Genomic DNA, 43,612 nt, shown 5'->3' with positions numbered 1-43,612 from the left:
CAACTTGAGCGTGTCCTCGCGCGGAATCCCGAACCGCTCCCGGATCAGCGCGAACACCTCGGCCTGCTTGACCGTGTCGATCCCGAGATCGGCCTCCAGATCCAGATCCAGCTCCAACATGTCCGCCGGATAACCGGTCTTCTCCGCCACCACGGCGAGAACCTGGGACTCCACGTCGTCCGCAGCCGGAGCCGGAGCCGGGCTCGGGTCGGCCGCGGCGACCCGCGGCGCCGGGCCGCGCTCGCGGACGAAACCGATCACGTGGGCCAGTGTCGGGTAGTCGCGCAGCTTGAGCTTGTCGTCGCGCGCAATGCCGAACCGCTCCCGGATCAACGCGAACACCTCGGCCTGCTTCACCGTGTCGATCCCGAGATCGGCCTCCAGATCCAGATCCAACTCCAACATGTCCGCCGGATAACGGGTCTTCTCCGCCACCACGGCCAACACCTCGGCCTCGGCCGGGTCCGCACCCGGCTCGGGTTCGGTCACCGGAACCGGGACGGATTCGGTGACGGCGGCTGGCGCCGGGGTGGCGGGCGTGGCGATGACGGCCCCGGAGTCGACGATGCGGAGCCGGCGGTGGTCGACCTCGAGAGCCGTGCCGCCCAGTGCCGACAACCAGTGTTGCCAGGCGGGCTGGTCCACGATCCGGTAGGCATAGCCCAACTCGTGCGGAGCGCGGCGCGCGCCGTCCGGCATGGGGGTCCAGTGCAGCAACACCATGCTGATCTGCGAGCCGAACCCGGCGGCGAGCCGCAGCGCGTACCGGACCGGGTAGCTCCCGCCGGTGGAAAGGTTCAGCGCGCCCAGGGCCGGGTCGATCTCCTGGAAGTTGGGCACCGGCGGGACGATTCCGGTTTCCAGCGCCTTGATCGCGACCACGTCCTCGATGCCGACACCCATGGGATGGCCGGTGAACCCCTTGGTGTTGGCGATGATCACCTGGTCGGCGGCGGAGCCGAACACCGCGCGGAGGGCGTCGATCTCCGCCTGGGCGCTGCCGCCGCGGGCCGGTGTGTAGGTCTCGTGCGAGATGAATACGGTCTCACCGGCAATGGCGGCGCGGTCGACGCCGTGGCGCTCGGCCTGCCCGACGAGATCGGCCATGACCCCGCTGATGTGCTCGACGTCCAGCTTCGTGCCGTGGAAGGCACTGTTGGCGGTGATGCTGGCCAGGACCTCGCAGATCGGCCGCACGCCGCGTTCCCGGGCGGCGCCGGCCGACTCGACCACGATGCCGGCCGCGCCCATGCCAAGCAGCATCCCGTGCCGGCGGTTGTCGAACGGCAGCGCGGCCTTCGCCACATCCTCGTCGGTGGCCGCCGCGCCGGTGGCCAGGAAGCCCGCCCCGACCCACTCGAGCAGCGAATCGGAGGTGACATTGTCCGCCGCGACGATCACCACGCGCCGGCAGCGCCCGGCCCGAATCCAGTCCTCGGCCAGGGCGATGGCCTGGGTGGTGCTCGCACAGGCCGCGTTGACCTGCGTGTTGGGGCCGCGCGCGCCGATGATCTCGGCGAACTGCGAGTGCCCCATGGACAGGACACGGAACAGGAACCGCCGGTCGAACTCGAACGGCTCGGCCGCGAGGACGACCTCCAGCTCGGCGATCCGCGTCTCGATCTCCTTGGCCGCCTTGCTGTTGCCGGCGCGGGAGCGGATGTCGCGCAACCCGGCCAGTTCCGCACGGTGGTAGCGGTCGGCGGCGTAGCGCTCGATCTCCTCGGCGAACTCGCCGTAGCCGGGGAACGCCGAGGCGAAGATCACGCCGGTGTCGTCGCGCAGTGCGTCCGGCAGACCCCAGCGCTCCGGCAGCTTCGTACCCACCGTGGTGGTCTTGTACCGCAGCACCAGTGGGATCCCGGCATCGCGCAGTGCGTCGAAGCCGGCGCCGATGGCCAGCCGGGTGCAGTCGTCCAGCGCCTTGTCACGTTCGGCGTCGACGCCGAACTCTTCGACCAGGTCGAGAGTTCCGGCGCGGGCCGCGAGCTTGATCACGTCAGCGGGGCTGTCGATGGCATCGAACCGGTGCGCACCGTCCTCGCTCTTCACCAGGCGGGTGATGTGCTTGTCCGCGATGGCGTTGCGGAACGGCTGTGGGATCAGGTCGATGAACTGCTGCCCACCCAGGATGCGGGCCAGGTTCTCGTCGTCGAAGACCCGCTTGGTGCCGGGCAGGCCCAGCGCCGCACCGGTGATCACGACCGGCTCGGCCGGGACGTCCGGCCGGGTCACGGGCTCCGCCGCGGGCGTGGTTCCCGACCAGACGGCGTGGCTGCGCTCCAGGAAGTCGGCCAGCAGGTGGCCGAGCTCGCTGTACCGGTCGGCAGGTGGGGAAGTCGGCATGGACACCACGGCCGGGACCGGAGTGGACACCGACGCGGGTTCGGCGGGCGCGCCATGGCCCGCCGCGTACAGCCCGCACAACGCCTGGTTGAACGACACCAGATCTCCCTGCTTCGGATGGTTGGTGAACACCGAGACCACGTCGTCGTGCCGCTGGCCCAGCACGTCCTCGACGAAACCGTGCAACGCCTTCTTCGGGCCGACCTCCACGAACACCCGCGCACCCTGCGCGTACAGGGTGTGCAGGCCCGTGACGAACTGCACGGGGGAGGCGACCTGGCGGGCCAGGATGTCGAGCATCGGCTCGCGCACGTTCGACCCACCCGGATACAGCTGACCGTCCACATTGGCCACAACGGGTAGCCGCGGTGGTCGCAGATCCAGCCGGCTCAACACCCGCCGCAACGGTTCGCTCACCGGCGCCACGATCGACGTGTGGAAGGCGTGGCTGACCGGGAGCGGGATGGCCGTGTAACCCTTGCCGGTGAACGCTTCGACGGCTGCCTGGATCGCCGCGGTGGCACCGCCGATTACGGCCTGGCCGGTGCTGTTGACGTTGGCGATCACGACGTAGCCGCCGACGGCGGCGATGATCCGCTCGATCTCGTCCAGCGGCGCCAGCACCGCCGCCATGGCCCCCTTGTCCGCCACCTCGACGTGCGCCATCTCGCTGCCACGGGCGCTGACCGCCTCCAGAGCGTCGGCGAACGGCAGGGCCTCGGCGGCCACCAGGGCGGCGTACTCGCCGAGGCTGTGCCCCATCACGATGTCCGGCGTGATTCCGTGTTGGGCCAGGAGTCTGGTCAGCGCGATGTCGCAGGCCAGCACGGCCGGTTGGGTGATCTCGGTCTGCAACAGACGCCGCTCGCCGTCGGGCGCGTCGGTGAACACGTAGTCGGTGAGCGGCCGGCCCAGCAGCGGCGTCATGACCGCGTCCGCCTCGGCGAACGTGTCGGCGACCACCGGTTCCCGCGTCCGCAACGTGTTCAGCATGTTGACGTACTGCGAACCCTGGCCCGGATAGAGGAACGCCACCCTGGCCTTGGCACCGCGACCGAAGAACACCCCTTGGGCCCGCAGCGCGCGCAGTATTGCCGGGTTCCCGCGTTCGAGGGCCTGGATGGCTCGGTTCGCCTTGTCCGCCAGTGGTCGAGGCGCAGCAACAACTCGGTGGTCAGGTTGCGGTCGGCGAAATCCTGGATCGCCGCCAGCATCATGTCCAAGGTCTCGGCGTCGAGGCCGGTATGGGGAGCACTGGTCGTCATCGGGAGACTCCCGGATCGATTCGGACCTACACGTGCCTTTCAGATTCGAACCGTCAGCTCATGAACACAGTGGGCCAACGTCCCGACCCTGGGAGCCGATGGTCCCCAAACACCCTTTGGGCATTCGGGACACAGTCGGGCTCCGGCCGGCGAACGAGTCCGAGGGCTCGGTGTCAGCGGGGCCTCCTGCTCTGCCGCCCGGCCCGGCAGCGGTGGAGGGTGGCGGTGAGCGAGCGAATATGCGAGCGGACGGCTTGAGCCGAAAGGAGACCGCGATGAGCAGCACCCGACCGGATCACGAAACTGTGCGCCACGCGATCGAACTCGCCACCTACGCGCCGTCGGTGCACAACACCCAGCCCTGGCGATGGCTGCTGGGCGAGCGCTCGGTGCACCTGATGGCCGACCGGACCCGGCACCTGCCGGCCACCGACCCCGACGGGCGGGATCTGCTGATCAGCTGCGGCGCCGCCCTGCACCACCTGCGGGTCGCGCTGGCCGCACTCGGCTGGAGCGCCCAGGTGCACCGCATCCCCAACCCGGCCGACCCGGACCACCTCGCCGCGGTCGAGCCGTACCGGCACACGCCGTCCGATGAGGACATCGCGCTCGCGGCGGCGATCCCGCACCGCAGAACCGACCGGCGGACCTACTCCTCCTGGACGGTGCCCAACGGCCACCTCGAGCTGATGATGCGCCGGGCCAGCAGCACCGGCACCCTGCTCGTACCGGTCACCGACGCGCGCTACCGCCACCATCTGGTCCGCACGATCGCCGAGGCCACCACGCACCAGGAGACCAGCCCGGAGTACGCCGCGGAGCTGGCCACCTGGACCGGCCGCAGCAAGGCCGCAGACGACGGCGTTCCGGCCGCCAGCAGCCTGGCCGGGCCCAGCATCCATGGTGACACCCGGATGCGCAGATTCCCCGGCGGCACCCTGGCCGGGTCCACAGTGGACGAATGCGAGGACGGCGCCGCCGAGCTGCTCGTGCTCGCCACCCCGGATGACGATCCGAGATCCCGTCTGCGCGCCGGCGAAGCAGCCAGCGCGATCCTGCTCACCGCGACCGACCTGCAACTGGCCAGCTGCCCGCTGTCGGCGGCGCTGGAGGTCGCCGACACCCGGGCCGCCATCCAGGAACACATCCTCGACTCCGCCGCCGCGCCCCAGCTCATCCTGCGGATCGGCTGGGCACCCACCGCGGCCGAACCCCTCCCCCGCAGCCCGCGCCGGCGACTGGAGGACGTTCTCGGCTTCCTGCCCGGCATGTCCCCGGAAGACCTGGAGCGGTGACCGGCGCCATCGACCGGCCGGACAGTGTCCACTGTGGCCCGCCCAGGTCAGCCCGGCGCCGCGGCCGGCTGGCGACCCGTTCGCCGCAAGCCGTCGGAGGTCCCGCACCGCCGGGACGTTCGCCTCTCCGCAACCAACCCTGCGGGCACCACGCTGAACGGTGACTCCTCTTCTGGTGGGAGACACCATGGAACAGCTCAGCCCGCTCGACGCCGCGTTTCTCGAGGCCGAGGACACCGATCGGCACGCGTCGCTGGCGATCGCCTCGGTCGCCGTGATCGAGGGACCGCCGCCGAGCCAGAAGGATTACGTCGCCACGATCGGCGCACGACTCCGGGCCATCCCGCGGGCCCGGCAGAAGGTGCGCCGGGTGCCGTGGGATCTGGGCCCGCCGGTGTGGGTGGACGATCCGGGATTCGATCTCGGTTATCACCTGCGGCGCACCGCGCTGCCGGCCCCGGGCGACGACGCCGCGCTGAACCGGCTGGTGGGCCGGATCATGTCGCAGCGGCTGGACCGGGACCGGCCGCTGTGGGAGAGCTGGGTGATCGAGGGCCTGGCCGGCGGGCGCTGGGCGGTGCTGACCAAGCTGCATCACTGCCTGGCCGACGGGGTCTCCGGCGCGCAGCTGTATGGCGTGCTGTTCAGCGGATCCCCCGAGCCGGACCCGGAAATCCCTTACCAGGTGCCGGAGCTGGTCCCGCCGCCGAGCATGGTGAGCCTGCTCGCCGACGCCCTCGCCGACTTCGTGCGGTTTCCGGTCGAGCAACTGCGCCTGCTCGTCGGCGCCGCCCGGTCGCCGCGCCGGCTGATGCAGGGCCTGACCGGCACCGCACGCGACCTGGCCGCGCTGGCCGGACGGCTGTGGCCGGCGGGGCCGTCATCCCTGTCCGGCTCGATCGGAGCGCAACGCCGCTATGGCATCGCGCGCGCCTCCCTACCCGACGTCGTCGCCATCGGCAAAGCCCACGGAGCCACGGTCAACGACGTGGCGCTCACCGCGATCAGCGGGGCGTTCCGCGCACTGCTGCTGCACCGCGGTGAAGTGCCCGACACCCACACGCTGCGCACGCTGGTACCGGTTTCCGTCCGCGCCAAGGGAGATCACGACATCCTGGACAACCGGGTCTCGCTGGTGTTGCCGTTCCTGCCGGTCGACATCGCCGACCCGGTCGAGGCGCTGGCCGTGGTGCACAGCCGGCTGTGCGAGGCCAAGGCCGACGGCGAGGCGCAGGCCGGCCAAGCCGTCACCGAGCTGGCCGCGCACGAGCCGTTCGGCCCGGTGTCCTGGATGATCCGGCTCGTCACCCGGCTCCCCCAGCACAGCATCATCACCGTGACCACCAACGTGCCCGGTCCGCGCGAACCGCTCTACGTCCTCGGCCGCAAGGTGGTCGAGCTACAGCCCTACGTGCCGATCGCGCTGCGGCTGCGGATCGGCGTCGCTGTCATGACCTACTGCGACCAGATGGTCTTCGGCATCACCGCCGACTACGACAGCACGTCCGAACTCGAACTGCTGACCGGTGCCATCGAGTCCGGGATCGCCGAGCTGTCCGCGACCAGCCGGCCGCGTCGAGCCAAGGCCAAGCAACGCTAGGACGTGCCATGCCGCCGGTCGGGAGAAACGTCATCGCGCGCCGCACCGTGGTGCGGGCCGGGCTGGCCGCGGCGGGCACCGGGCTGCTCGCCGGGTGCACCAGCGGCGCCGACCTGCCGGCGGGTCTGGTTCTGCCCACCGACCCGTCGGTCTCGCTCGCCGAGGCACGCCGCCCGGCGAGCGGGGTGGTGCGCGCCTATCCGGTCAGCGCCCAGGTGGACACCGTGGATCTCGGCGGACCCGCGGTCACCACGTGGACCTACGGTGGGCAGCTGCCCGGCCGGGAGCTGCGGGTGCGGGTCGGTGACACGGTCGAGGCGGTGCTGGCCAACCGGCTGCCCGTCGAGACCTCCATCCACTGGCACGGGTTGGCGCTGCGCAACGACATGGACGGCGCCCCCATGCTGACCCAGCCCGCGGTGCCGCCGGGCGGCACGTTCACCTACCGGTTCGTCGCGGCCACGCCCGGCACCCACTGGCTGCACCCCCATTCGGGCACCCAGCTCGACCGCGGTCTGTACGCACCGCTGATCGTCGAGGACCCGGCCGAGCCCGGTGACTACGACCAGGACTGGCTGGTGCTGCTCGACGACTGGGTCGACGGTACCGGCCGCACCCCCGACGATGTGCTGGCCGACCTGCGGGCCGGCGGCGACCACATGGCCGGGATGAGTCGCGCCGCCGGACGCGGCGGTGACGTCGACTACCCCTACTACCTGATCAACGGCCGGATTGCCGAGGCACCGGTCGGCTGGACCGGCACCCCCGGCCAGCGCGCCCGGATCCGGCTCGTCAACGCCGCCTCCGACACCGCGTTCCGGGTTGCGATCGGCGGGCACCGCCTGCGCGTCACCCACACCGACGGGTTTCCGGTGCGACCCGTCGACGCCGACGCGTTGCTGATCGGCATGGGCGAACGCTACGACGTCATGATCACCCTCGCCGACGGCGTGTTCCCGCTCGTCGCGCTCGCCGAGGGCAAGGCCGGCGGCGCGCTCGGGCTGATCCGCACCGGCGCCGGCGAACCGCCGTTGACCACCGTCCGGCCCGCCGAGCTCGACGGCGCGCTCACCGGGTACCCGAGCCTGGTGGCCGAGTCCCGGGTGCGGTTGCCGGCCCGGACGCCGGACGTCGAGCACCGGCTCGACCTGACCGGCGGAATGATGGGCTACCGGTGGGGAATCAACGGTGCGCCGCTGGACATGTCGCAGCGGTTGCCGGTCCGCCAGGGCCAGCGGATGCGGATCGTCTTCACCAACCACACCATGATGTGGCACCCGATGCACGTGCACGGCCACACGTTCCAGCTCGGAAACTCCGGGCCGCGCAAGGACACCGTCATCGTCCTTCCCGGAAGGAAGGTCGCCTGCGATCTCGACGCGGACAACCCCGGCCAGTGGATGATCCACTGTCACAACACCTACCACAGCGAGGCCGGCATGGCGACCGTTCTCGGCTACCGGAGCTGACGGCAACGATCACCGCAGGTGTCTCGACGACGGACCGCCGCCACACTGGAACCCCGCGTGGTCGTCGGAAGCCGACCGGAACTTGCGCTCGCCGACCAGCTCGGCCAGGGCCGGATCGTCTGGGTGCCGTCCGGCATCGATATGCGGGACGGCGACCAGATCGCGGGCCTTGGCCGGCCAGTCGACGGACTAGGCGGTTGTCGTCTGGCTGGTCATGGCTGGCCCGCCAGTGGCTCGTTCTATGCGACGCGCGTGGCGCAGACCTAGGAACCCGAGGACAAGTAGGACCACCGCGCCGACGAAGGCACCGATCGCCGCGATGCCCGCGATCGTGCCCATCGTGGCGAACGCAGCCCCGTAGAGCAGCAGACCGCGCAACGTGTTGCCCTGGAACAGGGTGTTGCGCAGGGCAGCCTGCTTGACGCCGTCCGGGCTGGCCTTCTGCTCCGTGCTCATCGCCTGGTAATTCCCGCTGACCTCTTCGTAGGTCTGGCCGCCGGAGGCCGCGTTCATGTGCGCCAGGATGTAGTGATCGGCATACGCCCGGGCTTCCGGCCCGGTGTCCATCGGACTGCCGGCGTAGGGCTCCAGCGCCGCCTTGTCGGCCGGCGGAAGTGAGTCCAGGGCTTTGCCCTCGGGCATCGTGATGTCCTGCATGCCGAGCTGCGTCTCCACCTCGTTCCCGATGTAGACGTACGCATAGGTGGCCAACCCTCCCGCGACGAGCAGGAAGACCGCCAGCAACACCCCGGTCCATGAGATCAACTTGTCGAAAGATGCACGCATGACACCAAATCTCCTTCAGTAGGATGTGGGCGACAGTCCCTTGAGGACAGATTCGTGGGGGCGCCGCAGGTTCAGCCAACACCGCCGTCGCGCTCCCGCACAGGGCAGTTGGTCCCGTCGCGACCGGGATCTCCGGCTCTGTGGAGGTCCCAGGCCACTTTGGCCCCGTCGTCCTGAAGCAACGTGAGGACGAAGGTCCCGGGTGCGGTGTGCGTTCGACTCTGCGGGACACCGCCCCGACCAGGCTCAAATAGACATCGACACACCATGTCACCGGGTTTGGAGGACCACATGCCGAAGTACGTTTACGACTTCAGCGAGGGCAACCGCGGCATGGCGGACCTGCTCGGTGGAAAGGGCGCCAATCTGGCCGAGATGACCGCTATGGGACTGCCGGTGCCGCCGGGGTTCGTCATCACGACCGAGGCCTGCCGGGTCTTCCTCGAGCAGGGTGAGCCGCCGGCCGACCTGGCCAACGAGGTGGACACCCACCTACACGCCCTGGAGAGCGCGATGGGCCGCAAGCTCGGTCAGGTCGACCAGCCGCTGCTGGTCGCCGTGCGCTCCGGTGCCCGGTTCTCCATGCCCGGGATGATGGAGACCGTTCTCAACATCGGCCTGACCGACGAGTCCGTTGTCGGGCTGGCCAACTGGTTCAGCGACCCGCGGCTGGCCTGGGACTGCTACCGCCGGTTGCTGCAGATGTTCGGCCAGACCGTGCTGGATCTCGACTCCGGACTGTTCGCCTCGGCGCTGGACGCGGCGAAGGCGGCCAAGGGTGTGACCAACGACCTCGGTCTGGACGCCGAGGACCTGTGCCGGCTGGTGGACCAGTTCAAGGCGATCATCCGCGAGCACACCGGCCGCGAGTTCCCGCAGGATCCCCGCGAACAGCTCGACCTGGCGATCCGGTCGGTCTTCGAATCCTGGAACACCGAGCGCGCCCGGATCTACCGGCGCACCGAACACATCCCCGAGAACCTCGGTACCGCCGTCAACGTGTGCGCGATGGTGTTCGGCAACGTGGGTGAGAACTCCGGTACGGGCGTCGCCTTCACCCGCGACCCAGCCACCGGCGCTCCCGGCGTCTACGGCGACTACCTGCCCAACGCACAGGGCGAGGACGTGGTCGCCGGCATCCGCAACACGCTGCCGTTACAGCAGATGGCCGAACTGCATCCCCAGCCCTACGTGGAGCTGATGGAAATCATGCGCCGGCTCGAAGAGCACTACCGGGACCTGTGCGACATCGAGTTCACCATCGAGCGCGGAAAGCTGTGGATGCTGCAGACCCGCGTGGGCAAGCGGACCGCGGCCGCCGCGTTCCGCATCGCCGCCGCGCTGCGCGACGAAGGACTCATCGACGACGACGAGGCGCTTCGCCGGGTGACCGGCGCCCAGCTGACCCAGCTCATGTTCCCCCGGTTCACCACGAACGCCACGATCCGGCCGGTCACGACCGGAGTGGCCGCCTCCCCGGGTGCCGTTGTCGGGCGGGCGGTGTTCGACTCGCCGACCGCGGTCCGCCGGGCCGCCGACGGTGTGCCGGTGATCCTGGTGCGCAGAGAGACCAACCCCGACGATCTCGAGGGCCTGATTCATGCCCGTGGGGTGCTGACCACCCGCGGCGGCAAGACGTCCCACGCCGCGGTCGTCGCCCGTGGGTTGGGCCGCACCTGCGTGTGCGGTGCCGAGGAGTTGGACGTCGACGTGGCCGCCAGGCGGTTCACCACCCCCGACGGCACCGTCGTCACCGAGGGCGACGTCATCTCGATCGACGGCACCTCGGGTGCGGTGTACCTGGGCGAGGTACCCGTCGTGCCGTCGCCGGTGGTGGAGTACTTCCAGGGCGAGCGGGCGCCCGACAGCGACCTCCTGCGGGCCGTCGACAAGATCATCCGTCACGCCGACGCCCGCCGCCGGCTCGGTGTGCGGGCCAACGCCGACAACCCTGGCGACGCCGAACGGGCCCGGAAGTTCGGCGCGCACGGCATCGGGCTGTGCCGTACCGAGCACATGTTCCTCGGAGAACGGCGAATCCTGGTAGAGCGGTTGATCCTCGCCGAGGACGCGACCGAGCGCGACGCCGCGCTGGCCGAGCTGCTTCCCTTGCAGCGGCGGGACTTCGTGGCGATCCTGGCGGCGATGGACGGGTTGCCGGTGACCATCCGGCTGCTCGACCCGCCGCTGCACGAGTTCCTCACCGACCGCACCGAACTCTCGGAACGGGTCGCGGTCGCCAACGCGCTCGGCAAGCCGGACGCCGAGGCCACCCGGCTGCTGCACGCCGTCAACCGGCTGCACGAGCAGAACCCCATGCTCGGCCTGCGCGGGGTGCGGCTCGGCCTGGTCACCGCCGGCCTGTACGAGATGCAGGTTCGGGCCATCGCCGAGGCCGCCGCAGAGCGGATGCTGGCCGGCGGCCAGGCCCAGGTGGAGATCATGATCCCGCTGATCGGCGACCCGAAGGAGTTGGAGATCATCGCCGGCCGGGCACGGCAGATCCTCGACCTGGTCAGCGCGGAGCACGGCGTCGACCTCCGGCCCGAGATCGGCGCGATGATCGAGTTGCCGAGGGCGGCCCTGATGGCGGCCCGCATCGCCGAGACCGCGCGGTTCTTCTCCTTCGGTACCAACGATCTGACCCAGACCACGTGGGGCCTGTCCCGCGACGACGTGGAGTCGGAGTTCCTGCCCGCCTACCTCGAGCAGGGCATCCTGGACGTCTCGCCGTTCGAGACCATCGACCGCGAGGGTGTCGGCCAACTCATGACCATCGCCGCCGAGCGCGGCCGGGGCGCCCGCCAGGACCTGACCCTGGGCGTGTGCGGCGAGCACGGCGGAGATCCGGCCTCGATCCAGTTCTTCCACCAGATCGGACTGGACTACGTCTCGTGCTCACCGTTCCGGGTGCCGATCGCACGTCTGGAAGCCGGCCGGGCCGCGGTCGGCCAGTCGCACCGCGCCTCCGACAGCCGCTGACCATCGGGCCGTCCGGCCACCCATCGCGACACCGCCGGTGGACATGCCCGGGGCCGGCGCGTCGTTGTCCACCCGGAAACCCGATGACTTCGACTGGAAGCAGATGAAGCGATGAAGCGCACGACAAAGGTCAGCCTCGGGCTGTTCGCAACCTGGGCGATCAGCGACGTCGAAGAGCTTTGGACCATGAGTCGCAACAGCAAGGACGTCCTGCGCAAGCTGCCGAAGGCCCTACCCATTCCCGAAGGGCTACGCCGTAACGGCATTTCGCAGCGGCAGTTCAACACGGGCATTGGCATCATGGGTCTGGTGATGGGCGCGGCAGCGGCGCTTGGTGTGCGGTCGAACGGGCGGTCGCCCGTCTTTCGTGGAGTCCTGCTGGGGTTCGGGTTGCACGGTTTCGGTCACCTGGCCATGGCGGCGGCAGCGCGACAGTACGTGTCCGGTGTGGTCACCGCCCCGACCATGGTGATCCCGTTCTGGCTCTGGGCTCGCAGGGAACTCGCCAAGGAGGACATCGTCGACATCGACCGCACCACGGTAGCCGTGGCGGCGGCCGGCATACCGCTGATGATGGGCGTCCACGTACTGACCTACCGGCTCCTGAAGGAACAACCCGCAAGAACAGGCGCCCGGGCGAGCGAGTCCGACCATCCGGTGGGGCCCGGAACCGGCGTCGCGCCCGCACCAGCCGAGTCGTCCGATGTGGACGGTTCGACATCGGCCAGCACGCTCGAACCCCCACCCAGCCCGCCGGCCCCACCTCCCAAAGCCCGCACCGGCCACTACGACCAGGGCGCCAGCGGTCACGCAGCCCAAGGCCCCGGCGCCGGGTACATCCGATACACGCTCATCTTCCGCGTCGCGAGCGACCCCGGTGCCTCCGCACCGTCACCAGGTTCGTTGATCATCTCCCCATTCGATACCAAACACGTTGCGTGGTCCAGCATCACATCCAGGAATCACCCGACCGAGGCACGAACCTGCGAAGCGGTCTGCTGACACGGATGGGGCGCACCGGGTTCCGGTGCGCCCCACGCCGCCCTTTCGTGGTCAGGTTTTGGTGATGTGGACGGGGATCTTGCGGGGCTCGGCCGGTTCGTGCACCGGCACGGTGACCTCGAGGATCCCGGCCTGGTAGCGGGCGGTGACCTTCTTGGCGTCGGCGCCCGCCGGCAGGCGCACGGTCCGGGCGAAGGATCCGTAGAAGAACTCGCTGTGGGTCTTGTCGTGCTGGTCCACCGTCCGCTCGGCGGTGATGGACAGCTCGTTGCCCGCCACGGTGATTGCGATGTCCTTCTCCGGGTTCATCCCGGGTAGTTCCGCGCGCACCACGTAGCTGCCGTCGTCGCGGAAGTCCTCGATCCGGACCGCGTGGTGCTCACCGAACGGCCAGCCACCTTCGAGGATCCGGAACAGCTCCGGGAAGACGGTCGAGCGCGGGATCAGGCTCGTCATACTCTTCCTCCTCTCCTTCTTCTGCCACACCTTCAGCGAACGCCCATGCCGCGATCCCGCACAGGGAGGCTGGTCCCGTCCCGATGGGACCTCCGGCACTGCTCCGCCGCCGCTGGTTGCGCGACAGTGGAGTTGGAGGATCGGCGTCAGAAAGGGAGGACGGCGATGACATCCAGCCAGATCGTGGTGGGAGTGGACGGTTCGGCCGAGAGCCTGGCCGCGCTGCGCTGGGCGATACGCCGCGCCGCGCGAGACCACACCACGGTGACCGCCGTGGAGGTCGGCCACCGGCCGCGGCTCGCGCCCGGAACCTCGTATGCCATCCAGCCTTATGGCATGGCTCCGCCCCTCGAGCGCGTCACGCACTCCACCCGGCTGCATGCCGCCGTGGTCGCGGCCGTGGGTGCGATGCGGGGAGCACCGACGGTCATGGAGTTGCATGTGGAGGGTGAGCCCGGGGTCGAGCTGACCCGGATCGCGGAGAGTGCGGCGATGCTGGTGCTCGGACATTCCCGGCGGGGCCGGCTTGCCGAGTTCGTGCTCGGTGGTACAGCGGCCGAATGCCTGCGCACGGCCAGGTGCCCGGTAGTCCTGGTTCCGGCGGACACGGTCCTCGACTGAGCTTCAGTCCGGGTCGGCGAGGGTGAAGTAGGCCTGTTCCTCCTGGGCGAAGTGCAGGGTGAGCACGGCGTCCAGGCCGTAGAGGGTGGCCCGCAGGTCGTCGAGCTGGTCCGGGCGCAGTGGTGTGGGAGCGGCCAGGTGCCGGGACAGCCGGGCGGCCAGCCGCTCGATCTCGGCGTGCCCGCGGCTCATCGGTGCGGTGCCGTCGCTGCCGCCGACGTGTGCGGCTAGTGCGGGGTAGAGCTGGGTCTCCTCGGCCCGCTCGTGGGGCAGCAGCCGGTCGGTGACCAGGGTGTGGGCGGCGCGCACGTCGGTCTCTACGGCGGCGGTCAACCCGCCGGAGAGCGCGTCGGCGGCCCGCCGCACGGCGGCCCGGGTTTCCAGCAGGTCGGTGTGTTCGGCGCGGAACCGGGCGATGAGTGCCTGGGTGTGGGCCGGCAGGCGGGTGCGGCGCGGTCCGGGCAGGGCTCGCAGCGCGGTGCCGATGGCGAGCACGTCGATGACTTCCTGCACCAGCGCACCGCCGGCCGGGGCGAGCAGGCCGGCCGCGGCGGCGGCCATGGCCAGCAGGGACAGGCCGATCCCGACGGCGGCACTCTGCACCGCGACCGCGCGGGCGTGCCGGGCGGTCTCCACGGCGTCGGCCAGCCGGTCGATCCGGCCGTCGGTGAGCACGGCGTCGGCGACCTCCGAGGTGGCGGTGGCCGCGCGCGCGGCCACCGCCACGCCGACGTCGGCCGCGGCGAGTGCGGGCGCGTCGTTGATGCCGTCGCCGACGGCCAGGGTCGGCGCGTGTCGCTGCTCCAGGCGCACCTGGTCCACTTTGGCCTCCGGGGTGGCCTCGGCGATCACCTCGTCCAGGCCGAGGATCCGGGCCACGTCGTCGGCGACCTCGCGCCGGTCGCCGGTGACCAGTACCAGCCGGCGCAGCCCGGCGGCGCGCAGCCGGGCCAGCGTGCGCGCGGCCTCCGGCCGGATCTCGTCGCGCACCAGCAACGCGGCGATCGGCCGGCCGGCCACGTGCACCCAGATCAGGCCGACCGCGTCCAGTTCGGCCCGCCGGATCGCCGAGCGCACCCAGGCCGGCGAGCGGTCGGGGCTGGTTTCCAGCCGGCCGACGCTGACCGGCTGCCCGTCCACCACGCCGCGCGCGCCGACGCCCGGTTCCTCCACCACCCGACCGGCCGTCATGGCCGGGGCGTCCATCCGGTGCGCCGCGGCGACCACCGCGGTGGCCAGCACATGTGGCGAGCCGTGTTCCACGGCCGCGGCCCAGGCCAGTGCCAGGCGCGGATCCTGGCCGGGCGCGGTGATCACGTCGGTGACCCGGGGCGCGCCGGCGGTGACGGTGCCGGTCTTGTCCAGGATCGCGGTGCGGACCTGCCCCAGCCGCTCCAGCGCGCCGCCGTCCTTGACCACCACACCGCGCCGCGCGGTCGCCGACATCCCGGCGGTGATCGCGACCGGGACGGCCAGCAGCAGCGGGCAGGGCGTCGCGGTCACCAGCACCGCCACCGCCCGCACCGCCTCGCCGGACCACCACCACGCCGCGCCGGCCAGGATCAGCGCCACCGGAACGAACACCACCGCGAACCGGTCGGCGATCCGGGCCACCGGCGCGGTCTCGGCCAGCGCGGTCTCGGCCAGCCGGACCACGCCCGCGTAGGCCGACTCGGCCGCGGTCCGGGTGGCGTACACGGCCACCGCGGCCCCGGCGTTGCACACGCCGCTGCGCACCGCGTCCCCGTCGGGTCGGTGCACCGGCAGCGACTCGCCGGTCAGCGCCGACTCGTCGAAGGTGCCCGGTTCGACCAGCCGGCCGTCGACCGGAACCACCTCGCCGGTGCGCACCAGCACGACCTCGCCCACCACGACCTCGGCGACCGGCACAGTCGCGACCGCACCGTCGCGCCGCACCTGGGCGAACCGAGGCGTCCGGTCCAGCAGGGCGTCCAGGTCGCGGTGCGCCCGCCGCTGGGCGTAGCCCTCCAGCACCTGCCCGGTGGCCAGCATCAGCGCGATCAGCGCGCCGGCCAGGTACTCGCCGACCAGCAGCGAGCCGGCCAGGGCCAGCGTGGCCAGCAGGTCGGTGCCGAACCGGCGGGCCACCAGGTCGGCGCCCACCATCGCGACCGAATAGCCCAACCCCAGCAGCGTGGCGACCAGCCAGGCCCATTCGGCCAAGGTCCCGGCCGCGGTGAGCGCCGCCAGCAGGGCGAGCAACCCCAGTTGGGCCCGCCAGTTCACCGCTTTCCGGTCCGATCCAGACGGTGTGGACTGGGTCGGCCGCTCGGCCACGGTCGTCATGGTGTCACTCCGGTGTGGACAGCGCCCGGCGGTTGCGCAGGGTTTCGCCGAGCTCGTGTTCGGCGAGGTCCAGTTCGACGCGGGCGAGGGCGGTTTCCAGGGCGGGGATCCAGTGCCGTTGCAGGGCGCGGACCCGGTGCCGGGTAGCGGTGATCTCGGCGGTGATCCGGTCGGTGGCGGTGTGGGCGGCGGCGTACTGGGCGGCGGCTTCGGCGGCGCGGCCGTATTCCTGTTGGGCGCGGACCAGGGCGGCGCCGCCGGGGCTGGGGTCGGCGGGGGTGCGCGCCGGGACCTGGCATGCGGCACCGGTCGGGTAGCGCACGCCCATGGCCGAGGTCCAGGTCACGGTGACCGACGCCAGGTTGGGCGGGACCGCGAGGCGGATCGCCCGCTCGCCGGCGAGCAGCGCCGCGCGCAGCAGCCAGTGCTCGGCCTCGGCGATCCGCTGCCGCCAGCTTTCACTGGTCTGCCTTTCCTTGTCGCGCAACCGTTCTCGTTCGGCGAGCAGGATGCGCAGCTTGCGCTCGAGCAGGTCGGCGCCGCGGTTGGCGACGGCGAGCCGGCGGCGCAGCCACAGGCGGCCGGCCCGTCCGGGCGGCACCCGCACGGTGGTCATGGTCAGCTCGCTTTCCGCAGCCGGAGCAGGGCGGCGGGCAGCATGACCAGCTCGCGTTCGGGCAGGGTCAGCACCGCTTGCCAGGCCCGGTCCAGGGTGTCGTCCAGGGTGCGAGGCTCGTCGCGGCGCTGGTCGACGAGCCGGTGTTCGAAGGCGTCGGCGAAGTCCAGGTGGCGCCGGTCGGTCGGGCTGAGCGCGGACGCTCCGATGAGGTCAGCGAGGTCGCGCACCTGCCGGGCGTGGGCCAGCGCGGCGAGGACTTGGGCGGCCAGGGGCAGGTGGTCCTCGCGGGTGCGGCCCGGCCCGGCCCCCTTGCGCATCAGTCGGGACAGCGAGGACAGCGCGTCGATCGGCGGGTAGATGCCGCGGGCGTGCAGGTCGGGCGAGAGCACGATCTGGCCCTCGGTGATGTAGCCGGTCAGGTCGGGCACCGGGTGGGTGATGTCGCCGGCCGGCATGGTCAGCACCGGCAGCACGGTGACCGAGCCGGGGTGGTCGCGGATGCGGCCGCACCGCTCGTAGAGCGAGGCGAGGTCGCTGTAGAGGTAGCCGGGGTAGGCCCGGCGGGCCGGCAGCTCGCCCCGGGCCGATGAGACCTCGCGCAGCGCCTCGGCGTAGGCGGTCATGTCGGTGAGCACCACCAGCACGTGCTTGCCGTGGGTGAACGCGAGGTCCTCGGCGATGGTCAGGGCCAGGCGCGGGGTGAGGATCCGTTCGATGACCGGGTCGCCCGCCGTGTTGAGCAGCAGCACCAGCTCTCCGGCGTCGGAGCGGTCTTCCAGGGCGTCGCGGACGAAGGCGGCGTCGGTGTGGGTGAGGCCCATGCCGGCGAACACCACGCAGAACGGCTCGCCGGCGACGGTGGCCTGGGCGGCGATCTGGGTAGCCAGCTCCAGGTGTGGCAGCCCGGGGGCGGCGAAGATCGGCAGTTTCTGGCCGCGCACCAGGGTGGTCAGCGCGTCGATCGCGGACACGCCGGTGAGCACCGGTTCGGCCGGTGGTTCGCGCCAGACCGGGTTGAGCGGGTATCCGGCGACGGGCGCGGTGGCGGAGCTGAGGATCGGGGGGCCGCCGTCGGCCGGTTCGCCGCGGCCGGTGCAGGTGCGGCCCAGCCAGCCGGGTCCGACCGGGATGCGCAGCGGCTCGCCGGCGAAGGCGACCCGGGTGCCGGTCTTGGTCATGCCCGCGGTGCCCTCCAGGATCTGCAGCACCGCCAGGTCGTGGTGCACCTCCAGGACCAACCCGTGGCGCTGCTCGCCGGACTCCAGGCGGACCCGGGCGAACTCGTCCCAGCCGACCCCGCGCACCCCGCGCACGACCATCAGCGGGCCACGCAGCTCGCACACGTCGGTGTACTCGACCTCACCCCATCGGCTACTCATGCCGCACCTCCGACAGCTCTCCGAGCTGGGCGAGCATCTGGTCCCGGTGCTCGCCGACACCGGCCGCGTCGCGTGGGCCGGTCTCCTCCCGCGCGCGCACCAGCGGGCCGAAGTCACATTCCTCGATCGCGGTGGCGGCCAAGCCGGCCGCCACCAGCTCCAGGCAGCGGTCCACGACGGACAGCACGGCGTCGACCAGGGCGGCGGTCTTCGCCGGGTCGCAGTAGGCGTCGTTGGCCGACAGCGCACTCTGCTGGAGCACGCTGTCGCGCAACAGCCGCCCGGCCAGCACCACGATCCGCTCGTGGTCGGGCAGCGCGCCGACGCCGACCAGATCGGCCAGCTCGCCCAGCCGGTCGGCGTCGCCGAGCAGGCCGAGCACCCGGGCCCGCCGTCCCGGCCAGCCGGGATCGCCGTGGCCCGCGTGGTGGGCACCGACGGCCGTGGCGTCCCGGGAGAACGAGCCGGACCAGGACACCGCCGGGTAGTGCCTGGCGTAGGCCAGATCGCGGTCGAGTGTCCACTTGCACCGGACGAACCGCTCGGTCAGCGCGGTGACCGGTTCGGCCAGGTCACCGCCGGCCGGCGACACCGCGCCGACCACGGTGACCGAGCCGCGCTCGCCGCCCAGGGTGACCACGGCCCCGGCGCGTTCGTAGAAGGCGGCCAGTGCGGAGGCCAGGTCGGCCGGGTAGCCCTCCTCGGCGGGCAGTGCTCCGGTGCGGGAGGCGAACTCGCGCAACGCCTCGGCCCAGCGGGACGTGGAGTCGGCGATGAGCACCACGTGGTAGCCCATGTCGCGGAAGTACTCGGCCACCGTCATGCCGGAGTAGATGCTCGCCTCGCGGGCCATCATCGGCATGTTGGAGGTGTTGGCGATGATCACGATCCGGTCCAGGAGCCGGCCGCCGGTGCGCGGATCGGTCAGCTCGAGCAGTTCGGCGGAGATGTCGGCCAGCTCGTTGCCGCGCTCCCCGCAGCCGACGTAGACGATCACGTCGGCGTCACACCACTTGGCCAACTGCTGCAGCAGCACGGTCTTGCCGGTGCCGAACCCGCCGGGCACCGCGGCCGTGCCGCCGCGCGCGACGGGGTAGAGCAGGTCAAGCACCCGCTGCCCGGTGCCCAGCGGCTCCACACCGTCCATACGGGAGCGCGCGGGCCGTGGTCGGCGCACCGGCCAGGCGGTGGTCAGCGCGACATCCACCCCGCCGACGGTCGCGACCACCTGATCGGCCGGGTAGCGGCCTTCTCCGACGATCTTCTCGACCGGGCCGCCGACCCCGGGAGGCACCAGGATCCGGTACTGGACCGGGCCGCTGCCGGGCACGGTGCCCAGCAACGCGCCCGGGCCCACCTCGCGGCCGGCTGCGACCACCGGGGTGAACGACCAGCGTACGGTGGCGTCGGCCCGGAAGGCCGCGCCGGGCACCAGCCGCACCGCCGGCCCGGACAGCGGGCGCAGCAACCCGTCGAACACGCCGCCGAGCAGACCGGGGCCGAGCCGGGCGGACAGCGGCCGGCCCAGCGCCACGGCCGGCTGGCCGGGCGCCAGCCCACCGGTGTACTCGTAAGCCTGGATGCGCACCGAGTCCTGGCGGATCGCGACGATTTCGCCGGGCAGAGCCGCCGAGCCCAGCTCGACCAGATCGAACATCGCCGGCTCGCCGATCCCGTCGGCCTCCACCAGCGGCCCGGCCACCCGGCTGATCCGACCGGTCCCGCTGTCCGTCACGGTGTCCACAGCTCCTCCAGCTCCGCCGCCAGCGCGTCAACGGCTTGCCGGGCAAGGGTTTCCAGGCTGTAGTCGACCCGCCGGCCATCCAGCTGCGCGATGATTCCGCCGCCGGGCGGCTCGCTGAGGCGAGCCTGCGGCCCGAGTGTCGCCCGGGCTTGAGCGGCCAGTTCCGCGCGCAGACCCGGATAGCCGGGAGTGGCCCGAACCTCGGGCAGCGCGGCGAGGACGCGGCGGAGCAGTTCGTCGTAGATCTTGCGCTGGCCGCGCAGCCGACTTTCCCGGGCGGCCCGCCGGGTCCTGGCCCGTCCGGCTGCCCGCACGGCCCGGCCCTCGGCCGCGCCCCGGGCCCGGGCTTCGGCCATGATCGCCTCGGCTCGGCCCTGGGCCTCGGCCAGCGTGGTCTCGGCGGCCCGGTCGGCCTCGGCCAGCGTTGCGGCGGCGTCAGCCTCGGCCCGGCGGATGAGCTCGGCCCGCACCGGCCGCAGCGCTTCGGCGACAGTGGTCACGGTTGCTCCTCGGGGAGGACGGCCACCAGGGGTACCGCCGGTTCAGTCACGGCCGCACCGAGCGCCGCGGCGGCCGGACCGGTCAGCACGACCACCTCGACGTCATCGGGCAGTTCGCGCCAGGCGGTCAACACGGCCGCGGCGTCTCCGGCCGGGCGCACGAGCACGCCGGCCAGGGCGAACCCCTGGATCCGGTCCGCGGCGCCGATCGCGGCCATGGTGCCCATGTCAGGTCTGCCCGATCAGGATCACCGCGACGATCAGGCCGTAGATGGCGATGCCCTCGGCCAGGCCGACGACCACCATGGACCGGCCGAACAGCTCCGGCCGCTCACTCATCGCGGCCAAAGCGGCGGCACCGGTGTAGGCCACCGCGATGCCCGCGCCGATCGACGATCCGGCCACCGAGATCGCCGCCCCCAGCGAGGCGGCCCAGTTACCGGACGCCGAGGCCGGCTGGGCGGCCACGCCGGCGGCGGTGGCCGGATCCGCGGTCAGCGCCAGCACGAGCACCACCAGCGCACCGACCAGCAGCAGCGCGTCCACCGTGAGGAACACGCGGATGGCGAGCTTTCTGTTGTAGCGCAACAACAGGTACGCGCCACCGGTGACGGCGGCGAGCACCGGGACACCGATCAGCCAGGCAGTCATGACGACACCTCACTTTGGACGGGCAGCCGCCACGGACGAAACGGCCGCCCCTGAATCTCGAACACCCGGGAGAACAGCTCGTAGAACTCCAGGCGCATCGCCTGCACGCCGGCGACCAGCGCCTCGAGTGAGAACGCCAGCGCGTTGCCGGCCACGAACACCACGACGCCGGCCAGCGCGAGCAGAGCGCCGCCGCCGGTCAGGGCGACCGCGGCGGTCCACACCAGCGACCCGAGCGCGGCATGGGTCATGCCGAACGCGGCCAGCCGGGCGAAGGACACCACGTTGGAACCCAGCCGCACCACCAGGTCGAACAGCTCGACGCCGGTCTGCACGCCGCCGGCCACTCCCCCGCCGGATCCGGTGAACAGGCCGATACCGGCCAGCACCAGCCCAGTCACGGCCAGGACCGCGCCCACCAGGAGCACCCCGGCCGCCGGCAGCAGTACCCCGGCGACGACCAGACCGGCCCCGAGGAACAGGGCCGAGCCGGCGATCCCGGACGGGGCGTAGAGCGCCGCCCGGGCCCCGCCTTCCCGCCACCGGTTCACCGTGCCCACCGCGTAGGAGCCGGCCAGCAGCACCGCCCCGAAGGCCACCGCGGTCAGCAGCAGCCGCACCGGTTCGTCCAGCGGGGACAGCCACAGCACCGGCAGCACCCCGGTCGGGCCGAAGAACTCCCCGTACAGCAGCCCGAAGAGCATCGCGGCCAGCCCGGCCCCGGCCAGGAACGGCCAGACCCGCCGCAACGACGCGAACCGGCGCGGCCGGCCGGTGCGCACCAGCAGCGCGGCGGCCACCAGCAGCAGCCCGTGGCCCAGGTCGCCGAACATCATTCCGAACATGACCACGTAGCTGATCCCGGCCAGCAGGGTCGGATCGACGTCCCGGTAGGCCGGCGTGCCGTAGGTGTCCACCAGCGGCTCGAACGACCGGTGCAGCCGGCCGGCCGAGGGCAGCAGCGTGGGCGGGTCGACCCCGCGCGGGCCCGGCACCGCCACCAGCGCGGCACCCAGCGGGGCGAGCACGCCGGCCACCTCCGGCACCGAATCCGCCGGACACCAGCCGGCCAGCCCGGCCACGCTCCCCCGGCGGACCGCGGCCCTGGCCCGCTCGGCCAGCTGCGCCTCGCCGGCGAGCAGATCGGCCCGGCCGGCCCGCTCCAGCGCGTCGAGATCCGGTGCGTCCCGCGACAGCGCGGGCGCCGCGGTCGCACCCATGCGGTGCAGCCGCTCGGCGGCCTCGCCCGGCGGCGCGTCCGGATCGACCGGCGCCTCCAGCTCGATCACGCCGGCCCGCGCCACGGCCACCAGCACGTCCCGCAGGGCGTCCTGCGGGGCCACCACGGCGACCCGCCGCATCCGCACCGGCCGAACGGCCTCAGACAAGGACATCGAACACCCCCACCGCGCCTCCGCCGGCCGCCACCCGCAGCGCGGCCCGCACCCGCCAGGCGTCGGCGGCGAGCACCGCGACCGTGCCGACCACCGGTTGGCCGTCGAACCGGTTGCCGTGCAACAGCTCGAACCCGTCGGCTTCCAACCGGTGCCACCAGCGCGCCTCGGCTCGCCACAGGTCATCCACCGCGTCCACATCGGACAACGCCCAGCGCGCGTCCGGCCCCAGCACACGCCGGAAGTCGGCGACCGTGCCCGCGGTGAGCGCGCCGGGGCCGAGCAGCGCCGCCACCCGCCGGCCGGCGGGGTCGTCGAGCCGGCGGCCGAGCTGAAACACCTCCCGGGCCACGCGGAGCGCGGCGGCCCCGGCCGCCCATCGGACCGCCTCCGGGATCGCGGTGGAAACTCGTGCCGCCCAACTCATCCGCATCCAAAGCTCGATCGCGGCCGGTGTGTCGGCGCCGGGGTCGCCCCAGGCGGACGCGGCGAGAATCTCTCGGACCTCCGCCCGCGACGCCGCCGAGACCAGCCGGCGCCAGGCCACGCCCAGCCGGCCGAGCTGGTAGGGCTCCTCGGCGCTGCCGCCCCGCAGCCGGAGCAGCAGCTCGTCGGAGTTGGTGATCTCGAAACCGCCGGCGAGCAGCCGGACGCTCTCGACGCCCTCGCGGGGCTGCCAGCCGGCCAACACCCGCAGATGCCACAGCAGGGTGGCGCCGACCGCGTGCTGGGCCTGCGCCAGGGTCTGGCCGGCATGCACATCCCGGCCGTAGGGGGTGGCCGCCAGCTGCCGCACCGCGTCGTCGAGCGACGGGGCGGCGGCGAGCGCTCGGGCGCCATCGGTGCCGACCCGGCGGCTGGACAGCGCCCGGGCCCGCACGTTGCCGGCCACCCACCGCGCGCTCATCCCGGCCTCCCCCCGAGTTCCGTCGTGATCGCGTCGAGTCGGGCCAGCACCCTGGCGACCGAGCCGGACATCCGCTGCTCGGCGGCCTGGCGCAGGGACCGGGCCGCGCGTTCGGCGTCGGCCGCCGCGCGGGTCTGCTCGGCGTCGGCGTCCTCTACCGCGGCCGCCACGAGCTCCGCCCGCACCGTGGCGGCCCGGCGCGCCGCTTCTTGGACGATCGCGTCGGCGCGGGCAGCGGCCCGTCCGCGCCGGTCCGCCGCCTCCTGCCGGGCCCGCTCGCGGAGGGACTCGGTGTGCGCCTCGGTCTCGTCCAGCAGCGCCAGCACCCGGTCCAGCTCAGCGGCGAGGTCGGCCGCGCGATCGGCCGGCACGCCGCCACCGGCCGCGGCACCGGGTGCGGCGGCCGGCCGGAAACGGTCCAGGAAATCTCGGACGGCCATACCCCCAGCGTCGCCCTCCCCGGCGCCGGCCGATGCGGTCCTAGGTCCCGGCCACGAGGGACGTTCGAAGCTAGGCCGCCGAACGCACCGGCAGCACGCTGGAGACCGAAGGAGGTGGACATCATGACCACGGCCAAGCAGTGGCGAGTGGACATTTACGTCGACGAGCACGAGCAGCGCACCCGGGCCACCGCCCGGCTGCACAACCCGGACGACACCAGGCTGGTCGGCACGGGCCTGGCCCGGCTCAACCCGGCCGACACCAACGTGCCCGAGATCGGCGACGAACTGGCCGTCGCCCGCGCACTGTCCGACCTGGCGCACCAACTGCTGGACGCGACCGTTCAGGACATCGAGGCCATCACCCACCGACCGGTCCAGCTGTCCGGTTAGGACCGGGCGGCGGCTATGAAACTCCGTGCTGACGACGGCCAGCCCGATCTGGTTCGGCGATACCTGAACGAGATCGGCTCGGTTCCCCTGCTCACCGCTGCCGAGGAAGTCGAGCTGGGCCGGCGGATCGAGGCCGGGCTCTACGCGGAGCAGGTGCTCGGCGAACCGGCGGGCGGACCGCACCAGCTGACCGCGGTCCGCCGGCACGAGTTGCGGGCCGTGGCCGAGGACGGCCGGCAGGCCAGGGACCACATGATCAAGGCCAACCTGCGACTGGTCGTGGCGGTGGCCCGCAAGCACTACCGCCGGGGCGTGCCGCTGCTCGACGCGATCCAGAGCGGCACGCTGGGCCTGATCCGCGCGGTGGAGAAGTTCGACTACACCAAGGGATTCAAGTTCTCCACCTACGCCACCTGGTGGATCCGCCAGGCGATCGAACGCGGCGCCGCCGAGGAGTCCCGGACCGTCCGGCTGCCCATGCACGTGTGGGAGGAACTGAACAAGGTGCGCGCGGCCGAACACCAACTGACCCTGCACCAGGCCCAGGAGCCGACCGCCGAAGAACTGGCCGAGCGGACCGGCCAGACCGCGGGGCGGGTCGCCGAACTGCGCCGGATCGGCCGCGCGGTGGTCAGTTTGGACACCCCGGTGGGCGAGGACACCGGGGTGGCGTTGGGTGAGCTCATCGAGGACGCCGAGCTGCCCTCGACGCCGGACGTCGCCGAACACCACGCCCTCATCGACGATGTTCAGGCGGCCGTGGCCGCCCTGCCGCCGCGCGAGGCTCAGGTCATCACCCTGCGCTTCGGCCTGCGCACCGGCCAGCCGAGCACCCTGCGGGAGACCGCCGAGCGGTTGCGGATCAGCCCAGAACGGGTGCGCCAACTCCAACTCCACGCGCTCGACCGGCTCCGCGACCCCGACCACCGGCCCTGCCTCTCGGCCTGGGCGGGCTGAGATCCCGGTCCCGCTCAGATCGTGGGGCGGACGAGCGGTAACGGCGAACCGTTCCACGTCGGCGTAGTGGGCCCCGGTGAACGCGACGATGGTGAGCGCGGGTGTGGTGGCGCCCTGGCGGGCCACCGTGATGGACCAGGGCGTGCGCACACCGCCCGCGGGCAGGCCGCCGGTTTGGCCGAGGGCGCGTCGGCACCGGTGCCGAACCTGGCCAGGTGCAGCATCACGGCCGTACCGGGTGACTGGTTCTCCGGTCGGCTCACGGGGCAGGGGCCTTGGTCTTCGCCCGGCCCCACAGCAGGTAGGCGATCGGTCCGACGAAGTTGACGGCGATCGCCGCGGCCCACAGCGGTTTGCGGCCGTTCACTCGTTCCTGCGGGCGGCGGGCCAGGTCGGTCCAGGCCGCGGCGGCCAGCCCGATCTGCACCGCGCTGGCCGCGATGAAGACCTTCCGCTGGGCGGGGGTCAGGTCCTTCCAATGCCGGCGTGGCATTGTCGTTCACCTCATTTCGGATCGTTGGTGACCTCGACGCCGCCGAAGATGGCGGTGGCGTTGACTTTGAGCAGAGGCGCGTCCGGGGGTAGGGTGCCGTTGCCGGTGGTCTTGTCGTCGTAGCCGCCGAAGATGGGCAGGCCGCCGACCGCGATCCGCCAACCGGTGGGCACCAGGATCTTGACGCCGCCAAACAGGGCGAACGCGTCGACCGAGGCCACCTCATCGATGTGGGCCTCACGCAGGTCAAGGGTGGCGCCACCGAACACCGCCGTCACGTCGGAGTGGGTCAGATGCTCGGAACGGTCCACGGCACGGGCGCCGCTGAACACCGCGACCGGCTCGGTCACCGGCGCGGCGATGCGGTGCCGGGCCAGGCCGGCCAGGACCGCGCCGCCGATCAGGATGAGCACGGCCGGGCCGAGCAGGCTGCCGGTCGCCCAGTTCTGCGCGTCGGCCAACAGGATCAGGCCGAACCCGGTGATCACAATGGGCCAGAACGAGATCTGCCGGGTGGTGAGCATGACCAGCAGGCCCAGCCCGATGATGCCCACCGGCCACCATTGCTCGATCGCCGTGCCGGCGTCCAGCATTCCGGTCGCGTCGAGCACCCCCAGGACACCCAGCAGGAGCAGAACCAGCCCGATCCACAAGCGAACGGGTCTCATGACACACCTCCTTGTCGAACGGGTCCGCCGGTGTGGGTGAACATCACCGTGGTGATGGCGATCAGCCACCCGACGAACACCGGATAGATCACGAACGTCGCCCAGCCGCCAGGCGAAAGCGGCCCGGCGTCGGTGACGACGCCGACCCAGGCGGCCAGGTGCGCCACCGCCACCAGCGCCGAGAGCCAGCCCAACCACGTGGGAAGTACCTTGTCCCGCAACGACAGCACGGCCACGGCCGTGACCAGCACCGCGACCGGAACGTCGGCGATCGTGGCCAGCCCCAGGCCGATATCGCTGACCACGACCGCCACCTGCGGTGGCAGCCCGGTGTCCGCGGTCCGCGCCAGCGCGATCTGCGGTGCCTGCACGGCCAGGTTGAGCACGATCCAGGCGATCCCGGCCGCGTAGGCGATCGAGGACAGCCGCGCCGGCCGCCCTTCCATCCGCGCCAGGAACGTGCGCAGGCTGCCCAGGAACCACAGAAGGACCCCGGAGCTGAGCACGAACAACAGGCTCTGCGCCACAAGCTCGCTCCCGTTGCGGATATAGAAGTCCAGCACCTCGGCCGGTGTCCGATCAGGGTCCGGCACGCTGCGCTCGAACCCGACCGCGACCGCGGCCACGGCCAGCGCGACGAACCCGCTCACCGCGCCCCAGCGCTGTTCCCGTTCCTCATCCATGTATCCAGCCTGACCACGGGCGCCGCGCTCACACGAGAGACCTTGGACTCCGCGCAGGCGGTCCCTCCGTCCCTTCCCCCACGCCGCGGGCCGGACGAGCCTGGGTGGTGTCCGACGATGGACGGAGGTGTGCGATGCCTGGCTGGGACGGCTACTGGGACCACCACGGCTATGGCTGGATCGGGTCGTTGTTCATGATCCTGACCATGGTCGTGTTCTGGGGCGGGCTGATCACCGTGACGGTGCTGCTGGTCCGCCACTGGGGGCACAACGGCACGGGGCAGGACGGTGCGCGGCGGATTCTCGACGAGCGGCTCGCCCGCGGCGAGATCGACCGCGAGGAGTACGAGCAGCGCGGCCAGGCGCTCCGGGCAGGCCAGCGATGATCAGGACCGAGAAGCTCGGCAAGAGCTACGGCCGGGTGGACGCGTTGCGGGACCTCGATCTGCGGGTCGAGCCGGGTGAGATCTACGGGCTGCTCGGGCCCAACGGCGCCGGCAAGACGACCACGCTGCGGTTGCTGCTCGACCTCATTCGTCCCACCGCCGGCACGATCTCGATCTTCGGTTTGGACCTGGCGACCCATTCCGTGGCGATCCGTGGCCGGCTGGGCTACCTGCCCGGCGATCTGGTGCTGTATCCGAACCTGACCGGCCGGCAGTTCCTGGATCTGTGCACCGGTCTGCGCGGTCACCGCGATCCGGGTCCGGCCCTGCGGTTGGCCGAGCGGTTCGACCTGGACCTCGCCCGCAAGTGTGGCCAGCTGTCCAAGGGCAACCGGCAGAAGCTCGGCGTGGTGCAGGCGTTCCTGCACGAGCCCGAACTGGTGATCCTGGACGAACCGGCCTCGGGCCTCGACCCGGTGGTGCAGCGCGAGTTCCACAACCACCTGCGCGAGTACGCCCACGGCGGAGGCACCGTGCTGTTCTCCTCACACGTGCTGTCCGAAGTGGAGCATGTGGCCGATCGGGTCGGCATCCTGCTCGACGGCGAGCTGGCGGTCCAGGACCGGGTCGATCGGCTCAAGGCCAACGCGCTGCGCGAACTGGAGTTCACCTTCGCCGAACCTGTGTCAGCGCAACGATTCGCCACACTGCCCGGCGTCCGCGAGGCCACCGCCGACGGAACGACCGTGCGCTGCCGGGTCGCCGGAACGGTCGGGGAGCTGCTGCGCGAGGCCGCCGCACTGCCCGTGCTCAACGTGACCAGCCACGAACCCGACTTCGAGGACATCTTCCTCGACTACGTGGAAGGCAAGGTGCACTCCCATGTCGCCTGACCTGCTGCGCAAGACGATGCGCGACACCAGAGCCAGCACGATCGGCTGGACCGGCGTGCTGGTCGCGATGGTGGCCCTGCAACTGTCGGTGTTCCCGGTGATGCGCGACGCCGCATCCGACTTCCAGCGACTGTTCGACTCCTACCCCGACGCGCTCAAGTCGATGTTCAACATGGACGCCGGCTTCGGCACCCCGATCGGCTACCTGAAAACCGAGGTGTTCAGCGTCACCACCCCGTTGATCCTGATCGGCATGCTGATCGGCCAGGCCTCGGCGGCCACCGCGGCCGAGGAGCAGCACGCAACGATGGACCTGTTGCTGGCCAACCCGATCAGCCGGGTCCAGGTGGTGCTGACCAAGGCCCTCGCCCTGCTGATCAACCTCGCGCTGGCCGTCGCCGCGCTCACCGTCACCCTCGTCCTCGGTGGCGTCCTGGCCGGGATGGACCTCTCGCCGGCCCGTCTGGTCGGCGCGGCCGCCGTGGCTGCCGCCCTGGCCGCGCCGTTCGGCGCGATCGCGCTCGCGGTCGGCGGCGTCACCGGGCGGCGCGGGCTGGCCGCCGCGGCCGGTATCGGTATCGCCGTACTGACCTACCTGGTCGCCTCGCTCGCCGAACTGGCCGACTGGCTGCGGCCGCTGCGGGTGATCTCCCCGTTCCACCTCGCCGCACCCGCCGACCTGCTCGACGGCCAACCCAACCCGGCCGGCCTGACCGGCGTCCTGCTGGTCACCGCACTGCTGGTCGTCGCGGCCGCGGTCACCCTGCAACACCGCGACATCCGGATCTCGTGATCACCGCACGGTGCCCGCTTCAGGAGGAATGGTCGCTTCCAGGACGTGGACCGATGCGCCGTCTGAGGGGCACGACATGCATGGTTTCCTGACGAGGTGGTCGTTCGCACCGCACTGGAGTTGGCGGTGCGGGCGCGTCGGTGCACAACTCGCAGCCGTGGCGGTTTCGGGTCGGCCACCGCACCATTGAGGTCCATGCCGACCCGCGGCGGCACCTGGCCGCCACCGATGCCGACGGGCGCGACCAGGTGATCAGCCGCGGTGCCGCGCTGCACCACCTCCGGGTCGCGCTGCCCGCGGTCGGCTGGCTTCCGCTGACCACCGGCTGCCCGACTCGACCGATCCCGGCCACCTGGCATCCGTGGAACCCTTACCCCGCGACGTGACCCGCGACGACCGCACCCTCGCCGGGTCCATTCCGCGTCGGCGAACCGACCGCGTACCTACCCCGCCCGGTGCCCGCCCAACTTCTCGACGAGCACATCCGCTGGACCGGCCACCGCACCACTGGGCCGATGACGGCCGGTCAGGTTGCCAGCCAGCGGGCTCCGGCGTGCAGGCCGGTTTCCATGGCGCGCCAGGGTGCACCGGCGTGGAAAGGTAGGCCGCGGCGGAACCGCATCGGGAGGTAGAGGCCGAGGGTTTTCTTGCCCAGCCGCCAGATCTTGCTCGTGCCGACTCGGTAGGCGCCCAGGTTGAACTGGTCGACGGCAACGGGTGCGCCGGGCCGGCCGGTCAGGGTGAGCGGCACCTGGGCGAAGGTGGCCTTGTCGAACATCTCCATCACGCACATGCTGACCGGCTCGAACCCGGCGCGCGGCCCGGTCCCGAGGATCTGCGCGGCGATGGTGTTGGCCACGGCGTCGGCTTGCAGGAAGGCCAGGAAGGCTTGTTTGACCGGGAAGTCTCCGGCATCGCCGGGGGCGAAGATCTCCGGGTGGGCCACGACCTGGCGGGTAGCCGGGTGGCAGGTGAGGAACCCGCGATCGTCGGCGGGCAGGCCGTCGTAGCGGACCGAGGCGACGTAGGGCGGGAAGGCGATCAGCAGATCGAACTCCCGGTCGGTGCCGTCGGTGTAGGCGACATGCGTATCGGTGACCTTGGTGACCTCGACGCCGGTGTGGCCGTCGATGTCGCGGTGGGCGAACTCGTGCTCGACCACCTGGTGCAGGCGGGGTCCGAAGGCCTGGATGTAGCGGTCCTCGTAGGTGGTGAAGGTGATGTCGACCTGGTGGCGGACGTCCTTGCGGCGCAGCCAGGTGTCCAGCATGAACGCGATCTCGTACAGCGGGCCGGCGCACTTGTTGTTGGGCGGGACCAGGAACAGCACCCGCTGGGGCCGGCCGTGCGCGGCGTGCGCGGCCACCCACTGCAACTCGTCGCCGAGGGCGCGCATCTGGCGCGGTGTCCAGATCTGGTGGGCGTGCTCGGCCAGGCCGGGCACCTCCTCGGGGTGCATGGTCGCGCCGGTGGCGATCACCAGCCGGTCGTAGTGGATCGGCAGGACCCGCGTGGTGTGCACGAGGCCGCGGTCGGCGTCGATGCCGTCCACGTGGGTGACCCGGTGGGTGATGTGCCGGCGGGCCAGCGGTGCGGACAGCGGGATGTGCAGCCGATGCTCGTCGCCGCCGAACGGCAGGTAGATGGTGTTGGGCTTGAACAGGAAGTCGCTCCGGTCGGACACCACGGTCAGCTCGACCTGGTCGTGGTCGAGCAGGGACCGCAACAGGAACGCCGTCTCCAACCCGGCGAACCCGCTGCCAAGCACCACAACCCTTGTCGCGGTCATGGTTCTCTCCTCCTTTCAGGCGCGGCGGGGCAACTTTCCGGTGAGCGCGCAGATCCGGCGCATCACCCGGTGCCCGGGGTCGGAGGTGGGCTCGAACATCAGCGGGCAACCGCCGTCGATGACGGTGATGCCGTGGGTTCGGCCGTACTCGGTGGCGGCGTCCGACACGCTGCCGGCGCCGAAGGAGCGGTGCATCCACACTCGGTCGATGCCGAGTTCGGCGCACTCGCGGACGGTGGCTTCGGCGGTCTCCGGACGGGTGCCGATGACCACGGCCTCGACCCCGCCGGGAATGGACTTCAGGTCGTGGTAACAGGGGTCGCCCTCGACGGCATCGGCATTGGGGTTGACCGCGAAGACCTGGTAGCCGCGTTCCCGCAGCCGCTGATAGACGATGTTGCTGCCGTGGCCCTGCGGGTCGCGGGACACGCCGGTCACCGCGATCCGTTTGCTGGCCAGGAATTCCGTGGCCGCTTCGGTGATCTTGCGCATGGCTCCTTCTCCCGTTCAGCTCGGCCGGTGGGTCCAGCCCGGCTCGGTTGCCGCCCATTCGTGCTGCCAGCCGGCCAGGCGGCAGCGGTCGAGTCCCAGGCGCACCAGCAGGTACAGGCCAGCGAGGGCGGTCAGGCCGACGGCCCACAGTCCGATCGCGGTGACCACTCCGGCGCCGGCCGCGCCGGCCGGGGTCATGGGCGGCGGCACCACGTTGCCGGCCCGGTCCAGCCAGATCGGCACCCGGGTGCCGGCCGGCGACCCGCTGGTCGCCGCGACCGTGCCGGTGCGGACGCTGCCGTCCGGCAGTTGCCAGCGGGCGGTGACCATCGAAGTCTGGGCGACCAGTCCGCTGTGCATGGTCGGTGCCGGCGGGGGCGCGGCTTCGGACAGGATGGCGATGGCCTGCTGGCGTTGCGCGCTTTGCTGCCCCGCGAGTTGGGCGCCGCGGGCGTAGGTCTCCGATCCGATGGCCAAGGCCACCGGAAGCAACACCATCGCCGCGAGCACGGCCAAGCCCAGCACGGCCTTCTCGATCCGGTCGGCGGGCCGCATCAGTTCGCTGTTGCGGGGCCAGAATCGTCGGATCGTTCTCATGATCCAACGGTCTCGTGTGGACCGGTGCGGCCCTAGAGGCGAAGGCGTTCTCCTGCCCGGGACGCAGGTCCCCGCTCCACCGGGAATTCCGGCCCGCTGATTGCCGCCAGCGCCGTGGCAACGGTCTGGGCGGGTGAGCCGGTGGTGTCCAGGTCGGTGGCCTCCGGCCAGGGTTGGGCGGTGCGGGTCATGGCGGTGGCGATGGTGTGGTCGGCGTCGGACGGGGTGCCGGTGCGCTCGCGCAATCGGGCCGCGGTGACCGTGGCGGGGGCGGTGCAGCGCAGCGCGCGGAGTTCGCTGTGCGTGCGGGTGGCCAGTGCGGCCGCGGCGTCGCGGCCGGTCTGCCGGGTCCAGGAGGCGTCCAGGATCACCGTTTCGCCGTGCGCGAGGAGTTGTTCGGCGCGGTGGAGCAGCTCGGTGTAGACGCGTTCGGTGTGTGCCGGGGTGTAGATGCCGTCGCCGAAGGGTGCCGCCGCGCGGTCGTGCGGGTTGATTGCAGCCTGCTCCTTGCGGAGCCGGTCACTGGAGAGCAGCACGGCGCCCAACTGGTCGGCCAGTTGCCCGGCCACGGTGGACTTTCCGGTGCCGGGCAGTCCGCCGACGAGGATCAGCCGGACCTGGCCGCTGCGCAGGTGCCGCAGGGTCAGCTCGGCGTAGGTGGCCGCCTGGGTCGCGGCGGACGCGGCGCCCTGGGCGTGCCGCAGGCAGGCGACCTTGGCCCGGACGAACGCGCGGTAGGCCAGGTAGTGCTCGCGCAGTGCCGGCGGGGCCGGGTCACCGGCGAACTCGGCATAACGCTCCAGCAGCAGCACTGCCAGTTCCGGGGCGCCGAGTCGCTCGAGGTCCATGGCCAGGAAAGCGATGTCGTCCAACCCGTCCAGGTAGCGCAGCCGGTCGTCGAACTCCAGGCAATCCAGCACCCTCGGCCCGTCGTCGAGGCAGAACACATCGTCGGCCAGCAAATCCCCGTGCCCGTCGACGATTCGGCCGGCGGCCACCCGGGCGTCGAACAGCGCCGCACGGCCGGCCAGGAACGACCGGGTGCGTGCGATGATCTCGTCGAGCACACCCGGCCCGAACACGGTGTCGCACCAGGGTTGTACCTGCGTGAAGCTGTCCTCCCAGCGCCCGGCGATGGCATCCCGGGTGCCCTGCGCGGAGATCTCCGGCCCGCGCCGGGAGCCCGCGTGGAACGTCGCGATCATCCGGGCCAAACCGGTCACGGTGTCGGCCACCGGTTCCTTGTTGGCGATCAGGGTGGACAGCCGGCGCGCGGTGGGCATCCGGCGCATCACCACCATGTGGTCGCACACGGCACCGTCCACACCGGACACGTCGGCGACGCCGAGGTAGACGTCCGGGGCCAGGCGCCGGTTCAGCTCCACCTCGCGGCGGCACGCGGCCAGCCGGCGTTCCCGGGTGCGGAAGTCCAGAAACCCGACATCCACCGGCTTCTTCACCTTGTAGGCTCGGTCCCCGGTCAGGAACACGGTCGCCACATGGGTTTCCCGCACCGCCGCCGGCTCGTCCCACTCCACGGCGTTCATGCCGGTCGGGCGATCAGGACCGTGGCCTGCCCGGCCGCGCGCGCGACCCAGTCCGGTTGTGCCGGCACGGTGTAGGCCAGCCGCGGCTGGTTGGCAATGGTGACCACCTTCAGCGGGCTGCCGCGGTGGGCCGCCTCGTCGGTCGCCCAACGCAGGGCGGCCTCGGCGACAGCGGATCCGTCCACGCCAACCACCATCGGGCGAGTGCCGTTGTCGGTCATGGCGTGCTCCTTCGTGATGGCTTCGCACTCCACTGTCGTCGCGACCATGCTGGGCCGGCAGCGGCGCGAGTCCTCACTCGGTAGGGACTTTCGTCAATACCGCGCTGGGTGAGCGGCCAGTGCGGCGTGACCACCAGGTCGGCCGGCGCCGGTCAAGGCAGCCTTACGCGGAGCCTCGATGGGTTGGCGCAGCAGGGTGGTCGGCCGTTGGTTGAGGTAAATCTCGTGATGGCGGCCGCGTGGCCGGCAGCCGGCGGCGTCGATGGCCGCATAGAGCCGCCGCACCGCGGGGCCTTCGGCGGCGTAGGGCCCGACATGCAGCACCTGGACGGATGGTCCCTCGGCCCACCGCAGGTAGCGGATCCCGTCCGTGGCGCCCGCGATCGCCTCGGCCGTGGCCGGATCCGGGGCCCGCACCAGCGCCTGCCAGCGCCAGCAGTCCGGCGGCAGGTCCATCCGGCTGGTGCGGCCCTGGGTCAGGTCGCGAACCAGGTCGGTCAACACCGCCTCGTCCACCCACCACAGGGCCTCGATCGGCATGCGAGGACATCCGGCGGTCGCGGTGCGCAGCAGTGTGGCAGCGTGCTGGAACTCCGGCCCACCCGGAACCCCCCGTCCCTGGATCGACAGGTAGTCCAGTTCCGGCACGTCGACCACGGCAACCTGTCCCTTGCGGACTCGATACAGCTCTTCCATGCGCCCGACGGTAAACAGGCGATCGGACGCGCGCCGCAGCCTATGGTCCCCGCTCGATGCGACCAACGACCCGCGCTCGGACCCGGGCGGCAGAGCATGATGGGTCGAAACAGTGAGGAGGCGGGTCGATGTCGCATCGCGGTAGCCGGCAGCTTCAGGTCAGCGGGCTGGCCCGGGTCGAGGGTGAGGGCGCGCTGCACGTGTCGGTGCGGGACGGCCGGGTGGAGCGGGTGGCGATGCGGATCTACGAGCCGCCCCGGTTCTTCGAGGCATTTCTGCGCGGCCGGGCCTACACCGAACCGCCGGACATCACCGCCCGGATCTGCGGGATCTGCCCGGTGGCCTATCAGCTGTCCGCCTGCAACGCCATCGAGGACGCCAGCGGGGTGTCGGTCGACGGGCAGGTGGCGGCGCTGCGCCGGCTGCTCTACTGCGGCGAGTGGATCTCCAGCCATACCCTGCACATCTACCTGCTGCACGCCCCGGACTTCCTCGGCTACCCGGACGCCATCACCCTGGCCCAGGACCATCGGCAGATCGTCGAACGCGGCCTGGCCATGAAGAAAGCCGGCAACGCGATCCTGGAGCTGGTCGGCGGGCGGGCCATCCACCCGGTCAACGTGCGGCTCGGCGGGTTCTACCGGGTACCGACCCGGGCCGAGCTGGCCGGGCTGGCCGAGCGGCTGCGGCCCGCCCTGGACACCGCCATCGCCACCACAGCGTGGGTGTCCACCTTCGACTTTCCAGATCTGGAGCTGGACCACGAGCTGCTGGCCCTGCACGAACCCGGCCGCTACGCCATCGAGACCGGCACCCCGCGCACCGCCTCCGGTGCGACCTGGCCGCTGGCCGACTACTCCGGACACGTGGTCGAGCAGCAGGTGCCGCACTCCACCGCGCTGCACGCCCGGCTGGATGGTGCGGAGTTCCTCACCGGACCGCTGGCCCGCTACGCCATCAGCTCCGCCCACCTGTCCCGCACCGCCCGGGAGGTCGCCGCCGATGCCGGGCTCGGCCCGGTGTGCCGCAACCCGTTCCGCAGCATCGTGATCCGGGCCGTCGAGGTGGTCTACGCCCTCGACGAAGCCCTGCGCCTGATCGACGACTACGAACCGCCCGAGCAGTCCTTCGTGGCGGTCCCGGCCCGCCCGGGCACCGGGCACGGCGCCACCGAGGCGCCGCGCGGCCTGCTCTACCACCGCTACGGCATCGACGCCGACGGGCTGATCTCCTCGGCCGACATCGTGCCGCCCACCGCGCAGAACCAGGCCGCCATCGAAACCGACCTGGCCCGGCTCGTCCAGGCCAACCTGCACCTGGACGACCACACCCTGACCGGGCTGTGCGAGCAGGCCATCCGCAACTACGACCCGTGCATCTCCTGCTCGGCGCACTTCCTCGAGCTGACCATGGACCGCCGATGAAGGTGGTCATCGCGATCGGCAACCCCTACCGCCGCGACGACGGCGTCGGTCCCGCGCTCGCCGAACTTCTGACCCAGCGAAAGCTGTCCGATGTGCACATCGAGGTACTGGACGGCGAACCCACCCGGCTGCTGGACGCCTGGGCCGGCGCCCCGCTCGCCATCGTCATCGACGCCGTACTGTGCCAGCCTGCCCACCCGGGCCGCATCCACCGCACCAATCTTGACCAGCTGCCCGCGGGCACCCCGGCCGCCAGCTCTCACGGCCTCGGCATCCCCGAGGCCGTGCAACTCGGGACCGTCCTGGACCGCCTGCCCCAGCGCCTGATCGTCTACGCCGTCGAAGCCGCCGACATCGGCTTCGGCATCGACCTCACGCCTGAGGTCGCCGCAGCGCTACCCGCCCTGCTCGACGCCGTGCTCACCGACGTAACGGACGATGTCAGCGGCGGTGATGATCCCGACGATTGATCCGTCCCGGGTCACCAGCGCCGCGTCGTTGCCGCCTTCGCTCATCCGGGCCGCGGCCAGGACCATCGGGTCGTCGGGGTCCACCAGCGGAGCGGGTTTGATGCGATTGCGGCCCACCGGCTCCGCCACCGCGCCGTGTGTCCACAGTGTCCAGAGCAGATCGGACTCCTGGACCATTCCGACGCACCGGTCGCCTTCCATCACGGGAAGGTGCCGGACCCGGCATTCGGTCATCACCCGCAGCGCGTCCTCCAGTGTCGTCGCGGCGGTGACCGCGACCACCCGGTCGGTCATCAGCACGCGGACCGTGCCCGCTGTCGGAGTCCTCATGGCTCGAGTAGAGCCCCCCAGCGGGCGGCCGGTAAGGGCACAAGGAAACCCCGCCGCTGACGAACCGCCATGCTCTGGCAGGGACCTTGGGCCCTGGTCGGCAGGGTCACAGGTGCGTGTCGAGCGAGGTGGGACGGCGCTAACGTCACGAGCGGAGGTGTTGGCGATGGTACGGGTCTTTCTGGTGGACGATCACGAGGTCGTGCGGCGCGGGCTGACGGATCTCCTCGAGTTCGAACCGGACCTCGAGGTCGTCGGCGAAGCGGACTCGGTCGCCGAGGCGCTGGTCCGGATTCCCCAGACCCCGGCCGACGTGGCCGTGCTGGACGTGCGGCTGGGCGACGGCAACGGGGTCGAGCTGTGCCGGGAACTGCGTTCGACGATGCCCGAGCTGAACTGCCTGATGCTGACCTCCTACGCCGACGATGAGGCCCTGTTCGACGCGATCATGGCCGGAGCGTCCGGGTTCGTGCTCAAGCGGGTGCTGGGCACCGATCTGGTCAACGCGCTGCGCACGGTCGGCGCCGGCGGCTCACTGCTCGACCCGCGCACCACCACCGCGCTGATGAACCGGATCCGCCGGGAACGCGCCACGCACGACCCGCTGGCCGACCTCACCGAGCAGGAACACACCGTCTTCGACCTGATCGGCGAGGGATTGACCAACCGGCAGATCGGCGAGCGCATGTGCCTGGCCGAGAAGACCGTCAAGAACTACGTCTCGCACCTGCTGGCCAAGCTCGAACTGCAACGCCGCACCCAGGTCGCGGTGCTCGCCACCCAACTGCAGAAGAAGCCCTCGCACTAATCCAGCGGAGCCCGCCAGGTCAGCCGGGTGCCGCCGCGCGGTCCCGGACCGATGCTGACCGTCCCGCCGCACTCGGTGGCGCGGCGTTCGATGCCGAGCAGGCCGCTACGGGCGACGTCGGCGGGCAGCCCGATCCCATCGTCGACGACGTCCATGATCATGTCGTCGGTCACCTCGATCGTCACGATGATCTCGTGGGCCTTGGCGTGCCGGATGGCGTTGCTGACGCCCTCGCGCAGCACCGCGAGCGCGTGCTCGCCGAGCTGCGCCGGCACCAGGGTGTCCACCGCGCCATTGATCCGGATCGTCGGCGACACCACCGCATCGGTGGACACCTCGTTGATCACGTCGAGCATGCGGCGGCGCAGGCTCACCCCGGAAGCGTCAGCGCCGGTGTTCAGGTCGAAGATCGAGGTGCGGATGTCGCGCATGGTGTTGTCGAGCTGTTCGATGGCCTTCACCACCCGGCGCCGGGCCTCTTCGTCGGTGATCCGCCGGACCCCGCCCTGCAGGCTCATGCCGGTGGCGAACAGCTGCTGGATGACGTGGTCGTGCAGGTCGCCGGCGATCCGGTCCCGGTCGGCCAGCAGGTCCAGCTGGCGCTGGGTGCGCTGCTTGTCGGCCAGTTCGAGAGCCAGTGCGGTCTGGTCGGCGAACGAGGCCAGCACCGGCACCTGCTCCTGGTCGAACGCCGCCGCACCCTTGTCCCGCAACGCCAGCAGCACACCGCTGACCCGGTCGGTCGTGCCCAACGGCACGGCCAGGGCCGGGCCGTACGCGAGGTCCGTGCCGGCCAGGCCACCCGGCAGCGCGTGGGCCAGATCGGGGATCAGCACGGGGGTCCCGGCGGAGACCACCCCGGCGATGGCCGGCTCGGTGACCGCGATGGTCCCCGACAGCAGTCGGTCGGCGTGTGTCCCGGACCCGGCCCGGATCACGAGTTGGCCCGGCTGACCGGCATCCAACAGCAGGATGAGCGCGCAGTCCGCAGCCGACAGGCGCAACACCCGATCGACGATCAGGCTCAGCGCCTGCTCGCCGCTGGCCCCGCCGAGCAGGCTCGCGTTGATCTCGGCCGTCGCCTGCAGCCAGCGCTCCCGCAGCAGGGCCCGTTCGAACAGCCGGGAGTTCTCCACGGCTATCCCGGCGGCGGTCGCCAGGGCCTGCAGCACCACCTCGTCGTCGGCGGTGAACTCGCCCCCGTCCCGCTTCTCGGTGAGGTAGATGTTGCCGAACACCGCGTCGCGGACCCGGATCGGCACCCCGAGGAAGCTGCGCATCGGCGGATGGTTGGGCGGAAAACCCACCGAAGCCGGATGCTCGGCCAGATCGGGCAGCCGGATCGGCCGCGGATGTTCGATCAGCTCGCCGAGCAGGCCCTTGCCCTGTGGCAGATGCCCCATCCTGGCTCGGGTCTCGGCGTCGATGCCGATGTAGACGAACTCGCTCAGGCCGACGTCCTGACCGAGCACCCCCACCGCCCCGTAGCGGGCGTCAACCAGCTCCACCGCGGTCTCGATGATCCGCCGCAGCGTGCCTTCCAGCTCCAGACCCGTGCCGACGGCGAGCACCGAGTCCAGCAGACCTTGCATCCGGTCCCGGGTGCGGGCGATCTCGGTCAGCCGGTCCTGCACCTCACCCAGCAGTTCATCCAGCCGCAGCCCGGCCAGCGACACCCGGACCTGCGCCGTTTGTTGCTCGTTCATCCTGCCTACCCTCGTCGCCCGCGCACCGGGTCCACTGTGGCAGGAGGGCGTGCCCGCACCAAGTATTTCCTGGTCAGTCGTCCCGGCCGAGCGACAGGCTGGTCACCGGACGCAGTTCCACGGCCGTGACGCCGGCGGCGGTGTGGGCCAGCGCGGCCACCACCGCCCGCTCGGCGTCATCGGCGAACTCGCCGCCGATGACCACCGCGCCGCCGGTGACCTCGACAGTCCACCGCCGGCGGCTGCCGGCGTAGTCGTCGAGCAGGGCACGGACGTTCGCGGTGATCACATCGTCGTCGCGCAGCAGGGTGCGCAGCAGGTCCCGGCGGGCGACCACGCCGACCAGCAGCCCCTCCTCCACCACCGGCAAACAGCGCAGCCGGCCGGCCAGCATCCGCTCGGCCACGGTGGCGATGTCGGTGCCCGGGGTGACCACCTCGACCGGGCTGCTCATCGCGGTCGACACCAGGTCGCCTCGATGGTCGGCGCCATCTCCGGCCCGCATAGTGACCCGCACGGCGTCGGACTCGCTGAAGACGCCGACCACCTGCCCGCCCTCGTCGACCACCGGCAGGGCGGCGAAACCGTGCTCGGTGATCCGGGTGACGGCCTCGCGCACCGTGTCGTCCGGACGAACGCTGATGACCGGACGGCTCATCAGATCCCGCGCCTTCATCACAGTTCCTCCTCCGGGTCGGTGCGCACCACGGCGACCGGGCAGGGCGCGTGGTAGATGAGCTGCTGGCTGGTGGATCCGAGGACCAGGCCACGGAACCCGCCCCGGCCCCGGGTGCCGACCACGACCATCCCCGCCGTGCCGGCGTAGCGCAGCAGCGCCTGGGCCGGGCGATCCTGGACGACCTCCCGGTTGATCTTCACCTCCGGGTACTTCTCCTGCCAGCCGGCCAGGCGCTCGGCCAAGGTCTCGTAGGCGTGCTGTTGCAGCGGGTTGAAATCCACCGCCGCGGCTCCGGTGAGGGCGGCGTCGAGCAGGGAGTCGGTCCAGGTATGCACCGCGACCAGCGCGCGGCCGTGGGTGGCGGCGTGCTCGAAGGCGAACGCCAGCGCCGCCTCGCCGCCCGGCGTGCCGTCCACCCCGACCACGACCGGGCCATCCACCAGGGTGGTGTCGTGCTCACAGCGGCCGCGGGCGACGACGACCGGGCAGTGCGCTCGGCCGGCCAGGGCCACCGAGACCGACCCGACCAACAGTCCGGTCAGGCCGTTCTGTGCGCGGGTGCCGAGCACGAGCATCTCGGCCGAGTTCGACTCGTGCAGCAGGCCGAGCACCACCGGGGCGCGCAGTAGCGCCAGTTCCGGGCACAGCCCGGGCGCGACCTCGAGCACGGCGGCCTCGGCGGCGCGCAGCCAGTGCCAGCCCTGGTCCTGGAACGCGTTGGCCACCGAGTTCGGATCGGCGATCCCGGCCGGAAAACGCAGGGAAATCTCGTAGGTGTGCACCAGCCGCAACGGCCGATCGCGGCGGAGTGCCTCGGTGGCGGCCCAGCGCGCGGCCCGTAGGGCGGCGGGCGTGCCGTCGATACCGACGACGATGGGTGGGGTGCGCATTGGGTTCTCCTGTCATCGGATCAGGTCTGAGATGGGCATCCGGGGGCTGGGTGGCGCCGGCCGGGCCGGGTAGCCGAACCGCAGCAGAGCCTGCGGGAAGCCGGGCAGGCCGAGCTGTTCGATCAGTCCGGCGCGGACTTCGGGGACCTGCAGGGGTTGGGTGAGGATCGAGCCGGCCAGACCGGCGTGGGTGGCGGCCAGCCAGATCCGCTGCGCGGCCTGCCCAGCGCGCACGTGGTCAGCGGGGCCGTCGTCGGAGGTGAGCAGCAGCACCAGGAATTCCCGGCTCAGCCGGTCGGCCAGGACGAGCGGGTGAGGCAGGGCGGTGCTGGTGCGCACCAGTCCGGCCCAGGGCAGCGTGTCGTAGGTGAGTCGGGGTCGGGGCAGGCCGCCACCGGGCTGGTAGCCGGGCTGGGTGTTCGTCCAGGTCCGCAGTTCGCGTTGATAGCCCCGGTCGGCCCGGAGCACGCGGCCGGCGTGCTCGAGCAGGGTGGCCAGCGCGGCGTTCTGCTCGGGCCCGTGCACCGGGTGCGCGGCCACACCGTCGGTCCGCGCAGCGGCGATCAGCTCGCGGCGCAGTCCGTCGGGGACGGCCAGGTCCTGGAATGGTGCCCGGTGGCTGCGCCGGTACGGAATCGCCGCGTGCAGCGCACTGTCCATAGCAGACGGATCGCGGCGGGCTGTGATGGCCACCCGGGCCACCTCGTCGGGCCGGTCCCGGTCACCGAACAACAGGGAGTGCGCGTCCCAGCCCAGCACCCGCAGAGCGAGCAGCAGGTTGGAAAGCGCCGCGCCGCAGGAGATCAACCGATCCCGCCCGGTCGCGTCCTGCCACGGCAGCGACAGCTCACACCGCTCGAACAGCGACACCGCGCCGTCGCCGAACTCCAGCACCCACGGCTGGGTGTTGTGCACCGACGGCGCGTGTTTGACCGCGTAGGTGACCGTCGCGACGTCGCCTCGGGTCCACTGCGTCATGGTGGTGGTCATCCCCGGTACCTCCGACCGATCTCGGCCTGCACGGCGGCGCACCGCGCGGCGACGGCGGCGTCGGTCCACTCGACTTCGGCCGCGGTGCGCACGTGGGCGTCCGGTCCGGGAAAGACCAGCACGGTCCGGCCGTTGTCCAGCCACCGCACCAGGTACGGCGGTGACCCGTCGGCCGAGCGGACCTGTTCGATCCGGCCCCGGCGGGTGTGCCGGCTGAGGTCACCGGCTTCGATGACCAGCCAGTCACCCGACTGCGCACGCATCGCGTCCTCCTCTCCTCGACCTCTGTCTCGATAGTGGCCGCGGCCGGGGTGGATGAGGCAGTGCCGCAGGGCTCTGGCCGTGGGGACCGAAGTCCCGGACGGGCGGGGCCTCGTTCTCTGCCGGGGCCGCGACCGCTGAGGGAAGGGTTGGGGGAGAGCGAAAGGGGGCGGACGATGAGCACCACCCGACCCGATCACGAGACCCTGCGCGGCGCGATCGCCCTGGCCGTGCGCGCGCCGTCGGTGCACAACACGCAGCCGTGGCTGTTTCGGCTCGGCGAGTCCAGCGTGCATCTGCTGGCCGACCGGAGCCGGGCGCTGCCGGCGACCGACCCGGCCGGCCGGGACCTGCTGATCTCCTGCGGCGCCGCGCTGCACCACCTGTGCGTCGCGCTGGCCGCGCTGGGCTGGAGCAGCGAGGTGCACCGAATCCCCAACCCGGCCGACCCCGACCACCTCGCCGCGCTCGAGCCACATCGGCACCACCCGTCCGATGAGGACATCGCATTGGCCGCCGCGATCAACCACCGGCGCACCGACCGCCGCAGCTTCTCCTCCTGGCCGGTACCGTCCGAACACCTCGAGCTGCTGAGCCGCCGCGCCGCCCGGCACGGCGCGCTGCTGATCCCGGTCACCGACGTCCGGCTGCACAACCATCTGGTGACCGCGATCGACCAAGCGGCCGCCGCCCAGCAGGCCGATCCGGCCTGCACCGCCGAACTGGCCACCTGGGCCGGCCGCACCCGTCTCGCCGACGACGGCATCCTGGCCACCAACACGCTGACCGGCCCCACGTTCCACGGCGCGGTGCATATGCGCGACTTCCCCCGCGGCACGCTCACCGAGTCCACGGAGGACGCCGCCGAAGACGACGCCGGCGAACTGCTCGTGCTGGCCACCCCCGACGACGACCCACAGTCCTGGCTGCGCGCCGGCGAGGCGGCCAGCGCCGCCCTGCTCACCGCGACCGAGCTGAACCTGGCCAGTTGCCCGCTGTCCCAGGCCCTCGAAGTCGCCAACACCCGCGCCGTCATCCAGGAGCTCGTCCTCGACAACGACGCCGTGCCCCAGTTGATTCTCCGGGTCGGCTGGGCCCACACCGCCGCCGCACCCCTGCCGCAGAGCCCCCGCCGTCCGGTGGACGAGGTCATCGACCCGCTACCCGGCCTGACATCCCCGCCGAACGAAAGGTGATGGACATGACTATTCGTGTGGGAATCAACGGGTTCGGACGCATCGGTCGCGACGTGTTCCGCATTGCCACCGACCGTGCCGAGAACGGGTTACGCATCGTCGCGGTCAACGACGTGACCGGTGCGGACACCCTGGCCCATCTGTTGCGCTACGACTCCACCTACGGCACCTGGCACCAGCACGAGGTTTCCGCCACACCGGCGGCGATCACCGTCGACGGCACCGAGGTGCGGGTGTTGCGCGAGCCCGACCCGGCCCGGCTGCCCTGGGCCGAGCTGGGCGTGGACATCGTGATCGAGGCGACCGGCCGGTTCCGCACCCGCGACGCCGCCGCGGCACACCTGACCGCAGGCGCCAAGAAAGTCGTGATCACCGCGCCGGGCAAGAACGTCGACGCCACCATCGTGCTCGGCGTCAACGACACCACCTACCGCCCGGAGCAGCACCACATCGTGTCCAACGCCTCGTGCACGACCAACTGCCTGGC

The 43,612-nt window shown here is 71.7% G+C and carries 45 protein-coding genes and 1 pseudogene; 17 read left to right on the top strand and 29 right to left on the bottom strand.

What is annotated here, in order from left to right:
- Positions 1 to 3,411: acyltransferase domain-containing protein (locus VFV67_RS01680; RefSeq protein WP_326466646.1), on the bottom strand; the 3,411-nt coding region annotated here is incomplete at its 3' end.
- 475 nt (positions 3,412 to 3,886) lie between these two features.
- Here VFV67_RS01680 and VFV67_RS01675 point away from each other — a divergent pair.
- The 3 genes from VFV67_RS01675 (at position 3,887) to VFV67_RS01665 (ending at position 7,975) form a co-directional block, all read left to right on the top strand.
- Positions 3,887 to 4,906, top strand: coding sequence for an Acg family FMN-binding oxidoreductase (locus VFV67_RS01675; RefSeq protein ID WP_326466644.1), 1,020 nt, complete (start codon positions 3,887 to 3,889; stop codon positions 4,904 to 4,906).
- Between the two features lie 187 nt (positions 4,907 to 5,093).
- Positions 5,094 to 6,506 carry a wax ester/triacylglycerol synthase family O-acyltransferase gene (locus VFV67_RS01670; protein ID WP_326466642.1) on the top strand — a complete coding sequence of 471 codons (1,413 nt, stop codon included), beginning with the start codon at positions 5,094 to 5,096 and terminating at the stop codon, positions 6,504 to 6,506.
- An 8-nt stretch (positions 6,507 to 6,514) separates the two neighbouring features.
- Positions 6,515 to 7,975 (top strand): multicopper oxidase family protein, encoded by a 1,461-nt coding sequence (locus tag VFV67_RS01665; RefSeq protein WP_326466640.1) that lies wholly within the window; start codon positions 6,515 to 6,517, stop codon positions 7,973 to 7,975.
- 9 nt (positions 7,976 to 7,984) lie between these two features.
- On the opposite strand, the pseudogene VFV67_RS01660 reads toward VFV67_RS01665, so the two are convergent.
- Together VFV67_RS01660 and VFV67_RS01655 are read right to left on the bottom strand one after the other, a co-directional pair.
- A pseudogene (locus tag VFV67_RS01660) lies at positions 7,985 to 8,149 on the bottom strand (transcriptional regulator); the annotation flags it as partial.
- A 15-nt stretch (positions 8,150 to 8,164) separates the two neighbouring features.
- Complete coding sequence (locus VFV67_RS01655; RefSeq protein WP_326466639.1) at positions 8,165 to 8,761, bottom strand: hypothetical protein; 597 nt, start codon at positions 8,759 to 8,761, stop codon at positions 8,165 to 8,167.
- 291 nt (positions 8,762 to 9,052) lie between these two features.
- Between VFV67_RS01655 and ppdK the strand changes: the two genes are divergently transcribed.
- On the top strand, positions 9,053 to 11,743 hold the full coding sequence (ppdK, locus tag VFV67_RS01650; RefSeq protein WP_326466637.1) for a pyruvate, phosphate dikinase: 2,691 nt from the start codon (positions 9,053 to 9,055) through the stop codon (positions 11,741 to 11,743).
- 111 nt (positions 11,744 to 11,854) lie between these two features.
- A complete protein-coding gene (locus VFV67_RS01645) occupies positions 11,855 to 12,745 on the top strand; it encodes an HXXEE domain-containing protein (protein ID WP_326466635.1) in 891 nt (296 codons plus the stop codon).
- Between the two features lie 51 nt (positions 12,746 to 12,796).
- On the opposite strand, the gene VFV67_RS01640 is transcribed toward VFV67_RS01645, so the two are convergent.
- Entirely contained in the window at positions 12,797 to 13,201 is a 405-nt protein-coding gene (locus tag VFV67_RS01640) for an Hsp20/alpha crystallin family protein (protein WP_326466633.1), read from the bottom strand.
- Positions 13,202 to 13,366: 165 nt separating this feature from the next.
- Between VFV67_RS01640 and VFV67_RS01635 the strand changes: the two genes are divergently transcribed.
- Positions 13,367 to 13,822 (top strand): universal stress protein, encoded by a 456-nt coding sequence (locus VFV67_RS01635; protein ID WP_326466631.1) that lies wholly within the window; start codon positions 13,367 to 13,369, stop codon positions 13,820 to 13,822.
- 3 nt (positions 13,823 to 13,825) lie between these two features.
- Here VFV67_RS01635 and VFV67_RS01630 read toward each other — a convergent pair whose 3' ends face one another.
- Genes VFV67_RS01630 through VFV67_RS01585 form a run of 10 tightly spaced genes read right to left on the bottom strand, consistent with a single transcriptional unit; the run spans position 13,826 to position 23,763 of the window.
- Positions 13,826 to 16,129 (bottom strand): heavy metal translocating P-type ATPase, encoded by a 2,304-nt coding sequence (locus tag VFV67_RS01630; protein ID WP_326466630.1) that lies wholly within the window; start codon positions 16,127 to 16,129, stop codon positions 13,826 to 13,828.
- Positions 16,130 to 16,133: 4 nt separating this feature from the next.
- Positions 16,134 to 16,745 (bottom strand): V-type ATP synthase subunit D, encoded by a 612-nt coding sequence (locus VFV67_RS01625; RefSeq protein WP_326466629.1) that lies wholly within the window; start codon positions 16,743 to 16,745, stop codon positions 16,134 to 16,136.
- Between the two features lie 2 nt (positions 16,746 to 16,747).
- Positions 16,748 to 18,127, bottom strand: a complete 1,380-nt coding sequence (locus VFV67_RS01620) for a V-type ATP synthase subunit B (protein WP_326466627.1) — start codon at positions 18,125 to 18,127, stop codon at positions 16,748 to 16,750.
- Positions 18,120 to 19,862, bottom strand: coding sequence for a V-type ATP synthase subunit A (locus VFV67_RS01615; RefSeq protein WP_326466626.1), 1,743 nt, complete (start codon positions 19,860 to 19,862; stop codon positions 18,120 to 18,122). Before VFV67_RS01615 ends, VFV67_RS01620 begins: the two co-directional genes overlap by 8 nt.
- A complete protein-coding gene (locus VFV67_RS01610) occupies positions 19,859 to 20,371 on the bottom strand; it encodes a hypothetical protein (protein WP_326466624.1) in 513 nt (170 codons plus the stop codon). Before VFV67_RS01610 ends, VFV67_RS01615 begins: the two co-directional genes overlap by 4 nt.
- Positions 20,368 to 20,598: a hypothetical protein gene (locus VFV67_RS01605; protein ID WP_326466623.1), complete on the bottom strand. Its 231-nt coding sequence runs from the start codon at positions 20,596 to 20,598 to the stop codon at positions 20,368 to 20,370. Before VFV67_RS01605 ends, VFV67_RS01610 begins: the two co-directional genes overlap by 4 nt.
- A gap of 1 nt (position 20,599) precedes the next feature.
- Positions 20,600 to 21,022, bottom strand: a complete 423-nt coding sequence (locus VFV67_RS01600) for an ATP synthase subunit C (RefSeq protein ID WP_326466622.1) — start codon at positions 21,020 to 21,022, stop codon at positions 20,600 to 20,602.
- Positions 21,019 to 22,416: a V-type ATPase 116kDa subunit family protein gene (locus VFV67_RS01595; protein WP_326466620.1), complete on the bottom strand. Its 1,398-nt coding sequence runs from the start codon at positions 22,414 to 22,416 to the stop codon at positions 21,019 to 21,021. Before VFV67_RS01595 ends, VFV67_RS01600 begins: the two co-directional genes overlap by 4 nt.
- Entirely contained in the window at positions 22,403 to 23,323 is a 921-nt protein-coding gene (locus VFV67_RS01590) for a hypothetical protein (RefSeq protein WP_326466619.1), read from the bottom strand. The genes VFV67_RS01595 and VFV67_RS01590 overlap by 14 nt, the downstream gene beginning before the upstream one ends.
- Positions 23,320 to 23,763, bottom strand: a complete 444-nt coding sequence (locus VFV67_RS01585; RefSeq protein WP_326466618.1) for a hypothetical protein — start codon at positions 23,761 to 23,763, stop codon at positions 23,320 to 23,322. The genes VFV67_RS01590 and VFV67_RS01585 overlap by 4 nt, the downstream gene beginning before the upstream one ends.
- Positions 23,764 to 23,886: 123 nt before the next feature.
- On the opposite strand from VFV67_RS01585, the gene VFV67_RS01580 reads away from it, so the two are divergent.
- A complete protein-coding gene (locus VFV67_RS01580) occupies positions 23,887 to 24,156 on the top strand; it encodes a DUF1876 domain-containing protein (RefSeq protein ID WP_326466617.1) in 270 nt (89 codons plus the stop codon).
- A 15-nt stretch (positions 24,157 to 24,171) separates the two neighbouring features.
- Positions 24,172 to 25,113 carry a sigma-70 family RNA polymerase sigma factor gene (locus tag VFV67_RS01575; RefSeq protein ID WP_326466615.1) on the top strand — a complete coding sequence of 314 codons (942 nt, stop codon included), beginning with the start codon at positions 24,172 to 24,174 and terminating at the stop codon, positions 25,111 to 25,113.
- A 259-nt stretch (positions 25,114 to 25,372) separates the two neighbouring features.
- Here the strand turns inward: VFV67_RS01575 and VFV67_RS01570 are convergent, their stop codons facing one another.
- Genes VFV67_RS01570 through VFV67_RS01560 form a run of 3 tightly spaced genes read right to left on the bottom strand, consistent with a single transcriptional unit; the run spans position 25,373 to position 26,957 of the window.
- A complete protein-coding gene (locus tag VFV67_RS01570) occupies positions 25,373 to 25,606 on the bottom strand; it encodes a PLD nuclease N-terminal domain-containing protein (RefSeq protein WP_326466614.1) in 234 nt (77 codons plus the stop codon).
- A gap of 11 nt (positions 25,607 to 25,617) precedes the next feature.
- The gene (locus tag VFV67_RS01565; RefSeq protein ID WP_326466612.1) at positions 25,618 to 26,274 is read right to left on the bottom strand and encodes a LiaF transmembrane domain-containing protein; all 657 of its coding nucleotides are present in this window, start codon (positions 26,272 to 26,274) and stop codon (positions 25,618 to 25,620) included.
- Entirely contained in the window at positions 26,271 to 26,957 is a 687-nt protein-coding gene (locus VFV67_RS01560) for a hypothetical protein (RefSeq protein WP_326466610.1), read from the bottom strand. The genes VFV67_RS01565 and VFV67_RS01560 overlap by 4 nt, the downstream gene beginning before the upstream one ends.
- A 134-nt stretch (positions 26,958 to 27,091) precedes the next feature.
- Between VFV67_RS01560 and VFV67_RS01555 the strand changes: the two genes are divergently transcribed.
- The 4 genes from VFV67_RS01555 (at position 27,092) to VFV67_RS01540 (ending at position 29,415) form a co-directional block, all read left to right on the top strand.
- Positions 27,092 to 27,343 carry an SHOCT domain-containing protein gene (locus tag VFV67_RS01555; RefSeq protein ID WP_326466609.1) on the top strand — a complete coding sequence of 84 codons (252 nt, stop codon included), beginning with the start codon at positions 27,092 to 27,094 and terminating at the stop codon, positions 27,341 to 27,343.
- The gene (locus tag VFV67_RS01550; RefSeq protein ID WP_326466608.1) at positions 27,340 to 28,236 is read left to right on the top strand and encodes an ABC transporter ATP-binding protein; all 897 of its coding nucleotides are present in this window, start codon (positions 27,340 to 27,342) and stop codon (positions 28,234 to 28,236) included. Before VFV67_RS01555 ends, VFV67_RS01550 begins: the two co-directional genes overlap by 4 nt.
- Positions 28,226 to 29,029, top strand: coding sequence for an ABC transporter permease subunit (locus tag VFV67_RS01545; RefSeq protein WP_326466606.1), 804 nt, complete (start codon positions 28,226 to 28,228; stop codon positions 29,027 to 29,029). The genes VFV67_RS01550 and VFV67_RS01545 overlap by 11 nt, the downstream gene beginning before the upstream one ends.
- A 140-nt stretch (positions 29,030 to 29,169) precedes the next feature.
- The gene (locus VFV67_RS01540) at positions 29,170 to 29,415 is read left to right on the top strand and encodes a hypothetical protein (RefSeq protein WP_326466605.1); all 246 of its coding nucleotides are present in this window, start codon (positions 29,170 to 29,172) and stop codon (positions 29,413 to 29,415) included.
- Between the two features lie 140 nt (positions 29,416 to 29,555).
- Here VFV67_RS01540 and VFV67_RS01535 read toward each other — a convergent pair whose 3' ends face one another.
- The 6 genes from VFV67_RS01535 to VFV67_RS01510 form a co-directional block, all read right to left on the bottom strand.
- The gene (locus VFV67_RS01535) at positions 29,556 to 30,818 is read right to left on the bottom strand and encodes an NAD(P)/FAD-dependent oxidoreductase (protein ID WP_326466604.1); all 1,263 of its coding nucleotides are present in this window, start codon (positions 30,816 to 30,818) and stop codon (positions 29,556 to 29,558) included.
- A gap of 15 nt (positions 30,819 to 30,833) precedes the next feature.
- Positions 30,834 to 31,310, bottom strand: a complete 477-nt coding sequence (locus VFV67_RS01530; RefSeq protein WP_326466603.1) for a CoA-binding protein — start codon at positions 31,308 to 31,310, stop codon at positions 30,834 to 30,836.
- A 15-nt stretch (positions 31,311 to 31,325) separates the two neighbouring features.
- Positions 31,326 to 31,907: a hypothetical protein gene (locus VFV67_RS01525; RefSeq protein WP_326466601.1), complete on the bottom strand. Its 582-nt coding sequence runs from the start codon at positions 31,905 to 31,907 to the stop codon at positions 31,326 to 31,328.
- A gap of 32 nt (positions 31,908 to 31,939) precedes the next feature.
- Positions 31,940 to 33,454 carry an AAA family ATPase gene (locus tag VFV67_RS01520; RefSeq protein WP_326466599.1) on the bottom strand — a complete coding sequence of 505 codons (1,515 nt, stop codon included), beginning with the start codon at positions 33,452 to 33,454 and terminating at the stop codon, positions 31,940 to 31,942.
- Positions 33,451 to 33,675 carry a universal stress protein gene (locus VFV67_RS01515; RefSeq protein WP_326466597.1) on the bottom strand — a complete coding sequence of 75 codons (225 nt, stop codon included), beginning with the start codon at positions 33,673 to 33,675 and terminating at the stop codon, positions 33,451 to 33,453. Before VFV67_RS01515 ends, VFV67_RS01520 begins: the two co-directional genes overlap by 4 nt.
- 93 nt (positions 33,676 to 33,768) lie before the next feature.
- A complete protein-coding gene (locus VFV67_RS01510; protein WP_326466596.1) occupies positions 33,769 to 34,371 on the bottom strand; it encodes a GyrI-like domain-containing protein in 603 nt (200 codons plus the stop codon).
- A gap of 128 nt (positions 34,372 to 34,499) precedes the next feature.
- Here VFV67_RS01510 and VFV67_RS01505 point away from each other — a divergent pair, with 128 nt between their 5' ends.
- Together VFV67_RS01505 and VFV67_RS01500 are read left to right on the top strand one after the other, a co-directional pair.
- The gene (locus tag VFV67_RS01505) at positions 34,500 to 35,795 is read left to right on the top strand and encodes a Ni/Fe hydrogenase subunit alpha (RefSeq protein ID WP_326466595.1); all 1,296 of its coding nucleotides are present in this window, start codon (positions 34,500 to 34,502) and stop codon (positions 35,793 to 35,795) included.
- Entirely contained in the window at positions 35,792 to 36,265 is a 474-nt protein-coding gene (locus VFV67_RS01500) for a hydrogenase maturation protease (RefSeq protein ID WP_326466594.1), read from the top strand. The genes VFV67_RS01505 and VFV67_RS01500 overlap by 4 nt, the downstream gene beginning before the upstream one ends.
- Here the strand turns inward: VFV67_RS01500 and VFV67_RS01495 are convergent.
- Positions 36,191 to 36,595 (bottom strand): HPP family protein, encoded by a 405-nt coding sequence (locus VFV67_RS01495; protein WP_326466592.1) that lies wholly within the window; start codon positions 36,593 to 36,595, stop codon positions 36,191 to 36,193. The two genes, VFV67_RS01500 and VFV67_RS01495, sit on opposite strands and share 75 nt — an antisense overlap.
- A 166-nt stretch (positions 36,596 to 36,761) precedes the next feature.
- On the opposite strand from VFV67_RS01495, the gene VFV67_RS01490 reads away from it, so the two are divergent.
- The gene (locus tag VFV67_RS01490) at positions 36,762 to 37,403 is read left to right on the top strand and encodes a response regulator transcription factor (RefSeq protein WP_326466591.1); all 642 of its coding nucleotides are present in this window, start codon (positions 36,762 to 36,764) and stop codon (positions 37,401 to 37,403) included.
- Here VFV67_RS01490 and VFV67_RS01485 read toward each other — a convergent pair.
- From VFV67_RS01485 to VFV67_RS01465, 5 genes are all read right to left on the bottom strand, one after another.
- A complete protein-coding gene (locus tag VFV67_RS01485) occupies positions 37,400 to 39,109 on the bottom strand; it encodes a GAF domain-containing protein (RefSeq protein WP_326466589.1) in 1,710 nt (569 codons plus the stop codon). The genes VFV67_RS01490 and VFV67_RS01485 overlap by 4 nt on opposite strands.
- Positions 39,110 to 39,182: 73 nt before the next feature.
- Complete coding sequence (locus VFV67_RS01480; RefSeq protein ID WP_326466587.1) at positions 39,183 to 39,785, bottom strand: CBS domain-containing protein; 603 nt, start codon at positions 39,783 to 39,785, stop codon at positions 39,183 to 39,185.
- Positions 39,785 to 40,678, bottom strand: coding sequence for a universal stress protein (locus VFV67_RS01475; protein WP_326466586.1), 894 nt, complete (start codon positions 40,676 to 40,678; stop codon positions 39,785 to 39,787). Before VFV67_RS01475 ends, VFV67_RS01480 begins: the two co-directional genes overlap by 1 nt.
- A 12-nt stretch (positions 40,679 to 40,690) precedes the next feature.
- Entirely contained in the window at positions 40,691 to 41,668 is a 978-nt protein-coding gene (locus VFV67_RS01470; protein WP_326466585.1) for an Acg family FMN-binding oxidoreductase, read from the bottom strand.
- Complete coding sequence (locus VFV67_RS01465) at positions 41,665 to 41,931, bottom strand: DUF1918 domain-containing protein (RefSeq protein ID WP_326466584.1); 267 nt, start codon at positions 41,929 to 41,931, stop codon at positions 41,665 to 41,667. The genes VFV67_RS01470 and VFV67_RS01465 overlap by 4 nt, the downstream gene beginning before the upstream one ends.
- Before the next feature lie 174 nt (positions 41,932 to 42,105).
- Between VFV67_RS01465 and VFV67_RS01460 the strand changes: the two genes are divergently transcribed.
- The gene (locus tag VFV67_RS01460) at positions 42,106 to 43,125 is read left to right on the top strand and encodes an Acg family FMN-binding oxidoreductase (RefSeq protein ID WP_326466583.1); all 1,020 of its coding nucleotides are present in this window, start codon (positions 42,106 to 42,108) and stop codon (positions 43,123 to 43,125) included.
- Positions 43,126 to 43,130: 5 nt separating this feature from the next.
- On the top strand, positions 43,131 to 43,612 hold a 482-nt coding region (locus VFV67_RS01455; RefSeq protein WP_326466582.1), incomplete at its 3' end, for a glyceraldehyde 3-phosphate dehydrogenase NAD-binding domain-containing protein.

It is taken from the genome of Actinophytocola sp., from assembly GCF_035762905.1.
GTDB lineage: Bacteria > Actinomycetota > Actinomycetes > Mycobacteriales > Pseudonocardiaceae > DASYTH01.
Note: the sequence above shows the minus strand (reverse complement) of the source record. Positions and strands in the feature narration are given on the sequence as shown.

What these genes read in the sequence shown, in the direction of transcription:
- VFV67_RS01675 (WP_326466644.1), top strand. Translation starts at nt 3,887, where the DNA reads ATGAGCAGCACCCGACCGGATCACGAAACTGTGCGCCACGCGATCGAA.
- VFV67_RS01670 (WP_326466642.1), top strand. Translation starts at nt 5,094, where the DNA reads ATGGAACAGCTCAGCCCGCTCGACGCCGCGTTTCTCGAGGCCGAGGAC.
- VFV67_RS01665 (WP_326466640.1), top strand. Translation starts at nt 6,515, where the DNA reads ATGCCGCCGGTCGGGAGAAACGTCATCGCGCGCCGCACCGTGGTGCGG.
- VFV67_RS01655 (WP_326466639.1), bottom strand. Translation starts at nt 8,761, where the DNA reads ATGCGTGCATCTTTCGACAAGTTGATCTCATGGACCGGGGTGTTGCTG.
- ppdK (WP_326466637.1), top strand. Translation starts at nt 9,053, where the DNA reads ATGCCGAAGTACGTTTACGACTTCAGCGAGGGCAACCGCGGCATGGCG.
- VFV67_RS01645 (WP_326466635.1), top strand. Translation starts at nt 11,855, where the DNA reads ATGAAGCGCACGACAAAGGTCAGCCTCGGGCTGTTCGCAACCTGGGCG.
- VFV67_RS01640 (WP_326466633.1), bottom strand. Translation starts at nt 13,201, where the DNA reads ATGACGAGCCTGATCCCGCGCTCGACCGTCTTCCCGGAGCTGTTCCGG.
- VFV67_RS01635 (WP_326466631.1), top strand. Translation starts at nt 13,367, where the DNA reads ATGACATCCAGCCAGATCGTGGTGGGAGTGGACGGTTCGGCCGAGAGC.
- VFV67_RS01630 (WP_326466630.1), bottom strand. Translation starts at nt 16,129, where the DNA reads ATGACGACCGTGGCCGAGCGGCCGACCCAGTCCACACCGTCTGGATCG.
- VFV67_RS01625 (WP_326466629.1), bottom strand. Translation starts at nt 16,745, where the DNA reads ATGACCACCGTGCGGGTGCCGCCCGGACGGGCCGGCCGCCTGTGGCTG.
- VFV67_RS01620 (WP_326466627.1), bottom strand. Translation starts at nt 18,127, where the DNA reads ATGAGTAGCCGATGGGGTGAGGTCGAGTACACCGACGTGTGCGAGCTG.
- VFV67_RS01605 (WP_326466623.1), bottom strand. Translation starts at nt 20,598, where the DNA reads ATGGGCACCATGGCCGCGATCGGCGCCGCGGACCGGATCCAGGGGTTC.
- VFV67_RS01600 (WP_326466622.1), bottom strand. Translation starts at nt 21,022, where the DNA reads ATGACTGCCTGGCTGATCGGTGTCCCGGTGCTCGCCGCCGTCACCGGT.
- VFV67_RS01595 (WP_326466620.1), bottom strand. Translation starts at nt 22,416, where the DNA reads ATGTCCTTGTCTGAGGCCGTTCGGCCGGTGCGGATGCGGCGGGTCGCC.
- VFV67_RS01590 (WP_326466619.1), bottom strand. Translation starts at nt 23,323, where the DNA reads ATGAGCGCGCGGTGGGTGGCCGGCAACGTGCGGGCCCGGGCGCTGTCC.
- VFV67_RS01585 (WP_326466618.1), bottom strand. Translation starts at nt 23,763, where the DNA reads ATGGCCGTCCGAGATTTCCTGGACCGTTTCCGGCCGGCCGCCGCACCC.
- VFV67_RS01580 (WP_326466617.1), top strand. Translation starts at nt 23,887, where the DNA reads ATGACCACGGCCAAGCAGTGGCGAGTGGACATTTACGTCGACGAGCAC.
- VFV67_RS01575 (WP_326466615.1), top strand. Translation starts at nt 24,172, where the DNA reads ATGAAACTCCGTGCTGACGACGGCCAGCCCGATCTGGTTCGGCGATAC.
- VFV67_RS01570 (WP_326466614.1), bottom strand. Translation starts at nt 25,606, where the DNA reads ATGCCACGCCGGCATTGGAAGGACCTGACCCCCGCCCAGCGGAAGGTC.
- VFV67_RS01565 (WP_326466612.1), bottom strand. Translation starts at nt 26,274, where the DNA reads ATGAGACCCGTTCGCTTGTGGATCGGGCTGGTTCTGCTCCTGCTGGGT.
- VFV67_RS01560 (WP_326466610.1), bottom strand. Translation starts at nt 26,957, where the DNA reads ATGGATGAGGAACGGGAACAGCGCTGGGGCGCGGTGAGCGGGTTCGTC.
- VFV67_RS01555 (WP_326466609.1), top strand. Translation starts at nt 27,092, where the DNA reads ATGCCTGGCTGGGACGGCTACTGGGACCACCACGGCTATGGCTGGATC.
- VFV67_RS01550 (WP_326466608.1), top strand. Translation starts at nt 27,340, where the DNA reads ATGATCAGGACCGAGAAGCTCGGCAAGAGCTACGGCCGGGTGGACGCG.
- VFV67_RS01545 (WP_326466606.1), top strand. Translation starts at nt 28,226, where the DNA reads ATGTCGCCTGACCTGCTGCGCAAGACGATGCGCGACACCAGAGCCAGC.
- VFV67_RS01535 (WP_326466604.1), bottom strand. Translation starts at nt 30,818, where the DNA reads ATGACCGCGACAAGGGTTGTGGTGCTTGGCAGCGGGTTCGCCGGGTTG.
- VFV67_RS01530 (WP_326466603.1), bottom strand. Translation starts at nt 31,310, where the DNA reads ATGCGCAAGATCACCGAAGCGGCCACGGAATTCCTGGCCAGCAAACGG.
- VFV67_RS01525 (WP_326466601.1), bottom strand. Translation starts at nt 31,907, where the DNA reads ATGAGAACGATCCGACGATTCTGGCCCCGCAACAGCGAACTGATGCGG.
- VFV67_RS01520 (WP_326466599.1), bottom strand. Translation starts at nt 33,454, where the DNA reads ATGAACGCCGTGGAGTGGGACGAGCCGGCGGCGGTGCGGGAAACCCAT.
- VFV67_RS01515 (WP_326466597.1), bottom strand. Translation starts at nt 33,675, where the DNA reads ATGACCGACAACGGCACTCGCCCGATGGTGGTTGGCGTGGACGGATCC.
- VFV67_RS01510 (WP_326466596.1), bottom strand. Translation starts at nt 34,371, where the DNA reads ATGGAAGAGCTGTATCGAGTCCGCAAGGGACAGGTTGCCGTGGTCGAC.
- VFV67_RS01505 (WP_326466595.1), top strand. Translation starts at nt 34,500, where the DNA reads ATGTCGCATCGCGGTAGCCGGCAGCTTCAGGTCAGCGGGCTGGCCCGG.
- VFV67_RS01500 (WP_326466594.1), top strand. Translation starts at nt 35,792, where the DNA reads ATGAAGGTGGTCATCGCGATCGGCAACCCCTACCGCCGCGACGACGGC.
- VFV67_RS01495 (WP_326466592.1), bottom strand. Translation starts at nt 36,595, where the DNA reads ATGAGGACTCCGACAGCGGGCACGGTCCGCGTGCTGATGACCGACCGG.
- VFV67_RS01490 (WP_326466591.1), top strand. Translation starts at nt 36,762, where the DNA reads ATGGTACGGGTCTTTCTGGTGGACGATCACGAGGTCGTGCGGCGCGGG.
- VFV67_RS01485 (WP_326466589.1), bottom strand. Translation starts at nt 39,109, where the DNA reads ATGAACGAGCAACAAACGGCGCAGGTCCGGGTGTCGCTGGCCGGGCTG.
- VFV67_RS01480 (WP_326466587.1), bottom strand. Translation starts at nt 39,785, where the DNA reads ATGAAGGCGCGGGATCTGATGAGCCGTCCGGTCATCAGCGTTCGTCCG.
- VFV67_RS01475 (WP_326466586.1), bottom strand. Translation starts at nt 40,678, where the DNA reads ATGCGCACCCCACCCATCGTCGTCGGTATCGACGGCACGCCCGCCGCC.
- VFV67_RS01470 (WP_326466585.1), bottom strand. Translation starts at nt 41,668, where the DNA reads ATGACCACCACCATGACGCAGTGGACCCGAGGCGACGTCGCGACGGTC.
- VFV67_RS01465 (WP_326466584.1), bottom strand. Translation starts at nt 41,931, where the DNA reads ATGCGTGCGCAGTCGGGTGACTGGCTGGTCATCGAAGCCGGTGACCTC.
- VFV67_RS01460 (WP_326466583.1), top strand. Translation starts at nt 42,106, where the DNA reads ATGAGCACCACCCGACCCGATCACGAGACCCTGCGCGGCGCGATCGCC.